General features: G+C 56.9%; 42 protein-coding genes, 4 tRNA genes and 2 pseudogenes (1 of these 48 running past the window's edge). 24 read left to right on the forward strand and 24 right to left on the reverse strand.

Annotated elements, in window-relative coordinates:
* The 6 genes from H6973_08695 to aceE all read right to left on the reverse strand — a co-directional run.
* Positions 1 to 269, reverse strand: the 5' portion of a protein-coding gene (locus tag H6973_08695; protein ID MCP5125700.1) for a Smr/MutS family protein. Its footprint begins 172 nt before the window's first position; only the first 269 of its 441 coding nucleotides appear in the window; the start codon lies at positions 267 to 269; the stop codon falls past the left edge of the window.
* Positions 270 to 386: 117 nt separating this feature from the next.
* Positions 387 to 701: a PAN domain-containing protein gene (locus H6973_08700; protein MCP5125701.1), complete on the reverse strand. Its 315-nt coding sequence runs from the start codon at positions 699 to 701 to the stop codon at positions 387 to 389.
* An 88-nt stretch (positions 702 to 789) separates the two neighbouring features.
* The gene (locus tag H6973_08705) at positions 790 to 2082 is read right to left on the reverse strand and encodes an AmpG family muropeptide MFS transporter (protein MCP5125702.1); all 1293 of its coding nucleotides are present in this window, start codon (positions 2080 to 2082) and stop codon (positions 790 to 792) included.
* Positions 2066 to 2839 carry an exodeoxyribonuclease III gene (gene xth / locus H6973_08710; GenBank protein MCP5125703.1) on the reverse strand — a complete coding sequence of 258 codons (774 nt, stop codon included), beginning with the start codon at positions 2837 to 2839 and terminating at the stop codon, positions 2066 to 2068. The genes H6973_08705 and xth overlap by 17 nt, the downstream gene beginning before the upstream one ends.
* 111 nt (positions 2840 to 2950) lie before the next feature.
* Complete coding sequence (aceF, locus tag H6973_08715) at positions 2951 to 4564, reverse strand: dihydrolipoyllysine-residue acetyltransferase (GenBank protein MCP5125704.1); 1614 nt, start codon at positions 4562 to 4564, stop codon at positions 2951 to 2953.
* A 13-nt stretch (positions 4565 to 4577) separates the two neighbouring features.
* A complete protein-coding gene (gene aceE / locus H6973_08720) occupies positions 4578 to 7232 on the reverse strand; it encodes a pyruvate dehydrogenase (acetyl-transferring), homodimeric type (protein ID MCP5125705.1) in 2655 nt (884 codons plus the stop codon).
* Between the two features lie 198 nt (positions 7233 to 7430).
* Between aceE and H6973_08725 the strand changes: the two genes are divergently transcribed.
* Positions 7431 to 8297 carry a transglutaminase family protein gene (locus tag H6973_08725; protein ID MCP5125706.1) on the forward strand — a complete coding sequence of 289 codons (867 nt, stop codon included), beginning with the start codon at positions 7431 to 7433 and terminating at the stop codon, positions 8295 to 8297.
* A gap of 1218 nt (positions 8298 to 9515) precedes the next feature.
* The gene (locus H6973_08730; protein ID MCP5125707.1) at positions 9516 to 10760 is read left to right on the forward strand and encodes a HAMP domain-containing protein; all 1245 of its coding nucleotides are present in this window, start codon (positions 9516 to 9518) and stop codon (positions 10758 to 10760) included.
* A gap of 69 nt (positions 10761 to 10829) precedes the next feature.
* Here the strand turns inward: H6973_08730 and H6973_08735 are convergent, their stop codons facing one another.
* From H6973_08735 to H6973_08745, 3 genes are all read right to left on the reverse strand, one after another.
* Positions 10830 to 12536: an alpha/beta fold hydrolase gene (locus H6973_08735; GenBank protein MCP5125708.1), complete on the reverse strand. Its 1707-nt coding sequence runs from the start codon at positions 12534 to 12536 to the stop codon at positions 10830 to 10832.
* A 94-nt stretch (positions 12537 to 12630) separates the two neighbouring features.
* Entirely contained in the window at positions 12631 to 14790 is a 2160-nt protein-coding gene (gene rlmKL / locus H6973_08740) for a bifunctional 23S rRNA (guanine(2069)-N(7))-methyltransferase RlmK/23S rRNA (guanine(2445)-N(2))-methyltransferase RlmL (GenBank protein ID MCP5125709.1), read from the reverse strand.
* Between the two features lie 3 nt (positions 14791 to 14793).
* Positions 14794 to 15288 carry an aminoacyl-tRNA deacylase gene (locus H6973_08745; protein MCP5125710.1) on the reverse strand — a complete coding sequence of 165 codons (495 nt, stop codon included), beginning with the start codon at positions 15286 to 15288 and terminating at the stop codon, positions 14794 to 14796.
* Between the two features lie 357 nt (positions 15289 to 15645).
* Between H6973_08745 and H6973_08750 the strand changes: the two genes are divergently transcribed.
* Positions 15646 to 16239, forward strand: coding sequence for a DUF882 domain-containing protein (locus H6973_08750; protein MCP5125711.1), 594 nt, complete (start codon positions 15646 to 15648; stop codon positions 16237 to 16239).
* A gap of 70 nt (positions 16240 to 16309) precedes the next feature.
* On the opposite strand, the gene H6973_08755 is transcribed toward H6973_08750, so the two are convergent.
* The 5 genes and pseudogenes from H6973_08755 to H6973_08775 form a co-directional block, all read right to left on the reverse strand.
* The gene (locus tag H6973_08755; GenBank protein ID MCP5125712.1) at positions 16310 to 17587 is read right to left on the reverse strand and encodes a TRAP transporter large permease subunit; all 1278 of its coding nucleotides are present in this window, start codon (positions 17585 to 17587) and stop codon (positions 16310 to 16312) included.
* Positions 17584 to 18174, reverse strand: a complete 591-nt coding sequence (locus H6973_08760) for a TRAP transporter small permease (GenBank protein MCP5125713.1) — start codon at positions 18172 to 18174, stop codon at positions 17584 to 17586. The genes H6973_08755 and H6973_08760 overlap by 4 nt, the downstream gene beginning before the upstream one ends.
* 73 nt (positions 18175 to 18247) lie before the next feature.
* A complete protein-coding gene (locus H6973_08765; protein ID MCP5125714.1) occupies positions 18248 to 19240 on the reverse strand; it encodes a TRAP transporter substrate-binding protein in 993 nt (330 codons plus the stop codon).
* A 103-nt stretch (positions 19241 to 19343) separates the two neighbouring features.
* A pseudogene (locus tag H6973_08770) lies at positions 19344 to 20518 on the reverse strand (IS630 family transposase).
* A 171-nt stretch (positions 20519 to 20689) separates the two neighbouring features.
* The gene (locus H6973_08775; protein MCP5125715.1) at positions 20690 to 21439 is read right to left on the reverse strand and encodes a hypothetical protein; all 750 of its coding nucleotides are present in this window, start codon (positions 21437 to 21439) and stop codon (positions 20690 to 20692) included.
* Between the two features lie 233 nt (positions 21440 to 21672).
* On the opposite strand from H6973_08775, the gene H6973_08780 reads away from it, so the two are divergent.
* The 19 genes from H6973_08780 (at position 21673) to H6973_08870 (ending at position 41702) form a co-directional block, all read left to right on the forward strand.
* The gene (locus tag H6973_08780; GenBank protein ID MCP5125716.1) at positions 21673 to 22368 is read left to right on the forward strand and encodes a VWA domain-containing protein; all 696 of its coding nucleotides are present in this window, start codon (positions 21673 to 21675) and stop codon (positions 22366 to 22368) included.
* Entirely contained in the window at positions 22365 to 23231 is an 867-nt protein-coding gene (locus H6973_08785) for a protein phosphatase 2C domain-containing protein (protein ID MCP5125717.1), read from the forward strand. Before H6973_08780 ends, H6973_08785 begins: the two co-directional genes overlap by 4 nt.
* The gene (locus tag H6973_08790) at positions 23212 to 25209 is read left to right on the forward strand and encodes a hypothetical protein (GenBank protein MCP5125718.1); all 1998 of its coding nucleotides are present in this window, start codon (positions 23212 to 23214) and stop codon (positions 25207 to 25209) included. Before H6973_08785 ends, H6973_08790 begins: the two co-directional genes overlap by 20 nt.
* Positions 25210 to 25239: 30 nt before the next feature.
* Positions 25240 to 25839, forward strand: coding sequence for a TetR/AcrR family transcriptional regulator (locus tag H6973_08795; GenBank protein ID MCP5125719.1), 600 nt, complete (start codon positions 25240 to 25242; stop codon positions 25837 to 25839).
* A 95-nt stretch (positions 25840 to 25934) separates the two neighbouring features.
* Positions 25935 to 26019: transfer RNA gene (locus H6973_08800), tRNA-Tyr, on the forward strand.
* A 78-nt stretch (positions 26020 to 26097) separates the two neighbouring features.
* A tRNA-Gly gene (locus tag H6973_08805) sits at positions 26098 to 26171 on the forward strand.
* Positions 26172 to 26197: 26 nt separating this feature from the next.
* Positions 26198 to 26273 (forward strand) — tRNA-Thr (locus tag H6973_08810).
* An 82-nt stretch (positions 26274 to 26355) separates the two neighbouring features.
* The gene (gene tuf / locus H6973_08815) at positions 26356 to 27546 is read left to right on the forward strand and encodes an elongation factor Tu (GenBank protein ID MCP5125720.1); all 1191 of its coding nucleotides are present in this window, start codon (positions 26356 to 26358) and stop codon (positions 27544 to 27546) included.
* A 64-nt stretch (positions 27547 to 27610) separates the two neighbouring features.
* Positions 27611 to 27686, forward strand: a tRNA-Trp gene (locus H6973_08820).
* An 85-nt stretch (positions 27687 to 27771) separates the two neighbouring features.
* Entirely contained in the window at positions 27772 to 28149 is a 378-nt protein-coding gene (gene secE / locus H6973_08825; GenBank protein ID MCP5125721.1) for a preprotein translocase subunit SecE, read from the forward strand.
* Positions 28150 to 28161: 12 nt separating this feature from the next.
* Entirely contained in the window at positions 28162 to 28701 is a 540-nt protein-coding gene (nusG, locus tag H6973_08830; protein ID MCP5125722.1) for a transcription termination/antitermination protein NusG, read from the forward strand.
* Between the two features lie 90 nt (positions 28702 to 28791).
* Positions 28792 to 29223 (forward strand): 50S ribosomal protein L11, encoded by a 432-nt coding sequence (rplK, locus tag H6973_08835; GenBank protein MCP5125723.1) that lies wholly within the window; start codon positions 28792 to 28794, stop codon positions 29221 to 29223.
* A gap of 3 nt (positions 29224 to 29226) precedes the next feature.
* Positions 29227 to 29925: a 50S ribosomal protein L1 gene (gene rplA / locus H6973_08840; GenBank protein ID MCP5125724.1), complete on the forward strand. Its 699-nt coding sequence runs from the start codon at positions 29227 to 29229 to the stop codon at positions 29923 to 29925.
* Between the two features lie 196 nt (positions 29926 to 30121).
* Entirely contained in the window at positions 30122 to 30655 is a 534-nt protein-coding gene (gene rplJ / locus H6973_08845; protein MCP5125725.1) for a 50S ribosomal protein L10, read from the forward strand.
* A gap of 54 nt (positions 30656 to 30709) precedes the next feature.
* Complete coding sequence (rplL, locus tag H6973_08850) at positions 30710 to 31084, forward strand: 50S ribosomal protein L7/L12 (GenBank protein ID MCP5125726.1); 375 nt, start codon at positions 30710 to 30712, stop codon at positions 31082 to 31084.
* Positions 31085 to 31287: 203 nt separating this feature from the next.
* A complete protein-coding gene (gene rpoB, locus H6973_08855; protein ID MCP5125727.1) occupies positions 31288 to 35448 on the forward strand; it encodes a DNA-directed RNA polymerase subunit beta in 4161 nt (1386 codons plus the stop codon).
* 17 nt (positions 35449 to 35465) lie between these two features.
* On the forward strand, positions 35466 to 39725 hold the full coding sequence (rpoC, locus tag H6973_08860) for a DNA-directed RNA polymerase subunit beta' (GenBank protein ID MCP5125728.1): 4260 nt from the start codon (positions 35466 to 35468) through the stop codon (positions 39723 to 39725).
* A gap of 82 nt (positions 39726 to 39807) precedes the next feature.
* Complete coding sequence (locus H6973_08865) at positions 39808 to 40692, forward strand: ABC transporter ATP-binding protein (protein MCP5125729.1); 885 nt, start codon at positions 39808 to 39810, stop codon at positions 40690 to 40692.
* The gene (locus H6973_08870; GenBank protein MCP5125730.1) at positions 40689 to 41702 is read left to right on the forward strand and encodes an ABC transporter permease; all 1014 of its coding nucleotides are present in this window, start codon (positions 40689 to 40691) and stop codon (positions 41700 to 41702) included. Before H6973_08865 ends, H6973_08870 begins: the two co-directional genes overlap by 4 nt.
* On the opposite strand, the gene H6973_08875 is transcribed toward H6973_08870, so the two are convergent.
* The 8 genes from H6973_08875 to H6973_08910 form a co-directional block, all read right to left on the reverse strand.
* The gene (locus H6973_08875) at positions 41690 to 43174 is read right to left on the reverse strand and encodes a Ni/Fe hydrogenase subunit alpha (GenBank protein ID MCP5125731.1); all 1485 of its coding nucleotides are present in this window, start codon (positions 43172 to 43174) and stop codon (positions 41690 to 41692) included. The two genes, H6973_08870 and H6973_08875, sit on opposite strands and share 13 nt — an antisense overlap.
* Positions 43175 to 43471: 297 nt before the next feature.
* Positions 43472 to 44185 (reverse strand): DUF928 domain-containing protein, encoded by a 714-nt coding sequence (locus H6973_08880; protein ID MCP5125732.1) that lies wholly within the window; start codon positions 44183 to 44185, stop codon positions 43472 to 43474.
* A 35-nt stretch (positions 44186 to 44220) separates the two neighbouring features.
* Positions 44221 to 46533, reverse strand: coding sequence for a CHAT domain-containing protein (locus tag H6973_08885; GenBank protein ID MCP5125733.1), 2313 nt, complete (start codon positions 46531 to 46533; stop codon positions 44221 to 44223).
* A gap of 50 nt (positions 46534 to 46583) precedes the next feature.
* Entirely contained in the window at positions 46584 to 48326 is a 1743-nt protein-coding gene (locus H6973_08890; protein MCP5125734.1) for a ShlB/FhaC/HecB family hemolysin secretion/activation protein, read from the reverse strand.
* Between the two features lie 36 nt (positions 48327 to 48362).
* Positions 48363 to 48884 (reverse strand): Uma2 family endonuclease, encoded by a 522-nt coding sequence (locus tag H6973_08895; GenBank protein MCP5125735.1) that lies wholly within the window; start codon positions 48882 to 48884, stop codon positions 48363 to 48365.
* A gap of 92 nt (positions 48885 to 48976) precedes the next feature.
* Positions 48977 to 49405, reverse strand: coding sequence for a DUF29 domain-containing protein (locus H6973_08900; GenBank protein MCP5125736.1), 429 nt, complete (start codon positions 49403 to 49405; stop codon positions 48977 to 48979).
* Between the two features lie 56 nt (positions 49406 to 49461).
* Entirely contained in the window at positions 49462 to 50754 is a 1293-nt protein-coding gene (locus H6973_08905) for a hypothetical protein (protein ID MCP5125737.1), read from the reverse strand.
* Positions 50738 to 52729: a filamentous hemagglutinin N-terminal domain-containing protein gene (locus H6973_08910; protein ID MCP5125738.1), complete on the reverse strand. Its 1992-nt coding sequence runs from the start codon at positions 52727 to 52729 to the stop codon at positions 50738 to 50740. Before H6973_08910 ends, H6973_08905 begins: the two co-directional genes overlap by 17 nt.
* A 491-nt stretch (positions 52730 to 53220) precedes the next feature.
* Here H6973_08910 and H6973_08915 point away from each other — a divergent pair.
* Positions 53221 to 53428, forward strand: a pseudogene (locus H6973_08915) (Uma2 family endonuclease).
* A gap of 68 nt (positions 53429 to 53496) precedes the next feature.
* The gene (locus H6973_08920) at positions 53497 to 55545 is read left to right on the forward strand and encodes an adenylate/guanylate cyclase domain-containing protein (GenBank protein ID MCP5125739.1); all 2049 of its coding nucleotides are present in this window, start codon (positions 53497 to 53499) and stop codon (positions 55543 to 55545) included.
* On the opposite strand, the gene H6973_08925 is transcribed toward H6973_08920, so the two are convergent.
* Both H6973_08925 and H6973_08930 read right to left on the reverse strand, forming a co-directional pair.
* Complete coding sequence (locus tag H6973_08925; protein MCP5125740.1) at positions 55484 to 56503, reverse strand: serine hydrolase; 1020 nt, start codon at positions 56501 to 56503, stop codon at positions 55484 to 55486. The two genes, H6973_08920 and H6973_08925, sit on opposite strands and share 62 nt — an antisense overlap.
* 62 nt (positions 56504 to 56565) lie before the next feature.
* Complete coding sequence (locus tag H6973_08930) at positions 56566 to 57522, reverse strand: endonuclease/exonuclease/phosphatase family protein (protein ID MCP5125741.1); 957 nt, start codon at positions 57520 to 57522, stop codon at positions 56566 to 56568.
* Positions 57523 to 57671: the final 149 nt, after the last annotated feature.

The raw sequence follows: 57671 nt of genomic DNA on the forward strand, positions 1-57671 counted from the left end.
GAAATGTCCTCGCGGCGGACGTCATGCAAGAAAATCGTGAGCGCCTGCTTGGCCGCCGCGACGCTCATGCCATGCAAGTCCAGCGCCGCTCCAACCTGAAAATGCCCGCGCCGCAACTTACGTAATACGGCTTGTTGCACCCCCTCGCGGCGGTAATACAATTCCTCGCCGGTCTCCAGATCCGCAGGTTCGAAATAATCGGAGATCATGTCAGCCAGGACCTGTTGTTCGTCCGCTTCGCTGAAGTGGGGAATCGGCGCGGGATGCATCGGAACAGGGTCAATCCGGTCGCAACGCACTGGCTTGACCGTCCCGACCGTCTGCCGGAACAGTTCCCGATCTCTGGGATCGACGGTCAATGGCGGGTCGGTTCGGGCCACAGTGGATCAGTAGCGGCGATAGCGCCATGACTTGACTCCGGACACGCAACACCGGTCGCGGCGCGCGCGCGGGACCGCGTTTTTCAAAAGGCAACGCGGTCGTGCGCCGTACAGCGTATAGGGTTTGACATACGTCCAGGACCGGCAGTGACGATCATTCAAACAAGCGCGCTGACATATATCGGGCGCGGCTACGCGCAAATTAAACGAGCGATAGGTAGCCCCGGGACGAATCGTGTTCCATTGCATGGCTTGCGCCTGCATTTGCACTCCGAACGCCATAACCAGTCCCGCAGTGGCTAGCATCAGGCTTTTCTTCATGGTGAGCACCTCGTCGTGGATTCATCGATTAAAAGATAGGATGAAAATTAACGCGGTCGCAGTGAATACGGCCTGAATCGCCCTGGTTTCAGTTTTTGACGATTTCAACCGCAGGTTCTCCAGCCTGCTTATCCTGGTCCGGCTCCATCCACGCGCGAAACCGGGTCAACAACCAGAGACCGGGAAGCGCAGTCAGGGTACAGAACCAGAAAAACCCTTCCCAGCCGAACAACTCGGCCAGATAACCAGTAGGCGCGGACAGAATCACCCGGGGAATGCCCATCAGGCTGGAGAGCAGGGCGTATTGAGTCGCGGTGAATTTTTTGTTGGTCAGACTGGCCATGAACGCAATGTAGGCGCTGGTGCCCATGCCGCCCGCCAGGTTTTCACCAGTGATGACCAGCGCCAGCGCCGGAACGCTGTGGCCCACCTGAGCCAGAACCACAAAGCCAAGAATGGTGATCATTTGCAACAGGCCAAAACGCCACAGCGACCGGTAGATCCCCCAGCGCAGGATGAGCATCCCACCGATCAAGCCGCCGATCACCGTCGCCCAGAAGCCGAACAATTTGACCACTGCACCGATTTCGGTCTTGCTGAACCCGAGATCCAGGTAAAACGGCGTAGTGATATAAGTCGCCATGGTATCGCCGATCTTGTAGAGCAGAATGAACAGCAGAATCCACACGGCGTTCCGGCGGGAGAAATATTCCAGGAACGGTTGCACGACGGCTTCGTACAAAGTTTTCGGCGTCCCAACCGCTACATCTGGCTCGCGGGCGAATAAGGTCGTGACGATACCCGCCAGCATGGCGACGGCCATCAGGAAATAAACCCAGACAAAGGGGATGAAATCGGCCAGAATCAGTCCGCCGCCGGAAGCCAGTAGCATTCCTACGCGGTAACCGTTGACATAGAACGAAGCGCCCAGGCCCTGTTCGTCGTCGGCCAGGGACTCGCGACGGTAAGCGTCAATAACGATGTCCTGCGAGGCCGAGAAAAAGGTGACGAGCAAGGCGGCGATTGCGACGCCGAATGGACTGACGCTGGGATTCGCCAGACCGAGACTGGCAATGGCCAGGGTTAGCAGGAGTTGAATGAGCAGCAACCAACCGCGCCGGCGACCCAGAAACGTGGATAGCGTATAGCGATCCAGGATAGGCGCCCAGACAAATTTGAGCGTATAGGGCAGGCCAACCAGGGCGAACAGGCCGATCATACCCAGATCGACGCCGGCTTCGGCCATCCAGGCTTGCAAGACTGAACCGGTCAACAGCAACGGCAGGCCCGAGGAAAAGCCCATCAACAGGGCGACCAGCATCCGGCCGCTGAAGAAGATGCGCAGGATGTCACGGCGGGAGCGGTCAGTAGCTATAGTCATAATCCATCATCAACGGCGCGTGATCGGAAAAGCGTTCTTCCCGGTAGATAGCCGCAGCGCGGACCCGATCTGCTAAATCAGGGGTGATTACCTGGTAGTCAATCCGCCAACCGATGTTCTTGGCCCAGGCTTGGCCGCGATTCGACCACCAGGTGTATTGATCAGGGTGTGGATTGACCACCCGGAAGGCGTCCACCCAGCCGAACGGTCCGAACAATTCATCCAACCAAGCTCGCTCTTCGGGCAAAAAACCGGAATGGTCGCGATTCGCTCGCCAGTTTTTCAGGTCGATCTCCTTATGGGCAATATTCCAGTCACCGCACAGGATAAACTCCCGGCCACTGGCGCGCATCGCCTGCAATGGTTCGACCAAGCGCTCCAGAAAGTCGAATTTCACCGTTTGTCGTTCCGAACCGGACGTACCCGATGGCAAATACAGTGATACTACACTGAGATTCCCAAATTGCGCCTCCAACCAGCGACCCTCCGTGTCACATTCCGGCCAGCCCAGGCCGGTGCGTACTTCATCCGGTTCGCGGCGCGTGTACAACGCCACTCCGCTGTAGCCTTTGCGCACGGCATCTTGATAATGGCAATGATAACCACGCGGACAAAAAGGATCGGACGGTAGCTGGTGAATCTGCGCTTTGGTTTCCTGAACACAGACGATGTCGGCGTTCTGTTCGGCTAACCAAGTGAAGAAACCTTTACGGGCGGCGGAGCGGATGCCATTGGCATTGAAGGTAATGACACGCATGACAGGAGTAGACGGCTGGCGATGAGATACAAGACTGATGTGGCTGTAATGTCACTGAAAATATAGAAAATCCCCCTCTCCTACGGGGAGAAGGGGCGCAGTCAGGGACGCCTACAACATCACCCGCCTGAAATCCGCCAGCAATTGCGCAAGATAAACGTTGAAGCGAGTGGCTAGCGCGCCATCGATCACCCGATGATCGGCGGTCAGCGACAAGGGCAGAGTCAAGCGCGGGACAAATTGCTTACCATCCCAGACCGGCTTCATCATCGACTTGCTCACGCCCAGAATCGCCACTTCCGGGGCATTGATAATCGGCGAGAACGACGTACCGCCGATGCCGCCCACCGAGGAGATGGTAAAGCAGGCGCCCTGCATGTCCGCTGGCCCGAGTTTGCCATCGCGGGCTTTTTTGGCCAGTTCGCCCGTTTCCCGGGCGATGTCGAAGACGCCTTTTTTATCCGCATCCTTGATCACCGGCACCACCAGTCCGTTGGGCGTGTCGGCGGCAAAAGCGATATGAAAATACTGCTTGTAAACCAGGTTGTCGCCATCCAGAGAAGTGTTAAATTCCGGGAACTGCTGCATAGCCCGGACGCAAGCCTTGATGATAAAAGCCAGCATGGTCAGCTTGCCGCCACCTTTCTCATTCTCCTTATTAATCTGTAAACGGAAAGCTTCCAGATCAGTAATGTCAGCGTCCTCGTGATAGGTCACCGCCGGGATCATCACCCAATTGCGCGCTAAATTGGCTCCAGAGATCTTTTTAATGCGCGGCAGCGGTTTACTTTCCACCGGGCCGAACTTGGCGAAATCCACGGTCGGCCAAGGCAGCAGCTCCAACCCGCCAACCGCGCCGCCCGTGGAGGCAGCGACGGGAGCCGCGCCGGTCATGACGCCCTTGACAAAGGCTTGCACGTCCTCCTTGAGAATGCGTCCCTTGGTACCGGAACCTTTGGGTAATCGGTTCAGATCGACGCCGAGTTCCCGGGCAAACCGTCGGATGGAGGGACTGGCGTGAACCTTGGCGAAGCTGGGCGCGGCAGCGGCTTCACCCACGGGTGGGGAAGGCTTGGCGACCGGCGGCGGCTTGGGCGCGCCTTCCGGTTTGGGCGCGCGCGGACCGAGGGTGATGGCGCTGAGCGTATCCGGCAATTGCGGCTTGGCGGCGGCATCCGTCGCGCTGGTGCTCATGATGAGAATTAAGTCGCCTTGGGAAACCTGATCGCCGATCTTGACCTCGATGCTTTGTACCATGCCGGCGTAGGGCGAAGGCACCTCCATGCTAGCCTTATCGCTTTCCAGGGTAATCAGCGGCGTATCGATTTCGACATGATCTCCGGGCGTGATCAGCACTTCGATGATCGGCACATTTTTAAAATCACCGATGTCCGGCACCCGTACTTCACGGGGTTCGCTGGAACCGGTTGCCGTCGGTTGCGTCTCGCCGCCAGTCGGGGGATGCTCCGCTGCAGACACGCTTTCCCCCACATCCAGATAGAGGATTAGATCGCCTTCCGAGACCTTGTCGCCCACCTTGATTCTGACTTCGCGCACCTTTCCCGCCAGCGGCGAGGGTACTTCCATGCTGGCTTTATCGCTTTCCAGCATGAGCAGCGGCGCTTCCACATCCACGCTGTCACCGGCGGCGACCAGCACGTCAATAACGTCTACGCCCTTGAAGTCGCCGATATCCGGCACATGAATTTCTTTGATGATGCTCACAGGCAACTCTCCCTTATACCGTGACCGGGTTCGGCTTTTCGGGGTTAATAGCGTACTTGGCGATAGCCTCGGCGACCTTGGCGGCTGGAACCTGGCCCTCGTCGGCCAGCGCCTTCAGTGCGGTCACCGTAACGTAGTACTGATCGACCTCGAAATGTTGGCGCAACTTGGCGCGAGTATCGCTGCGGCCATAACCGTCCGTGCCTAGCACCAGATAATGGCGGGGGATGAAAGGCCGCAATTGCTCGGCGTACAGCTTCATGTAGTCGGTCGCCGCGACCACGGGTCCCGGATGATCAGTCAAACAGGTTTCGACATAGCTCTGGCGCGGTGATTCGGTGGGATGCAGCAAGTTCCAGCGCGCCGCGTCCTGACCCTCGCGGGTCAGGCCATTGATGCCGGGCGTCGCCCAGATATCTGCGACTACCCCCCAATCCTCGCGCAAGCGGTCGGCGGCGGCGATCACTTCACGCAGGATGGACCCGCATCCCATCAATTGCACCCGAGGACCGTCGCCTTCGCCTTGGCGGAACAGGTACATGCCCTTGAGAATGCCGTCCGCCGCGCCTTCCGGCATGGCGGGATGGTGGTAATTCTCGTTCAGGGTCGTAATGTAGTAGAAGACGTTTTCCTGTTCCTGGAGCATTCGCCGTAGGCCGTCCTGGATGATCACCGCCAGTTCATAGTTGAACGTCGGATCGTAGGACACGCAGTTGGGGATGAACTGGGCGAAGATCTGACTATGCCCATCCTGATGTTGCAAACCCTCGCCGGCCAGGGTGGTGCGCCCAGAGGTGCCGCCAATCAGGAAGCCGCGCGCCTGCAAATCGCCCGCCGCCCACGCCAAGTCGCCGATGCGTTGGAAGCCGAACATGGAGTAGTAGATGTAGAACGGCATCATGTTAACGCCGTGATTGCTGTAGGCCGTGCCCGCAGCAATCCACGAGGACATGGCGCCGGCTTCGTTGATGCCTTCCTGCAGAATCTGTCCTTTCTTGTCTTCCTTGTAGAACATGAGCTGGTCGGCGTCCTGCGGCTCGTAAAGTTGCCCTCGGGGCGAATAGATGCCGATCTGGCGGAACATGCCTTCCATGCCGAAGGTGCGCGCTTCGTCAGCGACGATGGGTACGACACAGCGGCCAATCGTCTTGTCGCGCGCCAGTTGCGTCAGCATACGCACGAAAGCCATGGTCGTGGACATATCGCGCTCGCCCGTGTCCTGTAGCAGCGCATCGAAGCTGGCCAGCGGCGGGACCGTCAACGATTCCGCCGTGCGGCGACGTTGCGGCAGATAACCGCCCAAGGCGGCGCGGCGCTCCTGGAGGTATTTGATTTCCGGGCTGTCCGCTGCCGGTTTGTAAAACGGTGCAGCGTTGAGCTGCTCGTCGGAGATTGGGATGTGGAAGCGGTCGCGGAAGTCGCGCAACGCCTGCTCGCCCATCTTTTTCTGCGAATGGGTGATATTCTTGCCTTCGCCAGCCACGCCCATGCCGTAGCCCTTAACCGTTTTGGCCAGAATGACGGTTGGCTGGCCAGTGTGCTGGGTCGCGGCGGCGTAAGCGGCGTAAATCTTGTGCGGGTCATGGCCGCCCCGGTTCAGCCGCCAGATATCCTCGTCGGAGAGATGGCTGACCATCTGCTTGAGTTCTTCGTACTTGCCGAAGAAGCGCTCGCGGGTGTAAGCGCCGCCCTTGGCCTTGAAATTCTGATACTCGCCATCGACACACTCTTCCATTAATTTCAGCAGCATACCTTTCTTGTCGGCGGCGAACAGCGGATCCCAATAGGAACCCCATAGCACCTTGATGACGTTCCAGCCTGTACCCCGGAAATCGCCTTCCAGTTCCTGGATGATCTTGCCATTACCGCGCACGGGGCCGTCAAGCCGTTGCAGGTTGCAATTGATGACGAAGATCAGATTGTCCAGATTTTCGCGGGCAGCCAAGGCGATGGCGCCGAGTGATTCCGGTTCGTCCATCTCGCCGTCGCCGCAGAAGCACCAGACTTTGCGACCTTCGGTGTTGACGATGCCCCGATTGTGCAGGTACTTCATGAACCGCGCCTGGTAGATGGCCTGGATCGGGCCGAGACCCATCGACACAGTCGGGAACTGCCAGAAGTCCGGCATCAGCCAGGGGTGCGGGTAGGAACTCAGGCCATTGCCGTCGACTTCCTGCCGGAAGTTGTCCAACTGTTGTTCATTTAGCCGCCCTTCCAGATAAGCGCGGGCGTAGATGCCGGGCGCGGAATGGCCCTGAATGAACACCAGATCGCCGCCATGCGCATCGTTGGGCGCATGCCAGAAATGATTGAAGCCGACATCATACAGGGTGGCGCTGGAGGCGAAGCTAGCGATATGTCCACCCAGTTCGGAAGTAATGCGATTGGCCTTGATGACCATGGCCAGGGCATTCCAGCGGATCAGCGAGCGAATGCGCCATTCCATGCCAGGATCGCCGGGGGTGTATTGCTCCTGATCGACCGGGATGGTGTTGAAGTACGGGGTATTGGCGCTGTAGGGCATGTGGACGCCGGCGGCGCGGGCCTTACTTTGCAGTTCGCCTAGCAGTTGATGAGCGCGTTGCAGCCCTTCAGCGTCGAGGACGGCGTCGAGGGCGTCGAGCCATTCCTGGGTTTCCTGCGGATCGGGATCGCTGTAGTTTTTGATCGTCATGGACGGTCCTGCGCGTGTAATGGATTGATGGAGCGCCGCTCCGCTACCAGGCAAAGAGATAGGCCACTTGATCCGGCGGGTGCGGGTATTTCCTAAAGAATAGGTCGGGAATTGGAAAATGCAGCATCGCGCATCAGGTGCTGGAACATGTTAATCTGCTATTCGGCTACAGAATCCGTGAGGCGTCATCGTATGCAACGTCTAAAAATCCATCATCTGACGGTCTATGAATTCTCCAGTCCGGTTACGCTTCAACCGCATCGACTATTGATCCGCCCGCGCGAGGGGCATGATGTCCGCATTGAATCCTCGAAACTGGAAATTTCGCCGGCGCATCGAGTTAAATGGCACCGGGATGTTTTCGATAATTCCGTCGCAGTGGTCCGTTTCCTGGAGAACGCGCAACGGTTGGCCATTGATAGCGAAGTCGTGATCCAGCATTACGAGGAAGCGCCTCTGGACTTCATTGTCGAGGATTACGCCGTCGATTATCCCTTCGAGTACCGTAGGGAGGAACGGGTCGATCTAGCGCCTTTTCAACAAATGGTGTACGCCGATCAGCAGTCGGTGTTGCGTGATTGGTTCAGGCAACTCAATTTGCTGTCGGGAAAAGTCGAGACCTATGTGCTGCTGGATCAGTTGAATCGGATTATTACAAATGAATTCAACTATATGATTCGCGAAGAACCGGGGGTGCAATCGCCGGAGCAAACCTTGAGCAGCCGCAGCGGCTCCTGCCGCGACTACGCCACGTTATTTATTGAAGCCTGCCGTTTCCTTGGCCTGGCCAGTCGATTCGTGAGCGGCTATTCCCACGTTCCCGGACTGGGAGCGGGCGGCGCATCAACCCATGCTTGGGCGGAGGTGTATTTGCCCGGTCCTGGTTGGAAGGGATTTGATCCCACTGCCGGCGAATTGACCGGCAATCGGCATATTCCCGTCGCGGTAGCCCGCCATCCGGAAATGGCGCCGCCTGTCGCCGGCAGTTTCGTTGGGCCAAAAGGACCGCTGCCAACTCTGAGCGTTAAAGTGCAGGTTACACCGCTTATGTGTTCTTAATAAATATTATTACAACAAATTTTCGGCTCTTCAAGGATTCTTGTGGAGTCGACCAATTCGGGAGCAGTTCGCGGATCCAACCCTTTGATCTTGCAAGAGGCAGCCACGGCTTGGCGTACTGATCTTGGCCTAAAGATCCACATTCCACAGAAACTCTCGAAGAGCCATTTAGGTTCTTCAATGGTTCTTGTGAAATTGATGCTGCAATCGGTAGGTCGGGTACAGGACGTGCCCGACATGCGCGCTCCTGTCGGGCAACGCTACGCTTTTGCTCGACCTACAGTGTGAGTTCCACAAGAATCCTCGAAGAACCAATTTTCTTGCATAAGATAGAAATTTCGGTATTTTACCCTACCCAAGCGTAAATCCCTCGACAATGTTCAATTACCCCATTTTGAAGAGATAAAGCCGATGAAAAAATACCGATTGTCGATCATGCTGCTTATTCCACTTTTGTTCATGTTGTACTTCTCGACGACTGTCGTAATAAACAAACTTAATGCAGTTAATGAGATGTCTGCTGTAGAGGATTTGGCGAATTTAACTGTCAAGGCAAGCGCATTGATTCATGAGTTGCAAAAAGAGCGGGGTATGTCAGCCGGTTTGTTAGGAAGTCGAGGGACACAATTTCAAGATAAAATTTCAGGGCAGCGCACTGAGTCCGATCAGCGAATTACCGATTTAAAACATTTCCTTGAAAATTTCGACAGTCAGTCTTTTGGCGAAGCGTTCAATGCGGCGCTAAACAGTGCGATGCAGCAACTTCAACAGATTGAAAGTAAAAGGCAAGAGATCAGTGCTCTGAACATAGGCGTTAAGGACGCCATCGGTTATTACTCCCGAGTGAATGCCTTATTTTTAGATTTAATTGCTTACATTGTGAAGGAAACTGAGCATGGTGAAATTGCGATTCAGGCAACGGCTTATCTCGGATTTTTACAAAGCAAGGAAAAGTCTGGCATTGAGCGCGCTGTTTTGAGCAATACTTTTGCCAGTCATGCTTTCGCACCAGGTATGTTCAACTACTTCAGCGAAATCGTGGCGGCTCAAGATGCGTATATGAAGTTTTTCATGTCACTCGCCATGCATGATCAAAGGACTTTCTACCAGGATACAATGCAGGGACAATTTATTGATGAAACAGCAAGATTACGCAAGATCGCTTTTGAAAAGGCTAATGAAGAAATTAAGGATGTAGATGCCCGTTACTGGTTTGAAATGCAGACCGGAAAAATTAATTTGCTGAAAAAAGTAGAAGACCGGCTTTCTAGCGATCTGATTGAGCGGGCGCATCAACTGGGAACCCAAGCTCAATGGGGCCTTATGCTGGCCTTTCTGGTTACGCTAATTGCTCTGATAGTGACCGTCGCCTCCATTCGTGCGATCAAGCAACCGCTAAGAGAGGCAGTGAAGGTAGCTAATCAGATTGCTAATGGTGATTTGGCCTACAGGCTTGAGAATCCCTTCCACGATGAGATTGGTCAGTTGCTGCAAGCGATGCAGGCGATGCAGGACAGCTTGCGGAAAATCGTTGGCGAAGTGCGAATAGCGACGCATACGGTCAGCACCGCAGCGGCGGAGATTGCTCAAGGCAGCGGTGATTTGTCGCAACGCACCGAGGAACAAGCCTCCGCTCTGGAACAAACGGCGTCCAGCATAGAAGAGCTGACCTCGACCGTGAAGCAAAGCGCCGACAACGCCACGCAAGCCAACCAGTTGGCTGACGCAGCGCGGACCCAAGCTGAGCAGGGCGGACAGGTGGCCCATCAGGCCATGACAGCTATGGGCGCAATGGACGCCAGCAGCCGCAAGATGGCTGACATTATCAGCGTCATCGACGAAATTGCTTTCCAGACGAATCTCCTTGCCTTAAACGCGGCGGTGGAAGCCGCGCGGGCTGGAGAACAAGGTCGTGGCTTCGCCGTCGTGGCTGGCGAGGTGCGCAAGCTGGCGCAGCGTAGCGCCACAGCCGCCAAAGAGATCGGCGCATTGATTACCGATAGTGGGATCAAGGCCCAGGATAGCGCCAGACTCGCGCAACAATCTGGACAAAGCCTTCAAGAAATTGTCACGGCAGTCAAAGAAGTCAGCGACATCGTGGCTGAGATAGCAGCGGCGGCCCGCGAGCAAGCCACGGATATTGAGCAGGTCAATAAAGCCATCTTGCAAATAGACCAAGTGACTCAACAGAACGCGGCATTGGTGGAAGAGACCGCCGCCGCCAGCCAGGCGATGGGTGAGCAAGCCAAACAGCTTGACGCCCTGATGGGCTTCTTCCGTTTGGAAAGCGAGGCTGTTGCATCCTCCGAGGCAGCCCCTGTCCAGGCGCAGCGATCATCAACGTATTCAAGCCAACCCTCTTATCCACAGCCTCGCCCGCAGACCGGCGCGAAGCCCATTGCCGCCAGCAGCTGGCAACCTGTTGCGGTGAGCGGCGATAGTGAAGAATGGGAGACGTTTTAGAAGCAGCAAAAACCGTTCCTCTGTCCGCAGGGGAACGGTTGCAATTTCACTGATGACTTCTGTCTATCATTACTTTTCAATCACATAGCGGCCTGGCGCTGCTTCCAGTGCGGGATAATCCACATTGCCCAGCGAGGGTGGCGGCCCTACGGGACCACAACGCTCAGCCAGCCAGTGCGTCCAGTCTTCCCACCAGGAACCCGGACCCTTCTCAATAGTTTCTCGCCAAGCTTCGGAATCTTTGCAACTCGTCGCGTCGCCCACCCAGTAACGCCGCTTGGGCGGAGTCACCGGCGGATTGATGATGCCGAGAATATGGCCGGACGTAGCCAGTACGTAACGCGCTGATCCGCCCGTCAACCCGCACAGCCGGAAGGTCTGTTTCCAGGGCGCGATGTGATCCTGCTCTGCCCCGACCGCGTAAAGCGGCGCAGTAATAGCGCCCAGGTCGAGCCGGCGACCGCCAATCTCCAGATGGCCAGGCTCCTGTAATTTGTTATTTAAATACAGCTCGCGCAGGTAGAACTCATGCATCGCCGCCGGCATCCGGGTCGTGTCGCAATTCCAGAACAACACATCGCTGGGCGGCAGCTCCTCTCCATACAGATAACTGTGCATGACGTAATGCCAGATCAGGCTGTTGGGGCGCAGCATACGGAAGGCCCGAGCCATATCAGCGCCGTCTAGATAGCCGGTTTTCGCCATGCGCTGGCGCAGGAACTCGAAACTGGCCTCGTTCAGAAACACGCCGATTTCACCGGGATCGCTGAAATCCACCAGCGTGGTGAAGGTCGTCCAGTGTGCGACTGGATTCGCCGCGCGGTCGGCGGGATCGGCGTTGAGCCAGGCCAGCAGCATGGCGACCGCCGTGCCGCCCAGGCAATAACCTGTCGCATGAACCTGGGGAACGCCGCAAATGGCGCGGGCCGCATCCAGCGCCGGACGCACGCCCTTGAGCAGATAATCATCCAGCGTCGTTGCTCGCGCCTCGGGATCGGGATTCTTCCAACTGGTGATGAACACAGTGAAACCCTGCTCAACCAGATAGCGCGCCAGACTGTTGCGCGGGCTTAGATCCATGATGTAGAACTTGTTGATCCATGGCGCGACCAGCACGATGGGCGTGGCGTGAACCTGGAGGGTGGCCGGGGCATACTGGATCAGTTCCAGCAATTCGTTACGCAGCACCACCTGGCCGGGGGTCGTCGCCAGATCGCGCCCGACCTGAAAAGCGTCTGGCTCCACCATGCGCACGTCCTGAGCAGCGGCGTCCTCCAGCCAGTTCTGGAACCCCCAGAGTACGCTTAAACCCTGGGTCGCCAGGGCGCGGCGCAAGGCCTCGGGATTAGTCCAAAAGAAATTGGTCGGCGCAACGGCGTCCAGCCATTGCCGGCTCCAGAACGCGGCTCGCCGGCGCTGTTCAGACGTGACGCCCTCAGTTGTGTAGATGGCGTCCTCCAGCCAATGGACATAGAGCAGGTACATTTCCTTGAGATAGGCGAACCAGGGCTGATCAGTCCAGACCGCGTCCTGGAAGCGTTCGTCATAAACCACGGCGTTGACTGCGGGTTCACTGGCGATGCCGAAGCTGGCGCGACTGAAGCGATCGTGAATTTTGCCGGCGTCCAACATCAACTGCTGCAAAATGGTCGCCAACCGCTCGGGCTGACGCAACCAAGCTTGCTGGACGGCCAGGCTGGAGCCGACGATATCGAAAGGATCAAAAGTAGAGTTCAGTGCGTTTAATAGGGTAGGAATAGGCGACGGAGCGTTCATTATTGATTCTCCTTTGCCGCGCTGGCCGCAGGGTCGTAGGCGGCGGACGTGAGCTGCTAAACAACGCCATTATACCCCTTTTATCCTCCGGCCTTTAGCCTTTGGCCCTTAACGCATAACACTGATGAATTTTCGGATCACGGGCGAAATCCAACGGCAAGGTTTGCCGGCTCCAGTCCTCGATTCGCCAGTCTGTCAGCGCCTCCTGGTTCAACCGGAACCGACGCTGGTTGGTAGAAAAGATGAGTAGTCCGTCAGGGGTCAGCAACTTTAAAGCCTGATGCAACAACTCTGCGTGGTCTCGTTGCACGTCGAAATTCTTTTCCATCCGTTTGGAGTTCGAGAACGTGGGCGGATCGAGAAAAATCAGATCGTAGCGTTCCCTGGCGTGCGCCAGCCATTCCCGACAATCCGCCTGGATCAGTTCATGTCGGGGGCCGCGAATTCCGTTCAGCTCCAGGTTTCGCCGCGCCCAGTCCAGATAGGTCGCCGACAGGTCAACGGTCGTGGTGCGCAGCGCGCCGCCCAGCGCGGCGTAAACCGTAGCCGTTCCCGTATAGCCAAACAGATTCAGAAAACGCCGTCCGCTTGCCCGTTCGCCCAGTCGCTGCCGGGTGATGCGATGGTCGAGAAACAGGCCGGTGTCCAGATAATCGGTGAAATTGACCAAAAACCGTGCGGGTCCTTCATGAACCTCATGGAAGCGTCCCTGTTCGCTCTGCTTCTGGTACTGGCTCGCGCCGCGTTGCCGTTGCCGGACTTTGAGGAAAACCTGCTCCGGCGGCAACTCCAGTACCGCAGGCAGCGCCGCCATCGCGTGTTCCAGCCGTTCCCGCGCCTTGGCGGGATCAATAGAGGCCGGCGGCGCGTATTCCTGGACATGTAGCCATTGCTCGTAACGGTCCACTGCTACCGCATATTCCGGCAAATCGGCATCGTACAACCGATAGCAACTCACATCTTCCCGCGTTGCCCAGCGGCCCAGGTGACGCAGATTCTTGCGTAGTCGGTTGATAAAACCTTCCGCTCCGCTATCCACTGCCTGTTGCAAGGCGCGAGTGCGGGTTCGCTGATCCGCCGCTTCCCGATTGACGAAATAGTTTGGCTCTACCTGGAAGCGCAGTAATCGACATTCCAACGGCCCATTGTGGAACGTGTGAATCTTCTCGGCGCGCAGTCCCATGCGTTTGCCCAGTTCAGGATTGCCCGTCAATACTGCCGCCTGCCAACCAGTAAAGCGCGTTTTCAACCGGTCGCCCAACTGGGCGTACAGCATCGTCAATTCGTCATGTTCACCCAGGCGTTCACCGTAAGGCGCATTAGCGATCAACAAACCCAGTGGTCCCGATGGGGGTTCGATGTCAGTTAATTCCCGGCGCTCGACCCGCAGATACTCAGCCACGCCCGCCCGACCGGCGTTCATCAAGGTTGCGCGCACCGCTTTGGGATCATGATCACTGGCCAGAATCAGCGGAATGCGCGACCGACCGACCGTGCTTCGTTCCTGGGCTTCAGTCAACAACCGGTTCCACAGCGCCGGAATATGCCCCAGCCAGCCGCTGAAACCCCAATGTTCGCGCAACAGACCCGGCGCACGGTCGCCGGCGATCCAAGCCGCTTCAATCGCCAGCGTTCCAGAACCACACAGCGGATCAACCAGCGAACCGCCAGCCATTGCAATGTCGGGCCAGCCGGCTTTCAACAGGAGAGCCGCTGCCAGAGTTTCCTTAAGGGGCGCGGTAACCGTGGCTTCCCGATAACCACGCCGGTGCAAACTGTCGCCGGACAAATCGAGACTGACCATCGCCTGACCGTTGCGCAATTGGACGTGAATTCTTAGATCCGGCTGCCGCCGATCCACGCTGGGTCGTTGCCCGCACTGTTCCCGGAAGCGATCAACCACAGCATCCTTGATTCGCTGCGCGCCATAGTGGCTATGGTCAATGCCGGGACAGGTTCCGGTAAACTCCACGCTCAGCGTACCCTGCGGTTGGAGGTGATCCTCCCAGGGTAACGCATGGATGCCGGCGTAGAGCGCTTCGGCGTTGGCGACGGGAAGCTCGGTCAATACCAGCAACACCCGGCTGGCGGTGCGCGACCAGAGACAGGCGCGATAGGCGGCTTCCAATGGCCCCCGGAAGCGGACGCCACTGCGCACCGGTTTAAGACCCGTTGCGCCCCACTTGGCCAGTTCCGCTACCAACAACGGCTCAATGCCGGCGGGTGCTGTGGCAAGAAAGTCTGCCTCACTCATCATTCAGTCCTCAATCGCCACGTTGACCAGCGTCGGACGCAGCAGGCGCTGCGCCTCAGTAGGCGCCAAGCTGATCAGAAAACCCCGCTTGCCGCCGTTCAGATAGATCAGCGGCAGATCGAGAATGCTCGCCTCCATGCAGACCGGCATGGGCTTGCGAACGCCGAACGGCGATGTGCCGCCGACTTGATAACCGCTCTGTTTCTGGGCAATGGCGGGATCACAGGGTGTAATGGTCTTAACGCCCAGCAGGCGGGCCAACTCCCGGGTGGAGACTTGGCGGTCGCCATGCATCAGCACAATCAATGGTTGTCGTCGCTCATCTTGCATAATTAGGGTCTTGACGACGCAGTGTTCGTCAATCCCAAGACATTGTGCGCTATGGGCGGTTCCACCATGATCCTGGTAAGAATAAAGATGGCGGCCAAAGGTCGTTCCCTGGGCTTGCAGCCAGCGGGTCGCCAGGGTCACCGGAAATTTTTCATTTTTTGTAGACATTATTTTTCCAAATTCATCGTATTTTTGACAGTTTGTTGTTTTTTGTACTTTTAATACTTTTTATTAAAAATACAAAAATAGCTATCATAAATTATAAAAAAAATGAATAATTGTGTTATTTTTTTGTTTTTTTTACTAATCAATGACATATAATTATCTATTATTTGACATATTAGTGAACGAATTAGTAGGTTAATTGTTGTGTTCATGATAAAAATGGGTTATGCAAAAGTCAGGACAATTTTTTTGTTGTTTTATAGCAAGTAAATTTTGGCGTGTATGATTCTTGCCATATCAAACTTAATTTGGTTAGAGTGAAGTAAAGTCCAATGAATGATGACCAGAGGGAGGTACAGAATGCGTGCGAACGCAGCGCTTCAAGAACAAAACCATGCCCCGGAAAAGCAACCGGAACTCGAACGGCGCGGCTTTCTGAAACTGGCGGCTGGCGGCTTTGGCGCCCTGGCTCTGCTATCAGGACCGTTGGAAGCCGCGATTCGGCGAGAACGCTATCTTTCATTCTACAACTCCAATACCGGCGAAACGCTTCGTCAAGTGTACTGGACCCCGCGTGAAGGCTACATTCGCCAGTCCCACAAGGAGATCAGTTGGGCGCTGCGCGATCACCATAACGATCAGGTCAAACCGTTTGATTACAATGTACTGGATCAGCTTTACGCCTTGCAGTTGCAATTGAGATCGCGATCGCCGCTACACGTCATCAGCGCTTACCGATCACGGACCACTAACGACCAGTTGTCCAGGCGTAACCGAGGCGTTGCGCGCAATAGTTATCATATGCAGGCCATGGCGCTCGATGTCCGTTTGCCCGATGGAAGAGTGTCGGATCTCTATAAGGCTGCCCGCTCACTGGGCGCAGGCGGCGTCGGCTATTATCCCCGCTCCAACTTCGTGCATATCGACAGTGGCCCGGTGCGGTACTGGAGCTGATTGGATGGATGCCACTGGGATGCCCGCTCCCCTCGCCCGCAACAAGTAGGTGAGGGGAGTCGTAGTTACTCTAGAACAGCAACTGCGGCAGGAACAGGCTGATTTGCGGGATATAGGTAATAAGAATCAGGAAGGTCAACATGACCAGCAACCACGGTGAAGCGGCCTTGACCACCTCCCACAACGGCATACCGGTGACCCCGGACGTAACGAACAGGTTTAGTCCCACGGGTGGCGTGATCATGCCGATTTCCATGTTGACCACCATGATAATACCCAAATGAATCGGGTCGATCCCCAATTGGACGGCGATGGGAAACAGAATCGGCGCCATGATCAACAGGACTGACGACGGCTCCATGAAGTTGCCCGCGATCAGCAGCAGGATATTAACCACGATCAGGAACTGCCAGGCCGATAGTCCCCAGCCCACGATGGTTTCCGCCATGACCTGCGGAATGCGCTCGGTGGTCAGAACATGGGCGAACATCATGGCGTTGGCGATAATGAACAACAGCATCACCGTTACCTTGCCGGCGTCGGCGAATACTCTCGGCACTTCGCGAAAACGCATGTCGCGATGCACGAACAGGGCAATAACGAACGCATAAACCGCCGCCACCGCCGCCGCTTCGGTCGCGGTGAACAGGCCGCCATAGATGCCGCCGAGCACGACGATAATCAGTCCCAGCCCCCAGATGGCGTCTCGGGCAGCAGTGAGCAACTCCCGCAGCGAAGCCTTGGCCTGCAGGGGAATCTTCATCTTGTGGGCGCTGAAAAAGATAGCGATCGCCAGCATCAGCCCCAGCAGAATACCGGGAATCACCCCAGCCATGAACAACTGGCCGACCGACTGTTCCGTAGCGGCGGCGTACACCACCATGACAATCGAGGGCGGAATCAAAATTCCCAACGTACCTGCATTACAGATAATGCCAGCTGCATAGTTCTTGGGATAGCCGCCCTTGACCATGGCACCGATCACGATTGAACCGATCGCGGCCACAGTCGCGGGCGATGAACCCGAGACGGCGGCGAACAGCATGCAGGCCAGCACCGCAGCAATCGCCATGCCGCCGGTGAGATGCCCAACTGCGGCAATGGCAAAACGAATCAGCCGCTTAGCTACACCGCCCGTGGTCAGGAACGCCGAGGCCAATATGAAAAAGGGAATGGCCAATAGCGTGTAATGATGCATGGTGTCGAACAATTTCAACGCCATGGACGACAGGGAGTCGCTGGTAAAGAACAGGATGGTCAGAATGCTGGATAAACCCAGGGAGAAAGCGATGGGCACGCCTAACAACAGAAAAACGAATAACGCGACAAATAGGAACAGTGTAGTCATGGCGCTTTCTCCTCGCGGTCTTTGGATGGGGCGGGGTGGAGCACCTCGACCGCTTCGACGACTTCGACCCCCTCAACCGATTCAAGCGCCTCGCGGGCCTCGTCGGGCAGCTGCAAACCTTCCTGTTGACCGAGTAGGGTGCGCCAGCCGACCTGCAACAAACGCAACAGGGCTAATAACAGACCCAACGGCAGCATGATATTTGGAATCCAGAGTTTGATCGGCAAATCATCGGCATCGATATCGAGTTCATAGAGGGTATGGATATAATCCAGCGCGCCAACGAGCAGGATGATGCAGTAAGCGCAGCACGCTAGCACCCCAAACAGGCCGACGGCGCGACGCAGCTTATGCGGAAAATTGCGTACTAGAATGTCGATGCCAATGTGTGCGCCGGTGCGGATGCCATAGGAAATGCCAAACAGCACCAGCCAGGCGAACAGATAAGTGGTCAGTTCCAGCGCCCAGGTAAAGCCGGTGCTGAAGATATAGCGATTGATAACCTGGGTAAAAGCGATGACGGTCATCAGCCCCAGCAGCAGGGCGATAAACCCTTCCTCCAGATGATGAACGATGCGGGTGAACATTGAGGATTCTCCAAGCGAAAGCGTGGAAACCCGCGTGCGCCAACTTTAATAACCTGGCGCGCGCGGGTGCTATTTACTTGCCCGCCGCTGCCGCCATGGCGGCGTCGACAATCTCCTTGCCAATCTTGGGAGTGAATTCCTTATAGACGGGTTGCAAGGTCTTTTTCCAGGCCGCTAGTTCTTCATCTGTTAGCGCCAGGATTTCGGTCTTGCCGGAATCCTTGATTTTCTGCCGATCGCTCGTGCTCAGTTCCTCGGCCCACTGATTGACCTGTACAGTGACTTCATCCAGGATTTTTTCCAGCTCGGCGCGCACATCGTCCGGCAGACCCTCCCAGAATTTCGTATTGGTCACCAGCATATAGCCCAGGTAGCCGTGATTGGACTCGGAGATGTACTTCTGCACCTCGAAGAACTTCTGCGAATAGATATTTGACCAGGGATTTTCCGCGCCATCGACCACGCCGGTTTCCAGCGCCTGGTAGACTTCGGCAAACGCCAGTTTCTGCGGGAACGCGCCGAGAGCCTTGAACTGGGCTTCAAGCAGATCGGATTGCTGGATGCGGAATTTCAGACCTTTGGCATCCTCCGGCATCCGCAAGGGTTTATTGGCCGAAAGCTGTTTCATGCCGTTATCCCAGTAGCCCAGGCCGGTCAATCCCTTCTTGCTGATTGACTTCAGTAGAGCCTTGCCGGTGGGACTGTCCTGGAAGCGACGGACTGCGGCCAGATCCTTGAACAGGAATGGCAAGTCGAATACCTGAAGCTGCTTGGTGTAGCGGTCAAATTTAGACAGAGATGGCGCAATCAGCTGCACATCGCCCAGCAGCAGAGCCTGCATTTCCTTGCCGTCGCCAAACAGCGAACTGTTGGGATAAACCTCTACCGTCACTTTGCCTTTCAACCGTTCTTCAGCCAGCTTCTTGAACAACGCCGCGCCCTTGCCTTTGGGGGTGTTTTCGGCAACGACATGCGAGAATTTGATGACGATTTCCGCATGAGCGATGCTGGCGAGCAGGGCCAGCGCGGCGCTGACAAAGAGCGCCTGGAAGGTTAATTTACGCATAAGCATGTTTCTCCTTTAGTGTCTTCGTTATTGTGTCTGAACAGAACGTCAGCCTGATGAAAAAGGCCGACCGCGCGTCGACCTTTTTTAAGCGTAGAAGAAACTAGTGGGCTGACACAGAAGTTTTGACAGGTTCAGAGGTTTCTAGGTCCACCGGGGTTTCAGAAGATTTCAAGGGAGGATAGAGGCGCTTGAGTTTGACCCGGGCCAAGTCGGTGCCGAACTGCCAGTGGATTTTGGTCTGACGTAGGTTGCGTGGGCCTTGCCAAGCGGCGATTTCCTTCCGCAAAGTTTCGAGGTTCGCAATGCGGCGATTCAAACACTGGCCGGCGAGAACAGCGAACTCACATTCCGCCATATTGAGCCAACTGCCATGCTTGGGGGTGTAATGAAATTCGAGCTTGCGGGTGATCCGGCGGGCTTCCTCTGGAGAAAAGACACTATACAAGGCCGCAGGAGTGTGGGTATTGAGGTTATCCACGACCAACCGGATTCGCTCCGCCTTCGGAAAGTACACATCAACGAGTTGCTGCATTTGCTGGGCAAAATCGCGTTTGGTGCGCTGTTTCGTGACATTAACATGACGCCACCCGCGCAAGGGTTGTACGAATAGAAATAAATTGGCGGTGCCTTCGCGTTTGTATTCACAGTCATAGCGCGCCGGTTGACCCGGGCGGGCGGGTTGAGGACAGCGGGTTTCGCTGGTCAATTGCACCGGACTTTCATCGAAGCACACTTGGGGGTATTGAGGATCATCGGGTTCGGCGTACAGGTCCAACACATCCTCCATATGCCAAACATAATCGGGACTGACACTGGGAATACACCATTCTTGACGTTGCCAGGGTTTGAGGTCGTTTTTTTAAGGATGCGCCGCACACTCTCACGGGAAATGGCTTCGATGGGCCGGAGTTCCATGAAGCGGTCCGCTAACAATTGGAGAGTCCACTGACAACGGCCAGCGGGCGGGGTACTACAGGCCAAGGCGACCAGAAAGGCGGCCTGTTTGCCGGTCAAGGCCGGGGGCAAACCGACTCGTGGCCGCTCGCTTAACGCCGCCAGCAACCCTTCGTCGACAAACCGTTGACGGGTACGATGAACGGTCGAAATCCCCAAGTGAAGGCTTTGGGCAATGGCCTCATCCGTCGCCCCTTCCGCAGCCTGCAGCAACACATGGGCACGGGCAACCTTGCGCGCCGCTGCCTTGCCTTTATGAATGACCTTCAGCAGGTCTTCCCGCTCCTCTTCAGTTAGATCAACCAGATACTTGTGGGCCATGGTGATTCCTCCTGTTGATCTCAACCATAGGGCACCCACCGCTACCTGTCAAAACTTCTGTGTCAGCCCACTAGGATGAATGCACGATTAAACGTATCATAGTCATCTTGCTCGCTGTTACCCCCACATTTCAGGTTATGGCTATTCGATAACTGGGCAGAGTTTCTGAACTCAACGATACCCCACGATGCGCACCTCGCCGCGCCAGTCGCCGAAGAACGGCTCGCCTTCGGCACGCAGGATCAGCTGGCGATCGCGCGGCATCGGCAGCCAGACGTTGTCCGAATTGTAGGCCCAACTCTGCTGCGGCAAACCGATCGCGTAGAGATAGAACGCGGCTTCCCGGTCCCCCTGCACCCGCACCGAAATCCGGAAGCGATGGGGACCGCCTTTGACATAGCCGGTCGCCACTTGGGCATAGACCAGAATCTCTCGGGCCTTGTCCGGAATCTGCGTGGGAATCCGGCGTACCTCGGGATTCTGTCCGCCGTTGGGCAGCGCGCCCATCGGGACATCGACCGCCCAAAAATCGGTTGAAGGCTCCGCTGCGGTTTCCCGCAAACGGGTAACCAGAGTCGAATGTTGCTTGGCTAATAACTTGCGCAAACTAGCTACTGCTAGATGAGTATTCCGCGTCTCTTGCCGTAAACCTGCCAGGGACTGTTGAGAGCGTTCTTCCTGGATTTGTCGTTGCCGGCCCTGTTCCCGCACATCGGCAAGCATCTGTTCGATGCGATCCAGTCGGTTGTCCATCGCATCCAGTTTGGGTTCGAGGGCAGACGGGGGAACCGCAGGCGCGGTTTGTGGTTGATGCGCTGACGCTGGCCGGGTGAAGCGCGCTATCCAGGATTGGTAATACGCGCAACCTGGCGTCAGCACCATAATGAACATGATCGCCCCAGCCTTTCCAATCCACTTCATGCCTGTTTCTCCATTCATCAGTCCTTGCCCCTAAAACTTATTCGCTCAGCGGCGGGTGGAGCAAATGTTATTGAGTGGGCATTATAGCCGCCCAGGGCTGGCTTGGATGCAATCGATGCAGTCCGCGATATCCGTTTGAGTGAATGATTCTTTAATATGTGTGTGATGTGTGTGAAGACCATCATAGCTCGCTGTGTTTCGCAAATTGATAGGCAAATCCGGAGACTGATCGTATGAATGAACCTGAACTTTCCCGACAAACTCCTTTCGGCGTTGATTTTAGCGTCGCCGAATTTGCTGATAACCCGGAACCGCGTTGTCCCTGTGTGCTGCTGCTGGACAACTCCTGGTCGATGAATGGCGAATCGATTGCCGAGCTGAATCAGGGGCTTGCCATGTTCAAGGAGGAATTGCTGGCCGACAGCCTGGCCGCCAAGCGCGTCGAGATCGCTATCGTCAGTTTCGGCCCGGTCGAAGTGGTCAACGATTTCCAGACGGCTGAACAATTTATTCCCCCGGAACTCGCCGCACAAAAAGACACGCCGATGGGCGCGGCCATTTTACGCGGACTGGAGTTGCTGAATCAGCGCAAAACCTTGTACCGCGAAAACGGCATTCCTTTCTTCCGGCCCTGGGTGTTCTTGATCACCGACGGCAGCCCGACTGATGAATGGAAAGCCGCGGCCAGCGAGGTGCGCAAGGGTGAGGAAAGTCGCGCATTCGCCTTCTTCGCGGTGGGCGTTGAGGGCGCGAATCTGGACATCCTGCAACATATTTCCCTGCGCCAACCTTTGCGACTTAAAGGCTTGCGTTTTCGGGAACTGTTCCAATGGCTGTCCAATTCGATGCGTTCGGTATCGCGTTCGGCGCCTGGCGCTGAAGTACCGTTGAGTAACCCGACCACACCCGATGGTTGGGCCTCAGTGTGAGTGAGAATGGCCGTTGGCGCGTTGTTCAAGCGAGCGTTACCGGTGTTGCTCATCGGAGCAGCGGGACTGAATGCCAGGATGCCTGTGCTGTTCAACAGCTATTCATGCCGGATGGCGTCCCGGTATTAATACTGGTCGCCGCTGATGGCGCGGGCAGCGCAATCCGGTCACGCGAAGGCGCGGAACGAGCCTGTCAAATCTTGCTGGCTGAATGCGCAAACTGGTTGGCGCAGGTGAATAACGACGGCTGGCAACCTACCGTTGCTTTATCCTGGCTTCACCATATTCAGGCGAGCCTGGCTCAACACGCTGCGGATGCCGGGCTACCTGCCCGGGAATTCGCCTGCACCCTCCTGGGTGCGATCATAGCCCCCGGCCAGGCGCTGTTCCTGCAAATTGGCGATGGCGCGATCATTGTTGAGAGCGGTGATAGCTACCGACCGATATTTTGGCCACAGGGCGGTGAATACCCTAACGAAACCTGGTTCGTAACCGATGTGAATGCGGCAAACCGTCTCGAATGTACAACGCTCACCGAATCTGTTGGTGAAATTGCTTTGCTGACTGATGGCTTGCAACCACTGGCGCTGCACTATCAAAGTCATCAGGCCCATGAGCCATTTTTCCGCCCGATGTTTCAGAGTTTGCGCGACTATCCCGAGGACGGCTGCCTGGCGGCGCTGACCCAGGCGCTGGAGCAATTTCTGGACAGCCCAGCGGTCAATCAGCGCACTCACGATGACAAGACGCTGATTCTGGCCAGCCGGCTGGCGGCGCCGGAAACGGCTCCGGCGATACCGGCAGGAGGAGAATTGGCGCCTGCGACCGGGCTTCGAGAAGATAATGGTGACGAAGTTCTATAGCGGCGCCGGTCATTCGATCGAACTCGGGCGTCTGTTGGGACAGGGCGGGGAAGGCGCGGTCCATGAAATCGCTGGCCGACCCGGCTTTGTCGCCAAGGTCTATCACCAGCCGACACATCCTGACCAGGCGCTCAAACTGGAAAGCATGGCCCGTCAGGTCCATCCTGGATTGCTGGACATCGCCGCTTGGCCGGTGGACGTATTGCGCGCTAAACCCCAGGGTCCGGTACAGGGCTTCATTATGCCCCGGGTCAATGGCTACCAGGAAATTCACAGCCTCTATGGCCCGTCCCACCGCAAACGGGCCTTTCCTCACGCAGACTGGTCATTTCTGATCCATGCCGCCCGCAATCTGGCCAGCGCCTTTGAGGCCATTCATGCCCGGGGCCATGTCATCGGCGATGTGAATCCGGGTAATGTAGTTGTATCGGCCCAGGCACTGGTCAAGCTGATCGACTGCGACTCTTTCCAGATTAACGCCAACGACCGTTCGTTCCCCTGCAATGTGGGCGTTCCACAATTCACTGCGCCGGAACTGCAAGGCCAGCGGTTTCATGGTCTGCGCCGTAGCTCCGAGCATGACGCCTTTGGCCTGGCGCTGCTCTGCTTTCATCTTTTGTTCATGGGTCGCCACCCATTCGCCGGTCGCTACCAGGGTCGGGGCGATATGTCCATCGAACGCGCTATCAAGGAATACCGGTTTGCCTTTGGCGCGCATGCCGCCGCCTGGTTGATGGAGCCACCGCCTCATACCTTGCCATTCACCGCCCTGCCTCGATCCATCGCGGATCTGTTTGAGCGCGCTTTTGTGCCCTTGGCGGTTGGACAAAGCCGTCCCAAGCCCCGCGAATGGTTGCTGGCCCTGGAGCGGTTAAACCGGGAATTGCGGTCTTGTGGGCGAAATGCGTTGCACAAATACTCAGGCAATCTGTCCGCCTGTCCATGGTGCGAACTGGAGCAGGTCAGCGGCGCTCTATTCTTTCCGCCGCCGCGACCGTCACCAGCAAGTCCACCTCCTGTCCGTTATCCCAATTTTGACCTCGACCGCGTCTGGAACCGTATTTTAGCGGTCACGCCGCCCGCTATCGAGGCTATGCCCCATCCTGATTCAACAACGCCCGTTACGCCTACCCCATTGCCGGAAGTCCTGCAGCGCATCCAGCGCGGCAATCAGATAAGGACGGCGGTTATTGCCGGGGCGACGTTGGCGGCGATGATGATTCATTCCCGGCTGAGCTGGTTGTGGTTACCACTGGCCGCCATCCTGTGGTCGTTGCTGCGCGATAATACAATCCGCCGCGAATACCAGCGCCGCCGATTGGCATTGCTGGCTGCCCGCCAGGAACTGGCTGATCTCCAGGCCGCCTGGCAACAGCGCGCTAGTGATCAACCGTTCACGACTGCTCTGCGCAGCTTGTATACTCTGCACGACCGCTATCGGCAATTACCGGAAACATTGCAACAGAATTTGCAGCGTCTGGAAACCGACCAGCGCCAGATTCAACTGCAAGCGTTTCTGGAGAATCACTTTATCGACATTGCCCAGATTCCCGGTATTCGCGCTACCGACCGGATCGCACTGGAATCCTACGGCATCGAGACCGCCGCTGATATCAGCGCCGAAGCTATCCGCGCCGTCCCTGGCTTCGGTCAACGGTTGGGTCGCCAGCGGGCAAGTGCTCTGCTGGATTGGCGTCGAGCGCTGGAAGCGCAATTTCATTACGATCCCCGGCAAAGCATTAGTCCTGCGACGGTCGCTGATCTGCGCCGGCAATACCAACAGCAACGGTTGTCCATTGAGCGGGAATTACTGGCAAGTCCCGACGAACTGGCTAAAATAAAAGCGGATATTCTTAAACAGCGCGCCCAGCTGAATATCGCTCTGATCCGCCAGGCCGTGCGGGAAGCTCAGGCTCGGGCGGATCTGCGCATCTTTTATCCGGGTTTTGGCGGTTGGCGGCCGCGCCATCGGGTTTAAGAACAGGGCGCACCATAGAGAGCTTGCTGCATGGGTAGACGCAACACACATACGCGTGAGGAATTACGGGAAATTGCGTTGCAAGCGGCTGAAGAACTGGTTGAAGCACAAGGTCTGACCGGTTTAAGCGCGCGTAAGGTGGTCAGCCGCATTGGCTATACGGTGGGCAGCCTGTACATGGTTTTCAACAATATCGATGATCTGATCGTGCAGATGAACGAACGAACTCTTGATCGGCTGTATGGCATGTTGTCTGCTGCGGTTGCCAGCCAGCCGCCGCCCGCGACAGCGATCCGGGCGTTGGCGCAGGCTTACATCACCTTCGCGTTAACGGAAACTCATCGTTGGCTGGCCATTTATCAGCACCGGTTGCCAAAAGGAGAAACCGTGCCGGACTCCTTCACGGAAAAAGTGACGCGTATGTTTGAGTTGGCGCAACAACCATTGACTCTGCTTTGTCCGCGACGACATCCAGAGGAAGTCGCTTTAGCCGCGCGCGCGCTGTGGAGTGGAATTCATGGTATTTGTATACTGGGTTTCGACCAGAAACTGGAAGCGGTGGGAGGTCGATCCATTCAAGAGGTGACTGAATCCTTGCTTGACAATTATCTGGCCGGTTTCACTCAATAACCTTGTTATCCTGATCGAATAGTGACGCAACTAAAAATTTCTTTTCCATGGTTGACAAGTAACCCTGTGAACCGCAAAATACGCGACTCCGTTTTGGAGGGGTTCCCGAGCGGTCAAAGGGGGCAGACTGTAAATCTGTTGGCTCAGCCTTCGAAGGTTCGAATCCTTCCCCCTCCACCATCGCTGCCGATAAACACCAGCAGATTTCGGAGCGCTACCATCGGGTTCAACCGGAGTTCTGATGGAGATGCGATCAAAGCGGGTGTAGTTCAATGGTAGAACCTCAGCCTTCCAAGCTGATGGTGTGGGTTCGATTCCCATCACCCGCTCCATATATGATGGTTAGTAAAAGGTTTTCGCCCATATAGCTCAGCCGGTAGAGCGCATCCTTGGTAAGGATGAGGTCACCAGTTCGAATCTGGTTATGGGCTCCAGAATTATGTTATACAAAAAATCGCCCAATCGAGGCGGAGTGATTTGAATCTCTGGCCCTAAGAGTTGCAGGGGAGTGCCTGGATGTCCAAAGAAAAGTTTGAGCGCAGCAAGCCGCATGTAAATGTGGGGACGATTGGTCATGTGGATCACGGCAAGACCACGCTGACGGCGGCGATCACGCGGGTGATGGCTGTGCAATTTGGTGGGGAATTCAAAGCCTACGACCAGATTGACTCCGCGCCGGAAGAGAAGGCGCGCGGTATCACCATTGCCACGGCGCATGTAGAATACCAATCGCCCAAGCGGCACTACGCGCATGTAGACTGCCCGGGGCATGCGGACTACATCAAGAACATGATCACGGGCGCGGCGCAGATGGACGGCGCGGTGCTGGTGGTATCGGCGGCGGATGGGCCGATGCCGCAGACGCGCGAGCACATTCTGCTGGCGCGGCAAGTGGGCGTCCCCTACATTGTGGTCTATCTGAACAAAGCCGACATGGTAGACGACCCTGAATTGCTGGAGCTGGTGGAAATGGAAGTGCGGGAATTGCTGTCCAGCTACGACTTTCCGGGCGACGACCTGCCGATCATCACTGGATCGGCGCTCAAGGCGCTGGAAGGGGATACAGGCGAGTTGGGCGAACCCTCGATCCACAAGCTGGTGGCGGCGATGGACGAGTACATTCCGCAACCGCAGCGCGAAGTGGACAAACCGTTTCTGATGCCGATTGAAGATGTTTTTTCGATTTCCGGGCGGGGCACGGTCGTAACGGGTCGCGTCGAGCGTGGACGGATCAAGGTCGGTGAAGAAGTCGCGATTGTCGGGATTCGGCCCACGGTGAAGACCACCTGCACCGGGGTGGAAATGTTCCGCAAGCTGCTGGATCAGGGCGAAGCTGGAGACAATGTTGGCGTTCTGTTGCGCGGCACCAAGCGGGATGATGTTGAGCGGGGCCAAGTGTTGGCCAAGCCGGGGACGATCACGCCGCACACGAATTTTGAAGCGGAAGTATATGTTTTGAGCAAGGAAGAAGGCGGACGGCACACGCCCTTTTTCAAAGGCTACCGGCCCCAGTTCTATTTTCGCACGACGGACGTGACGGGATCGGTGGACCTGCCGGAAGGGGTGGAGATGGTGATGCCCGGGGATAATGTGCGGATTGTGGTGAGTTTGATCGCGCCGATTGCGATGGACGAAGGATTGCGTTTTGCCATTCGCGAAGGCGGACGCACCGTCGGTGCCGGCGTCGTCGCTAAAATCATCGAGTGATTTTTGATCCAGTGTTGCATGGGATGGAACGTCTGACCGGCGATTCACTCTATGTTATGAATACAGGCCAGTAGCTCAATTGGTAGAGCAGCGGTCTCCAAAACCGCAGGTTGGGGGTTCGAGACCCTCCTGGCCTGCCATATCTCTCATGGCAGGCTTCAGGCTCCGCTTATCCTCTTTTCTGGTAAGCGGGTATTTCCTGGAGAGCACAAAGCCAGAATCCGCATGAATTCAACCAACTCTGAAACGCAAACCCTGAGCCGTCCCGATGCGCTCAAACTGGCGGCGGCAAGCGCACTGATCCTGATCGCGCTCGTTGCTTTTTACCTGTTCGCCAACCAGTTGATTCTGGTTGTGCGGGTCATGGGGTTGCTGATCGCGGTCGGCGCCGCGGTTGCTATCGCGCTGAAGACCGAGCCGGGCGCGGAAACCCTGGAGTTTATCCGTGGCGCCCGTTCCGAGCTGCGCAAGGTCGTTTGGCCCACCCGCGCCGAGACCACGCAAACCACCTTGATCGTATTGGCTATGGTGATTCTGATGGGCATCTTGCTGTGGCTGTTCGACATGCTGCTGCTCTGGCTGGTTCGCCTGATCACCGGGTAACAGAGGCGCGCTATGACCATGCGTTGGTATGTCGTGCAGGCCTACTCCGGCTTCGAGCAGCAGGTCAAACGCTCCTTGCTGGAGCGCATCAATCGCGAAGGCGTCAAGGACCGGTTTGGGCAGATTCTAGTGCCGACTGAGGAAGTCGTAGAAATGCGCGATGGTCAGAAGCGCAAAAGTGACCGCAAATTTTTTCCCGGCTATGTGCTGGTGCAAATGGAGATGGACAACGATACCTGGCATCTGGTGCGCAACGCGCCCAAGGTATTGGGCTTCATTGGAGGAACCAGCGACCGGCCCGCGCCAATTTCCGAGAAGGAAGCCCAGGCGATCCTGCAACGGATTCAGGATGGCGTCGATAAACCCAAGCCCAAGGTGCTTTACGAACCAGGGGAAATGGTGCGGGTCACGGATGGTCCATTCAATGACTTTGAAGGTGTCGTTGAGGAAGTCAATTACGAAAAGAACCGGTTGCGCGTCGGGGTGATGATCTTCGGACGCACCACCCCGGTAGAGCTGGAATTCAGTCAGGTCGAAAAGGTATCCCGCTGACCGGCGTTCGCCGGTCGCTGTTTCCGTCGTCCGCTGGTCGGGCGATTCATTCGGGGAGCCGCAAGGCGCTCGCACCCGACAGGAGCCATCATGGCAAAAAAAGTCAACGCATACGTTAAATTGCAAGTTGCAGCCGCCAAGGCCAATCCCAGTCCCCCGGTCGGCCCCGCGTTGGGTCAGCATGGCGTGAATATCATGGAATTTTGCAAAGCGTTCAACGCCCAGACCCAGCATCTGGAACCCGGCCTGCCGATCCCGGTGGTGATCACGGTCTATAGCGACCGCAGCTTCACCTTCATCATGAAGACCCCGCCGGCCTCGGTGTTATTGAAAAAGGCGCTAGGTCTCGACAAGGGCAGTCCCAAACCGAACACCACCAAGGTTGGCACGGTAACCCGCGCTCAACTGGAAGAGGTCGCCAAGGCCAAGATGCCCGATTTGACTGCTGCCGATTTGGAGGCCGCCGTGCGCACGATTGCCGGCAGCGCCCGCTCCATGGGCCTGAATATCGAGGGAGTTTGAATCATGGCCAAGATTTCCAAGCGTCTGAAAGCGATTCGCGCCAAGCTCGGACCTGGCAATAAGATCTATCCCGCGCCAGAAGCTCTGGATTTGCTCAGGGAACTGGCGAGCGCCAAATTCCGAGAGTCGGTGGATGTTGCTGTTAATCTGGGCGTCGATCCGCGCAAATCCGACCAGGTGGTGCGTGGCGCGACTGTTCTGCCTCACGGTACGGGCAAAACCGTGCGTGTCGCGGTCTTCGCCCAAGGTGCCAACGCCGAAGCGGCTCAGGCGGCAGGCGCTGATGTGGTGGGTTTTGAAGATCTGGCGGAATCGGTCAAGGCCGGCAATCTGGATTTCGATGTTGTGATCGCCTCGCCGGACGCCATGCGGATCGTTGGCCAGCTGGGCAAGATTCTTGGACCGCGCGGGCTGATGCCTAATCCCAAGGTCGGCACGGTCACCCCCGACGTAGCGGGCGCGATTCGCAACGCCAAGGCCGGTCAGGTGCGCTATCGCACCGATAAGTCGGGCATCATCCACTGTACCTTGGGCAAAGTGAACTTTAGCACAGTCCAGTTGCAAGAAAATCTGCAAGCGCTGCTACACGATTTGCAAAAGGCCAAACCCTCGACCTCCAAGGGCATTTACATGCGCCGGGTGACCGTTTCCACCACGATGGGGCCAGGATTGGCCGTGGATCAGGCGACATTATCATTCTAAAGCCGCATCTACACACGAACTTTGGGCCGGTCGGCCTCGCCGGCCAGCGTCAAAGACCGCGGGCGCTCTTGAGCTTAATTGCTTCCGGTTTCGGCTGGATGCCCCCGCGCAGACGGCATAGCCCTTCCGGACATCCTGGTCAGGCTGCCGTTCCCCTTTTCTCCACGCCGTGGAGAAAAAACCACGAGGAAAACCGATGAGTCTCAATCTGGCAGAAAAACAGGCGGTGGTGGCCGAAGTCGCCAAGGTCGCTGCCAGTGCGCACTCCGTGATTGCCGCCGAATATCGGGGGTTGAGCGTGGCTCAGCTTACCAATCTGCGCGTCAAAGCGCGGGAAACCGGCGTCTATCTGCGTGTTGTCAAGAACACCCTGGCGCGGCGCGCCGTCCAGGGCACTGAGTTCGAATGCCTGCAACCCAGTTTGGTGGGACCGCTGATTCTGGCGTTCTCCCAAGAGGATCCAGGCGCGGCAGCGCGGATTTTCAAGGAGTTTCTTAAGGAAAAAGCCAACGACAAGCTGATCGTTAAAGCCTTGGCGGTGGGTGGGCAAGCTTATCCAGCATACGAACTGGATCGTTTGGCTAGCCTGCCGACCCGTGATGAGGCCATCAGCCTGTTTATGGCGACCCTGCGGGCGCCGCTCGACAAGTTGGCGCGTACCCTTAATGAAATTCCCGGCAAGTTGGTGCGCACCATTGACGCGATCCGGCAGCAGAAGGAAGCCGCCTGAACGCAACGCCGCCTGATTTTGCAATTTTCCAGGTTCCTACCAGGAGTAGATTTAATGGCTGTTTCGAAAGAAGAAATTCTGGATGCCATCGCGGGCATGACCGTGATGGAGATCGTGGAGCTGATTTCCGCAATGGAGGAAAAATTTGGCGTCAGCGCCGCCGCCGCGGTGGCCGCTGCGCCAGTAGCCGCGGCTGCGGCTGCGCCGGTTGAGGAAAAAACCGAGTTTGACGTGGTCATGACCAGCTTCGGCGAGAAGAAGGTCGAGGTCATCAAGGTCGTGCGTGCTCTGACCGGTCTGGGTCTGAAGGAAGCCAAGGATGCTGTGGAAGGCGTCCCCTCGACCATCAAGGAAGGCATTCCCAAGGCCGAGGCCGAGGATGTCAAGAAGAAGCTGGAGGAAGCCGGCGCGAAGGTCGAAATCAAGTAAAGTTCGCGATGCTCCTTCGGCACCGTTGCCGGATTCAGGATTGAACCCGGTAACAACGGCTGGCGACCTCGCGTCGCTAGCCGGTTTTCTTTTGATCCGATCAGGGATGGCCGGTATTTCGGTTCGTGGGATGTCGATCCGTAATGAATCATGGAATCGGGCGGCTTTCGCCCTGGGCTGGCACTCTCGTCAGAGGAACCCCGATGGCTTACACCTTCACTGAAAAACGACGCATTCGTAAGGACTTCGGCAAGCGCTCCAGCATCCTTGAAGCGCCTTACCTGCTGGCCCTCCAACTGGATTCCTATCGCGAGTTTCTGCAAGCCGAAAAGCCACCAGGCGAACGCCGCGAAATCGGCCTGCATGCCGCCTTGCGCTCAGTGTTCCCGATTGTCAGTTATTCGGGTAATGCACAGCTGGACTATGTCAGTTACCGACTGGGCGAACCGAACTTTGACGTGCGTGAATGTCAGCTGCGCGGGCAAACCTACGCGGCGCCATTGCGGGTGCGCTTGCGGCTGGTGCTGATGGACAAAGACGCCGAAGTCGGGGCCTCCAAGATCAAGGATATCCGCGAAAATGAAGTCTATATGGGCGAGTTGCCGCTAATGACCGATAACGGCACCTTCGTCATCAATGGAACTGAGCGGGTGGTCGTTTCTCAGTTGCACCGTTCGCCAGGCGTGTTCTTCGATCACGATAAAGGCAAGACCCACTCTTCGGGCAAGCTGTTGTTCTCGGCGCGGATCATTCCCTACCGAGGCTCCTGGCTGGATTTTGAATTCGATGTCAAGGATGTGCTGTTTGCCCGTATTGACCGCCGTCGCAAATTGCCGGTGACCATCCTGCTGCGAGCGCTGTTTGACGAACTGAATCCTAACGACGCGCAAGCGCGCAGCGTCAACGAGCAGATTCTCGACATTTTCTTTGACACTAATACAGTGCGGATCGCCGACGAGCAGTTCACTCTGGAATTACTGCCAGAGCGTCTGCAAGGCGAGACCGCCAGTTTCGATATCGCTATTGGCGATCGGGTCATCGTGAAAACCGGCGAGCGGATCAAGGCCAAGCATGTGCGCGATCTCACCAGGGCCGGTGTAAGTAGCCTGGTAGTGCCGGTCGACTACCTGGTTGGTAGAATTTTGGCGCGCGACCTGATGGATCCCGAGACCGGCGAGGCGCTGGCAATGGCGAACGATGAACTGACCCTGGAGAAGCTGGAAAAAATCCTGAGCAGCGGCATTAGCGAATTTCAAACTCTCTATATCAACGATGTTGATCGCGGCGCTTTTATCTCCAATACGCTGCGCGCTGACACTACCCGCACCCAATGGGACGCCCAGGTGGAAATCTATCGAATGATGCGCCCTGGCGAACCACCGACCAAGGATGCCGCGCAACGTCTGTTACATGACTTATTCTTTCTGCCGGAGCGCTATGACCTGTCCGATGTGGGACGGATGAAATTTAACAGTCGGGTAGGTTACAACCAGACGCCGATTCCAGGTGTGCCCGTCAAGGAGCACCCGCCAGGCGTGTTGTCCATGGAAGATATCCTGGCAGTGCTGAAAACGCTGATCGACATTCGCAACGGTAAGGGCCAGGTGGATGATATTGATCATCTCGGTAACCGCCGCATTCGCTGTGTTGGCGAAATGGCTGAAAACGTGTTCCGCATTGGTCTGGTGCGAGTGGAGCGCGCAGTTAAGGAGCGTTTGAGCCTGGCGGAGGCTGAAGGTCTGACTCCGCAGGATCTGATTAACGCCAAGCCGGTCGGTGCCGCAATCAAGGAATTTTTCGGCTCCTCGCAATTGTCGCAATTCATGGATCAGAACAACCCACTGTCTGAGGTGACCCACAAGCGGCGCATATCGGCGCTCGGGCCGGGTGGTCTGACCCGCGAGCGCGCGGGTTTTGAGGTGCGCGACGTTCACGCCACTCACTATGGCCGGGTCTGTCCGATTGAAACCCCGGAAGGACCGAATATCGGATTGATCAACTCGTTGGCGGTGTACGCCCGCACCAATGATTATGGATTTCTGGAAACGCCCTACCGGCGGGTCGAAAATGGCCGCGTCGTAGACCAGATCGATTATTTGTCGGCGATTGAGGAAGGTCAGTATGTTATTGCTCAAGCCAATGCAGCGCTGGACGCTGAAGGTCGGTTGCTTGACGATTTGGTGTCCTGCCGGCATTTGAACGAATTCGCGCTGTTCACTGTTGACCGGGTCCAGTATATGGACGTGTCGCCCAAACAGATCGTTTCAGTCGCAGCGGCGCTGATCCCGTTCCTGGAGCATGACGACGCCAACCGGGCGTTGATGGGATCCAACATGCAGCGCCAGGCGGTGCCTACCCTGCGCGCCGAAAAACCGCTAGTCGGCACCGGCATGGAGCGGATCGTAGCCCGCGATTCCGGCGTTTGCGTCATCGCCCGGCGCGGCGGCGTAGTGGATTCGGTAGACGCCGGGCGCATTGTCGTGCGGGTCAATGATAAGGAAACCGAGACCGGCGAACCGGGCGTGGACATCTATAACCTGACTAAATACACCCGCTCCAACCAGAATACCTGCATCAATCAGCGACCGCTGGTGCAGGTGGAAGACCGGGTGGCGCGCGGCGATGTGCTGGCTGACGGTCCGTCGACCGACATGGGCGAATTAGCGCTGGGCCAGAATCTGCTGGTCGCCTTCATGCCCTGGAACGGCTACAACTTCGAAGACTCGATTCTGATCTCTGAACGAGTGGTGCAGGAGGACCGCTTCACCACTATTCACATTGAAGAACTGTCCTGCGTCGCCCGCGACACCAAGCTGGGACCGGAAGAAATTACTGCGGACATTCCCAATGTCAGCGAAAACGCTTTGGCGCGTTTGGATGAAGCAGGCATTGTCTCCATCGGCGCAGAGGTTAAAACCGGCGATATCCTGGTCGGCAAGGTAACGCCCAAGGGCGAAACCCAATTGACCCCGGAGGAGAAGCTACTCCGGGCGATCTTTGGCGAAAAAGCCTCGGATGTGAAGGACACATCGCTGCGCGTGCCCTCGGGGATGGATGGTACAGTGATCGACGTGCGAGTCTTCACCCGCGATGGCGTGGAGAAGGATTCACGCGCTTTGCAGATCGAGGAAATGGAGTTAAAGCGTATCCGCAAGGATCTGAATGACCAGCTGCGCATCCTGGAAGACGACCTGTATCAACGCATGGAGCGGATGCTAATTAACCAACCGGCGGAAGGCGGTCCTGGAGGTCTGCGCGGCGGAGAATTGATTACAGTCGAGTATCTGAATGCTCTACGACGCGAGCAGTGGTTCCAAATCCGCATGCGGGCTGAGGAACTGAATGAACGCCTGGAAAGAATTAGCCAGCGATTGGATCAGCAACGCAAGGATTTTGATCAGAAGTTCGATGAAAAACGCCGTAAGCTGACCCAGGGCGACGATCTTCCACCCGGTGTTTTGAAGATGGTCAAAGTCTATCTGGCGGTTAAGCGCCGCGTTCAACCAGGCGACAAGATGGCCGGGCGGCATGGCAACAAAGGTGTGGTGTCGATGATTGTGCCACAGGAAGATATGCCTTATCTGGAAGATGGCACGCCGGTTGATATCGTCTTGAATCCATTGGGTGTGCCATCGCGGATGAACGTGGGTCAGGTGCTGGAGACTCACTTGGGGTGGGCAGCCAAGGGATTGGGCTTTAAAATTGGCCGGTTACTGGACGCCCAGGCGCAACTGGATAAGGTACGCGCATTTCTGGATCGCATTTACAACCAGGTTGGCGGACAGGGCGTCGACTTTCAGCAGTTCAACGAGCAAGAGTTATTGACGCTGTGCCACAATCTGCGTGGCGGCGTACCGATTGCGACGCCGGTGTTTGATGGCGCGACCGAGCAGGAAATGCGGGAGTTACTGCGCCTTGCGGAGTTGTCGGAAACCGGCCAGACCATACTGTGCGATGGACGCACCGGTGAACCGTTCGACCGGCCCGTCACAGTGGGTTACATGTACATGCTCAAGCTGAACCATCTGGTGGACGACAAAATGCACGCCCGTTCGACCGGTCCCTACAGTCTGGTCACCCAACAACCGCTGGGCGGCAAAGCGCAGTTCGGCGGCCAGCGTTTCGGCGAAATGGAGGTGTGGGCGCTGGAAGCATACGGCGCATCTTACACCTTGCAGGAAATGTTAACAGTCAAGTCTGACGATGTGAATGGCCGCACCAAGGTGTACAAGAACATTGTTGATGGCAACCATCGGATGGAAGCCGGGATGCCGGAGTCCTTCAACGTACTGGTTAAGGAAATCCGTTCCCTGAGCATCAATATTGACCTGGAAAACGATGTAACGTCGCCGCGCACCGAATGAGGTTGTGTTAAATGATGATGAAAGACCTGCTGAATCCGTTCAAGACGTTCGACGAGATCGAAGATTTCGACGCTATTCGCATCGGTCTGGCTTCGCCGGAGATGATCCGAGCCTGGAGTCGCGGCGAGGTCAAAAAACCCGAAACGATCAACTATCGGACTTTCAAGCCGGAACGCGACGGTTTGTTCTGCGCCAAGATTTTTGGCCCCACCAAGGACTATGAGTGTCTGTGCGGCAAGTACAAGCGGCTCAAGCACCGGGGCGTGGTCTGCGAGAAGTGCGGGGTGGAGGTGACGCTGGCCAAGGTGCGGCGCGAGCGCATGGGCCATATCGAACTGGCCAGTCCGGTTGCCCACATCTGGTTTTTGAAGTCGCTCCCCTCGCGAATTGGCCTGCTGCTGGACATGACGCTGCGCGACATCGAACGGGTATTGTACTTTGAATCTTATGTCGTTATCGATCCAGGCATGACTCCGCTGGAGCGGGGTGGCCTGTTGACTGACGAACAATACCTGGAGGTCGTTGAGCAACATGGCGATGAGTTTGATGCGCGAATGGGCGCCGAGGCTGTCCATCAACTGTTGCATGATCTGGATTTAAAGCAGCTCGTCACGCAATTGCGCCAGGAAATCCTGGAGTGCAGCTCCGAAACCAAACTCAAGCGACTATCCAAGCGGCTCAAACTGGTGGAATCGTTTCTGAATTCTGGAAACAAGCCAGAGTGGATGGTGTTAACGGTATTGCCCGTGTTGCCGCCCGATTTGCGGCCCCTAGTGCCGCTAGACGGTGGCCGGTTCGCGACCTCCGATCTTAACGATCTGTACCGGCGGGTGATCAACCGTAATAACCGGCTCAAACGTTTGCTGGAGTTAGCGGCCCCGGACATTATTGTCCGCAACGAGAAGCGCATGTTGCAGGAATCGGTGGATTCCCTGCTGGACAACGGGCGGCGCGGCCGGGCTATCACGGGTAGCAACAAGCGGCCCTTGAAGTCGCTGGCGGACATGATCAAGGGCAAGCAGGGCCGGTTCCGGCAGAATCTGCTCGGCAAGCGGGTGGACTACTCTGGACGGTCGGTGATCGTGGTTGGTCCCACCTTGCGCCTGCACCAGTGCGGGTTGCCGAAAAAGATGGCGCTGGAATTGTTCAAGCCCTTCATCTTCAGCAAACTGCAATTCAAAGGTCTATCCACGACCATTAAAGCCGCCAAGAAGATGGTCGAACGCGAGGAGCCGGCGGTTTGGGATATCCTTGAAGAGGTGATCCGTGAGCATCCGGTGTTGCTGAATCGCGCTCCGACCTTGCACCGGTTAGGCATTCAGGCGTTTGAGCCGACCTTGATCGAAGGCAAGGCGATCCAGTTACATCCTCTGGTCTGCACCGCATTCAACGCCGATTTTGACGGCGACCAGATGGCGGTGCATGTCCCGTTGTCCATCGAGGCGCAACTCGAAGGGCGAGCGCTGATGATGTCGACCAACAACATCCTTAGCCCGGCGAATGGCGATCCGATTATCGTACCTTCGCAGGATGTGGTGTTAGGTTTGTACTATCTGACCCGGGAGCGGATCAATGTTCAGGGTGAAGGCATGGTGTTCACTGATCTCCAGGAGGTGCATCGCGCCTATGAAAATCCTGATCCAAACCAGCGCATTAACCTCCATGCCCGCATCGAGGTGCGTTTACCACGGGAAGAAATCGATGAGAAGGGCCAACTCCGTACGGTTTGGCAACGGGTAAAGACCACTGTAGGCCGCGCTTTGCTATCGGATATCATGCCGCAAGGCCTGCCGTTTGATCTGGTCAATAAGACATTGAAGAAGAAGGAGGTTTCCCGGCTGATCAATGAATGCTATCGCCGTCTGGGCCTCAAGGATACGGTGATCTTCGCTGACCAGTTGATGTACACCGGTTTTTATTACGCGACCCGTTCAGGTTCCTCGATCGGCTTCGAAGATTTCAAGATTCCTAAGGAAAAAAACCGCTTGCTGGAAGAGGCCGAAAAAACTGTTAAGGAAGTCAATAACCAGTATAAAGATGGGTTGGTGACCAAGGGCGAGCTGCATAACAAAGTAGTGGATATCTGGTCGCGCACCAATGACCAGGTCGCCAATGAAATGATGAAGAACCTGCGGGTTGAGCAAGTCACTAACCGAGAAGGAAAAATTGAAGAGCAGGATTCGTTCAACGCGGTGTTTATGATGGCCGATTCCGGCGCCCGCGGCTCGGCGGCGCAGATTCGTCAATTGGCCGGGATGCGCGGACTGATGGCCAAGCCATCGGGCGAGATCATCGAAACGCCGATCAAGGCCAATTTCCGGGAAGGTCTCAGTGTGCTGGAGTACTTTATTTCCACGCACGGCGCGCGTAAAGGCTTGGCGGATACGGCGCTCAAAACCGCTAACTCCGGCTATCTGACCCGGCGTTTGGTAGATGTCGCGCAGGATTTGGTGGTTACCGAACCCGATTGTGGCGCGGATCAGGGGATCTGGATGGTGCCTGTCATCGAGGAAGGCGATGTCAAGGAACCCCTGCATGACCGGGTGTTGGGACGGACTGTGGCGCAGGATGTGTTTCTTCCAGGCAGCGAGGAAATCGCTATTCCCGCCGGTACGCTGCTGGACGAGAAATGGGTCGAGAAGCTGGATCAATGGGGTATTGACCGCATCATGGTGCGCTCGGCGATTACCTGCCAAACCCGTTATGGCGTGTGTTCCGCCTGTTATGGTCGGGATCTGGCGCGCGGCCACCGGGTCAACAGCGGTGAGGCGGTGGGCGTCATTGCTGCTCAATCCATCGGTGAACCTGGCACTCAGTTGACCATGCGCACCTTCCATATCGGCGGCGCGGCGTCCCGAACCACGGTCGTCAACAGCGTCCAGGCCAAGTTTGGCGGGGTTGTGCGGTTACATAACATGAAGGTGGTGCGTCGCCAGGATGGCCATTTAATCGCTGTTTCCCGTTCGGGCGAAATTACCCTGGCTGATGAACACGGTCGCGAGCGTGAGCGCTACAAAGTCCCGTATGGCGCGGAACTGTCTGCCGAGGACGCCAGCACGGTTGATGCGGGCCAGGTGATCGCCCGCTGGGATCCCTACACTCATCCGATCGTGACCGAGGTCGCCGGCTTCGTGCGTTTCGCCGAGTTCGAGGAAGGAATCACTGTCCAGCGGCATGCCGACGAAATGACCGGGCTTTCCAGCCTGGTGATCATGGATCCCAAGCAGCGCGGCGCTTTGGGCAAGGACAAACGACCAATGGTGCGATTGCTGGATGAATATGGCAACGATCTCTTCATCCCGGGCACCAGTACCCTGGCGCAGTATCCCTTGCCTGCTGGCGCTATTGTTAATTTGGCGGATGGTGACGAAGTGGCCATTGGTGATGTCGTTGCCCGTATTCCGCAAGAATCTTCCAAGACCCGCGACATTACCGGCGGTCTGCCCCGCGTCGCCGATCTGTTTGAGGCGCGCAAGCCCAAGGAACCAGCGATTCTGGCGGAGAAATCCGGCATTATCGAATTCGGCAAGGAAACCAAGGGTAAACAGCGTTTAATAATCCGCGGTAAAGGTGGCGAAGAACTTTTTAACGAATTATTTCCAAAGTGGCGGCAAGTCAATGTGTTTGATGGCGAATACGTCGAACAGGGTGAAATGATCGCTGACGGCGAACCGAATCCGCATGATATCCTGCGCTTGTTAGGTGTGCAGGAACTGGCTGCTTACCTGACCAAGGAAATTCAGGATGTGTACCGGGTGCAAGGCGTCAAGATCAACGACAAGCATATCGAAGTCATTGTTCGCCAAATGCTGCGCAAAGTGGAAATCATCGATTCAGGAGACACTTCCTTCATCAAGGGCGAGCAGGTCGAGCGCCCCCGGGTGCTGGAGGAAAACGACCGGGCGCAAGCCGAGGGTCGCCAGCCCGTGCGTTATCAGCCGATTCTACTCGGTATCACTAAAGCCTCACTGGCTACCGAATCGTTTATTTCCGCAGCCTCGTTCCAGGAAACCACCCGCGTCCTTACCGAAGCAGCGGTGCGTGGCTTGCGCGATGATCTGCGTGGATTGAAGGAAAATGTGATTGTCGGTCGACTGATCCCGGCAGGCACCGGGTTGGCGTATCACTTGCAACGGCGTGAGAATTGGGTGCCCAGTCGGCCAACGGTTCATGCGAGTCATGTATTTGACACCAGCAGCGAACCCGAAGTGAAAGTGGCCGTCGAGGATAAGGATGATGACGACAGTGGTTCAGAGACTGGGGAAAGTAGCGAGTAGCAAGTAGCGGGTAGCGGGTGTTAAGTGGTGATTAATCGGCTGCTTCCCGCTCCCCTCTCCCTGCTTTCAGACTTCTGCCTCCATGACCATTCTGCTGGAAACTCATCGCCTGGTCAAGCATTTTCGCGGCGTCCAAGCGGTGGATGGCATTGATTTGGCTATTCCATCCGGTTGCTGCTTTGGCCTACTAGGACCCAACGGAGCTGGCAAGACCACCACAGTTGAAATGCTGGAAGGCATCCAGACGCCGACTAGCGGCATGGTTCATTATCGAGGAGAACCCCTGGGGCCGCGCTTTCGCCAGGACATCGGCATCATGTTCCAGTCCACCGCCTTGCAGGATCATGTCACCGGACGGGAAAATCTGTGGATGTTCGGTCAGTTCTATCCCCGTTGCCTGCCCATCGCGGAATTGACCGAAACCTGCGCCCTGGGCGAATTTCTCGACCGTGACACGCGCAAACTGTCCGGTGGCCAGCGCCAGCGGCTGTTGTTGGCCATTGCCCTGGTCAATGATCCGGATCTGCTGTTTTTGGACGAGCCGACGACCGGTCTGGACCCGCAGGCCCGGCGCAATTTTTGGGAGCTGATTCATCGCATCAAGGCGCGTGGCAAGACCGTCCTGCTCACTACCCATTATATGGAAGAGGCTTATCATCTGTGTGATGAAATCGCTATCATGGATCATGGGCGCATCATCGCCCAGGGAACGCCCCAGGCATTATTAGCGGCGCATTTCGACGATGTCGTCTTGCAATTGCCGTTGGCCGATTTTGCCAACCCGGCGCCGTTATCCGCACATACCGTGATCCAGGGCCGGGACGCTGTGGAAATCCTCACCCGCGATGTTAACGCTGCGATTGAGGAACTCCTGGAGCGGAATATCTCCCTGGCGCGGCTGCAAATTCGTCCACGCACCTTGGAAGATCTGTTCCTGGAATTGACCGGCAGGGAACTGCGCTCATGAACTGGCGACGGTTCTGGGCAGTGCTGATCTGCCGTAACCGGGAATTCCTGCGCGACCGCTCAACGCTGACCTGGAATCTGCTGTTCCCTGTGTCTCTGATCGCCGGTTTTGCGTTCGCTTTTTCCGGGCCAGGTTTGGATCTTTATAAAGTGGGGGTGCTGGGCGACACCGGCGTCGGTCGGGATAGCGCCTTTTTCAGCACACGCTATATTGATTTCATTCCAATCCATGACCTGCCGGTCGCCTTGCGAAAAGTCGAGCGTCATCAACTCGACATGCTGATCGATCCTGCCGAGCGACGCTACTGGATTAATGACCAAGCGCCCAAGGGCTATGTATTGGAACGGGTACTGCGCGGAGCGGACGTTGCGGCAGCTCCCGTTTTCAGCAAGCAGACGGTCAGTGGTCGCGGCATCCGCTATGTGGACTGGGTGATGCCCGGTGTGCTGGCGATGAACATGATGTTCGGTTGCCTGTTTGGAGTGGGTTACGTGATCGTCCGTTACCGCAAAAACGGGATGCTTAAACGGTTGAAAGCGACACCGCTAACGCCACTGGAATTTTTGACAGCCCAAGTCGTATCAAGACTCGGGCTGACCCTAACGACAACGGCCATTGTGTTCGTTGGGACTGATTGGTTCATTGGCTTTCCTATGCATGGTTCGTATCTTGATCTGTTCATTGTGTTCGCAGTCGGGGCAATCAGTCTGATCAGTCTGGGACTGATCGTTGCGGCGCGCACCACGAGCGAGGAACTGGCCGCAGGGTTGTTGAACCTCCTCAGTTGGCCGATGACTTTTCTGTCCGGGGTGTGGTTTTCGCTGGAAGGGGTCCATCCCTTTCTGCAACAGTGCGCGCAATTGGCGCCGCTGACTCATATCATCGACGCCGCCCGGGCTATCATGCTGGATGGCGCCGGGATGGCCGATATTTCTGGTCACCTGCTGGCGCTGACTGTGATGAGTGTGGGGTTCATGGCGGTAGGCGCGCGGCTGTTTCACTGGGAATGAATTGCGCCATCAGCATCCCGCACTAATCGATCCACCACCTCGCCTGCATCGTCAACCAGTTCCACATGCAGGGGCATTTTCCCGAGAGCGTGGGTGGCGCAGGACAGGCAGGGATCGTAGGCCCGCACCGCAACCTCGATCTGGTTTAACAACGGTTCGGTCAGTTCCTTGCCGTCCAGATAGTTCTCGGCCACTTGGCGAATCGACTCATTCATCGCCTGATTATTATTCGTCGTGGACACGATCAGGTTGGCTTTTTCGATCAACCCATCCTCGTTGATCCGGTAATGATGGAACAGCGTGCCGCGCGGCGCTTCGATGACGCCGACGCCTTCCTGGGTCATTTCGCCACGAGCCACCAGGTCATCACCGAAAATATCCGGGTCGAGCAGCAATTCACGAATGGCCTCGGTCGCGTACAGCAACTCAATCATGCGCGCCCAGTGGTACGCCAGCGTCGCATGAATCGGTTGACCGTTGTTCAGCGCCATGAATTCGTGACGTTCTTCTTCGGCTACCGGCGTAGGAATGAAATCGCAATTGTTAATGCGCGCCAGCGGTCCGACCCGATACCAACCCTTGTCTGGCCCCAGGGAATTGATGAAGGGGAATTTCATGTAGCTCCAGGACTTGACCTGTTCGCGAATGACCTGGGAATAGCGCCGGTAATCCAGGTGATCGAACAACAGATTGCCTTGATCGCTTTTGGCGCGCAATCCGCCATGATACAGATCCAGCGCCCCATCGGGGCGAATCAGGCTGAGATAGTTCGACTGAATGGCGGCAAAGTGGGTGAAATAACCTGGATTTGTTGCATAGGCGTTTTTCATCAGTTTGAGGATATTGCGCCCCCACTGCGTCATCAGCTCCAGGTCCTTCAGCAGATAATTGCGCTCCTGCAAAGTCAGCGCCTTGTTGACCCCTCCAGGCACCGTGCCCGTGCCATGCACTCGCTTGCCGGCGGTGATGCGAATGACTTCCTGGCCGTACTTACGCAACTGCACCCCTTGGCGGGCGACATCAGGGTAGTCAGCCATCACCCCGCCGATGTTGCGCTGGGCGACGGGATTGTCGAAGTCGAACAGGAAATCCGGCGAGGCGAGATGGAAGAAATGCACAGCGTGGGATTGCAGGGTCTGGCCATAGTGCATTAACCGGCGGATTTTTTCAGCAGTCGGCGGAATCTGGTGCGCGCCAACCAATTGATCGACCGCCTTGGCCGCTGCCAGATTATGGCTGACTGGGCAAATTCCGCACAGGCGCTGTACGGCTACCGGCACTTCCCAGTAGGGTCGCCCCTGGATGAATTTCTCGAAACCACGGAACTCGACGATATGCAAGCGCGCCTGGCGGATGTGGTGATCGCGATCCGCCAGCAGCGTGACCTTGCCGTGTCCTTCAACCCGGCTCAGTGGATCGATAGCGACTCGGCAGAGTCGTTCGGGGTGGGCAGCCGTTTCTAATGCGCTCATGAGGAAATACCTCGCTTGAATTGTCTGCTTGTTGGCCTTACCCGCAGGCAAGGAACCGAGGTTAATAATTATGCTAAAAGCTTTTATTTTTCAATTAATTTTTCAATTAATGATAGTCTGCATCATCTTCTCTTACATTTTTAATAACAATTTCATTAAGGCTTTGTCCATGCTTATCAAGCAAGCGCCATAAATGAGCATAGAAAAAAAAGAGGGGTGAGGAGGGATTTTGGCCCTATCGCCTGTGCGAATTTCCCCCGGCCCCTCTTCCTCTTTACTCAAAGGGGGCAGGGATGTTCAAGGTTTCGCGCCCCGATCATACTCAGCAGCGCTCTTGAGGCCCACCTGTTCGAGCAGGGCCGCCCGCTGTTCTCGCACATTGTGATTCGATGGCTGGGCGTCAATTTGCTCGGACAATGTGGTCAGCGCGTCATACCAAAAGCCTTCCTGGGCGTAGAGAAACGGTTGCTGTTGTGGTGTGGCGCTCTTGATCTGAGCAGCGAGAGTTGCTGGAAGCTGGACGTATTTGATCGTGCCGCCAGCAATGGTGTCGCTGGCGCGCTGATTGGGATCAGCCACGGCGGCGATGGTCCATTGATACTCCACTTCGGGTTTCAATGCGTAATTCAATTTGAGAGCGTGGATGCCGGGTTGCGCGACGGGAACCTTCATATCCACCAAGGGCTTGATCGATTGTTCATCGTTAAGGGTAAATTCCATTGGCCTGGACAGCGCTTTGGAGATATACCAGTACAGAGTCGGTTGCGCCCGGCTGGTCAGGCCCGTACTTTCGGGCGCAATGACGCTAAGCACCAGTTCAGCGTCCGGCGCGCCCCGACTGGCCCCACCGACCCGGGTGGCGGGCGCGCCGCGCAAGGGCGGGCGATAAACGGGTGTGCTCGTAGTGGTGGTCGATGCCGAGGATTGCTCTTCAGCAATGCCTTGCAACGCGGTCATTGAGAGGGTCATGGCCAGCGCCATGCTCAGTTTCCTGGCGGAGATATTCATCACGGTGGTTTCCTCATGTTTCTCAAATGATTACTACTTCACAACCAGTTGCCAATCAACAGAAAGGGCGCCCAGTAGCCCGGATGGCGATAGCGGGGGTCGTTAATCAAAGCCAGCTGCGCTTGCTGTAACGCTTGCGCTTTCGAGAGATCAGGATTTTGCAGTTGCCGATAAAAATCCGCCACCAGCTGCGACGACGCCTGATCATTGATAAACCACAACGTCGCCAGCGCACTGCGCGCGCCGGCCTTGACCGCGATGCCGGCTAGCCCCAGGGCGGCGCGGTCATCACCGGCAGCAGTTTGACAGGCGCTTAGCGTGAGCAATTCGACCGGCTGTTCACGGTACTGGCTCAGGTTAATAAAGCGCTCCAGACGATCCATGGTCAGTTTGTCGTCAAAGGTCAGCAGGAAGGTATCGCGAACGTCACTGGCAAATTGCCCATGCGAAGCAATATGGACGATGGAATACGGGGTTTGACGCAATTCCTGCTGGACGCGCGCCAGGCGAAAATCCTCATTTTCCAGCACCAAACCGCCATAGGCATCGTGAATATTCGTCAGTTCCTTTTGAACATGCTCCAGCGCCGGAAAGCCTTGCACCGGCTCAGTCAACCCGTTGAGCAGCGGTTGAATCGCCTGACGGCGGAACGGTCGAAAATCGGTCAGGGTCAGACCGGGCGTGGTGGCAATTGCATAACGGCTAATCAGAAAGTTCTGACCATCATGCAGGGCCGCCAGTGGAATCGTTCGCAGCGGCCCATCGGGCACGATCACCAGAGTATCAATGTCCTGCGCTGTCAGTTCGGCTTGCAGGGGTTGCATCAGCCAGCCATACAGACGTTGCGCCAGTGGAAGATATTCACGCGTCGTGCGTTTTTCCAGATAGTGGCGAAATTCGCGCACGACGTCAGTGAATGTTTCGCGGTCGACGGGTACAACCATTTGTTCGATGCCCTGTTGGATTTGCAGCAGCAACGCTAAGCGATCAGACAGTAGGATAGGGTAGAGGATCGCGGTATGGGGCGGCGGACGATCGAGGGCGACGGTGCGCGATTGCAGGGCAGACACGCAATCATCCTCAAAATAGTCTTTGACTTCGGCGGTTTTCAGTTCCTCCATGGTATCGCGAGCGGCCAGCAAGTCCGCCTGAAGGGCCACCCGATCTGCTTGGTGAGCGGCGCGTTGCAAGAGCAGGTCGGCTAATTCGAGGTAGGCATCGCCCACTTGGACGCGGAAGGAACTGCTGGAGCCAGCGTGGCGCGCCGTGAAGTCCGGGCGGATGCGTTGCAAATTGGCGACGGCCTGTTGGTACGCCAGAATCGCGCCGTCTTCATTATCCTGGGCGTGGAGCAAGCGACCGATTTGCCATTGCCAGCGGTAGAGCAGCTCCGGCGCATCGATTTGCTGGGCGATGAACACGGCCTGCCGGTACAAGGACAGCGCCTCGCGCGCCTGACCGGCGTCCTGCCGCAACTGCGCCTGGTAACCAAGGGCGTAAGACAAGGTGCGCGAGTCGTTCAGGGAACGGGCGATCTTTGCAGCCGCTATGAAATCCTGGTCGGCTTGCTGACGCTGGGCAGCGCTAGCGTTCGGTTGGTCGTGGCGCAGTTGCCCCAGGGTCAGCAGTTGAAACGCCTTGTCATGACTGTCGGACACGGTTTGAAGCGCGCGGGCGGCTTCGGTGAATTGCGTTTCAGCGCGGCGGTGGTCGCTGGTGCGCTGGGCCAGACGGGCGTCATTGAGCAACACGGTGACCCGCAGCGCCTCATCCCCGGCTTGACGAGTCCGGTTGAGACTGTCCTGATAGGCAACATGCGCGTCGGCGAATTTATCCTGATCAGCCAGCAAGTTACCCAGATGATTCAGATTGGCGGCTTCGACGGACGAGGCATTGGCTTGCCGGGCCAGGGCGATGCCGCGATCCAGGGAGCGGCGCGCCTTGTCGGGCGAACCGCTCAGCCATTCCGCTTTGCCCTGTGCGCCCAGCACCGCCGCCTGGCGCGCCGGATCATCGAGTTGTTCCGCCAGCGCCTGCGCTTTACGCAGCGTGATCAATGCATCACGGACATGGCCGAGCGCCTGCTGGGCATCCGCCAGTTGCAGCAAAACGTCGAGTTGTCCAGCGATATCGTCGGCACGGGCATAGGCGGCGCTGGCGGTTTGCCAGTGTTGCGCGGCCTGATCGAATTGGCCACAGCGGGCGGCCTCCGTAGCGGAGGTCATCGCCGGTTCGGCAAGGTTCAACGTTTCGGAAAAAGCCGTGGGCACGGCGATCAGCAGGAACAGAAGCAGACCAGCGAGATGACCCGTGCGCAGCGCCTTCAAGGATAGGAATTTGGAGTAAGTCATCGGTAATCTCCAACTATAAAGATCCATGGGGAATCCGTATCCAGCTCATGTTAATAAGCCGCTTGCACAAAGAAATTAACCCGTGACCCGGTCCAGGCTTCTTCCCCCGTGTCCACCTCCTTGAAAGGATAGCCCCAGTACACAGCGGCCTTAACCTTGTCGCTGGCGTCCCAGCGCAATCCCAGACCAGCGCTGGAGATGGAGTTCGGCGAAAAGTCGAATGCTCCCTTGTTGCTGGCGTAGCCGTAATCCGTGAATACCGCTACTTGCACCTGACCCTCGTTGGGGCCGCGACTGACGCCCGGTAATGGCAGAAGGTACACCGGCGCCCGGAATTCCAGCGAGGCGACAAAACAGCGGTCGCGCACCAGGGTGTTTTCAGGATAGCCGCGCACGGTGTCCATGCCGCCTAGCGCGCATTTTTCCATCGGTAACAGGGCATTGTTGGTTACTTGGGCAATGCTCTTGAAAATCAATTGATAATCTTGTTCCCCGAAACGCCTTGCGTACTGGAATTGGCCGAGCCAGCTGATGAACTCGCCATCCGGTTCAAAACTGCTGACTGTAGCGCCGAAGGCGTCGAGACCGAAGCTGAGGGTGGACCGTGCGGCAACCACCTGATCAACGCCTCGATCCAGCCATTCCTGAACGAACCGCGCAACGCTGATCGTCGCCTTGCCGTCGATCTCGCCGGGCGCAAAGGAATAGGGTCCATTGAACCAGTAGGATTCGCTGTGCCGCCGCTCCAGATTCAGGCCCAGGGAGAAGGTTTGTTGCGGCGTCCGGTAGAGGGGATGCGTGAGGGCGATGCCGTAGCCCTCTAGTTCGCTTCTGATGTCCAGGGTATCGAAGCGATCTTCGATGACGGAGGTTTTATTGCGTTCGGCCCACACCTGGACGGTGGTGTCTTGCGCGTTTAATGGTCGGGCGTAGAACGCCCGCCAGTCGGAGGTGTCGCTGCTTTCCAGGCTGTGGCCGTAAGTCAGACCCAGGGTATCGCCGATCCCGCTGAGGTTGCGGTCCAGTCCGTAGAGGTAGGCGCGAGTCGCGCCGACGCTGGGCGGATTATTGTTAGCGACCGCCAGGCCAATTTCGTAGGGACGGGTCTCGCGGATGCCCAGTCGCAACTTTCCCTCGCCCGGCTGTACGCCCGGCGCCAGTTCCGCCTGGATTTGTTTGATCAGCGGATTCTGCTGCAAGATTTGCAACCGTTCCTGCAATTTCTGGATATTCAGGGGTTCTTCGGCGTCGGGGCGCACCCGGTCCTGAAGATAGCCGGTCTTTAAATGAGTGTTGCCGGTGATTTCGAGTTCGGCCAACCGGCCTTCAATGATCTCGATGCGCACCACGCCGTCCTCGACCCGCTGGTCGGGGATCACGGCGCCGGAGTTGAGATACCCGCGCTCAACGTAGTACACCGTCAACTGACGGCGCGCTTCCTGAAGCTCCTCGGCGGTGATAGTGCGATTTTCGTAGGGCGCGGTGACAACGGCAAGTTCTTCATCGGTAAACACGGTGTTGCCGGTGAGTTCGATGCGCTGCACAAAAACCTGCTCGCGGGCGGACAAGGGTTGATCGGCAGCCGGTAGAGTTGGCGAAGCGTCAGGCAGGACAGGTGCGGGTTGGGTGTAGTCCGGGGCGGGTAAGGGACGGTTGCTGGGACGTTGATCGGGTGAGTTCATGTCCTGGGCGTGGATCGTCAGCGACGCCAGGGTCATACCGGTGAAAATCGCGCCTTGGGCCAATCGGCGCAGGAGTGGGCGACGGTCGTCAAAAACAGGATGGCTCCGCATGGGATGAATCTCCAGTCCAGGGGAATGCAGCGAATATCAGGGCAAGATGTCGGTCAGGGCAATAGTGAGTTCAGGGAAGGCCAGTGGCGTTAGAGTATCGGCAGTTGTGACATTTTGATAGCCATCTCCAGCCGGTTGGCGATACACCTCGGCAATGCGGGCGTTCAGGTCGATCAGCCAGACTTCGGGAACGCCATTGCGAGCATACAGCGGTAGTTTGCGGGTGCGGTCGTAGTTCAGCGAGCTATCGGCGACTTCGATCAGCCAGAACACATCAGCGGGCTGCGGGAGACGTTGACGGTAATCGGTCAGTTGCACCACCATGATGTCGGGTTCCGGTTCGGAATCGGGCAGGGATAATGGACCTTGGCAGACGATAAAGGCGCGTTTTGCCAAGTGCAGCGTCAATAATCGGGTTAACTCGGCGACAGTCCAAAAATGGGCGGTGCCAATGGGAGCCATATCGAATAATTCTCCTTCGAGCAACTCCAGGCGAGCATCTGGGAAGATCGGCGCCATCTGGTGGTATTCTTCCAGGGTGATCTTGTGGGGGGGCATGGGGGTGACTCTCCAGTGGATTGGGGGATGGGTGGGAAAATGGTCAGTACACGATACTGATCATTCTCACGCTCCCGCGTGGGAATGATCAATTATTCTGGCCACCAATCGCCGGTGATCTGCTCTACCGTGAACGGGCATGCTTCCGGGAAGGTGGCCAAGGGTAAGCCGATTTCGTCAGCGGCGTTTTCACGGGCCATGCCGTATTCATCCGGCGCAATTTCCACGACACGCTGTTTCAGGCTGGGGTTTTCCTTCAACAGCTGTGCGATTCGATAGCGGCCATTGCGAATCGACTGTCGCCAGCTACCGCTACGCAATCGGGGCTGATACTGCCATTTCAGCAAGTGCATAATGACGACAGCTAAATAGCTTTCCAGCGCCCGCCGTTCACTCTTGCCCATACTCTCAATCTCTTCCGCCAGATGCTCTCTATCAATCGCCGATAACGCGCCTTGACGGAGCAGTTCCGCCTGCTGTTGGGTCCAGGCGTAGAAATCCGTGTCGTAAGTCGTGGTCATTTTTAAAGGTCCGATGAGGCGTAAGGCGGTGCCGGTATCCTTCAATGGTCATCGCTTCACCGATTATTGAAACCCAATACGGCGGCGGGTGGTTGAGCAACAGGGGCGGGGGATGGCCTCTCGGTCGGAACATCCGCTGCGGAGGACGCCAACGCCACGGGTTCCGCCGGAAGGCAACGACTGACGGGCGCAGGTATCGCCTCGTCTGGCCCGAGCGGCAATGTACCCCGGCCATGAATCAGAAAATGGCTGCGTTCGTCGCGGTCGCCCACGAAACAGCGTGGGTTGACGTGGTGGGCGACGTCCAGATAGGCGGGGTTGAGATTGGCCAGGCTACCGCTGATGTCGATGTTCGGGGCGTTGACTTCCACGGTGCCGTCGTTGCCGCTGTGGCCACCGGTGGCGCTTAGAACGCCGTCAACTGTAGGCGCATCGTATAGGAAGGTTTGGGCTTCGATGCGGATGCGGCCCCCCTGAAATTCTTCAGCGCGGGCAGTCACGGTGCTACCGTTGAGGGCGACGATGTTAATGCTGTGAATAGTGACATTGCCACCGTCGCTGCCAAACACATCGCCGAAGGCCGAGGAGCTGATGGCGCTGCCGTTGAGAAGTTTGAGGTAATCGGCGTCGATCGTGACGTTGCCGCCAGTGGTGTCCGATGCAGTAGCGACAATGCTGCCGCCATCGGTCAGAGTCAGATAAGGGGCATTGACTTTTAATTCACCTGCGTTGCCTTCGCCACTAAAGGATCGGACGCTGATTCGCCCGTCATTTTTCACCGTGAGGGTGTCGGCCACGCTCACGGTCACGTTTCCTCCATCACTGAGCGCGGTAGGGTTAGTTTGGCTGTCAATACCGGTGAAGCCTTCATGCCCCATGCCATCCACGAGCAGATTGCTGGCGCTCACCGTCACGTCTCCAGCGTTACCTTTACTAAAGGTACCAGCACTGATTTCCCCCCCATTCTGCACGGTGAGGGTGTCGGTAAGGGTGAGGTTCACGCTCCCCCCCGCTCCGGTGGAACCGTCTCCGGCACTGCTGGCCAAGCCGGTGAAGCCGTCATACCCCATCCCATCCACGAGCAGATTCCGGGCATTCACCGTCACGTCCCCGGCGGGGCCTTCGCCCCAGGTGCTGGCGCTAATTCGCCCCCCATTCTGCACGGTGAGGGTGTCGGTAAGGGTGAGGTTCACGCTCCCCCCGGCCCCGGTGGGGCCGGAATTAGCTTGGCTGGCTAGACCGGTGAAGGTCTCCGCTCCCATTCGATCTACCAACAGACTCCGGGCATTCACCGTCACGTCCCCGGCAGGGCCTGTGCCAAAGGTGCTGGCGCTAATTTCCCCCCCCATTCTGCACGGTGAGGGTGTCGGTAAGGGTGAGGTTCACGCTCCCCCCGGCCCCGGTGGAACCGGAATTAGCGTTGCTGACCAGGCCGGTAACGGTCTCCGCTCCCATCCGATCTACCAACAGATTCCGGGCATTCACCGTCACGTCCCCGGCAGGGCCTGTGCCAAAGGTGCTGGCGCGGATTTGCCCCCCATTCTGCACGGTGAGAGTGTCGGCAAGGGTGAGGTTCACACTTCCCCCAGCCCCGGTGGAATCAGGTGCGACGCTGCTGAGCAAGCCAGTGTCGATACCCATCCCATCCACGAGCAGATTCCGGGCATTCACGGTCATATCCCCGGCGTCGCCGGTGCCAAAGGTGATGGCGTGAATTTGCCCCCCATTCTGCACCGTGAGGGTATCGGCAAGGGTGAGGTTCACACTTCCCCCAGCCCCGGTGGAATCATAGGTGCTGCTGAGCAGACCGGTGAAATTCTCCGATCCCATCCCATCTACCAGCAGATTCCGGGCATTCACGGTCATATCCCCGGTGTCGCCGGTGCCAAAGGTGATGGCGTGAATTTGCCCCCCATTCTGCACGGTGAGGGTGTCGACAAGAGTGAGGTTGACACGCCCACCTTCTCCGTTGGAGACAGCGTAGCTGCCCACGCCGGTGAAGCCGTCATATCCCATCCCGTCCACGAGCAGATTCCGGGCATTCACGGTCACGTCCCCGGCAGGGCCTGTGCCAAAGGTGCTGGCGCTAATTTCCCCCCCATTCTGCACGGTGAGGGTGTCGGCAAGGGTGAGGCTCACACTTCCCCCGGCCCCGGTGGAATCATAGGTGCTGCTGGCCAGGCCAGTGAAGAACTCCGATCCCATCCCATCTACCAGCAGATTCCGGGCATTCACGGTCACGTCCCCGGCAGGGCCTGTGCCAAAGGTGCTGGCGCTAATTTCCCCCCCATTCTGCACCGTGAGGGTGTCGGCGATGGTCAGGTTCACATCGCCTGCATCGCCTTGGCTAAGAGTCGCTGCGGTCAACAAAGCACCGTTGGTCAAGCGCATCCCCCCCGCGATCTGTACATTCACATCCCGCCCTGCCTGCGCCCCGTAGGTATCGGCAAACACCATCCCGCCCCAGCTCACCCACTCCCCGCCGCGAATGAACAGCGCGCCGCCGCCTGCGCCGCTGGTGTCCAGATCACCCAAAGGCACATCAGCAAACCCATTTCCCATATCGACCATCTTGCGCGGCGCGTCAGGGTCACGCGCCATCGTTAACGTCCCCAACCGCCCAAACCCCTGCATGACCAAATCCGTGTCTGTGGGGATCACCTCCCCTGCCGAACCGACCGCCGCCACGTTCAAGCGTCCGGCGGGCGCGTACACCGTCGCATTGGTCAGGGTAATATCCCCGCCAATCAGCGACAGCGTTTGCCCTCCTGCCCCGTGCAAATAGCTCCCCCGGATGTCAATCCGTCCCGGCGCATCGCCCAAGAACCCAAACGCCTCCACCGGGGCCACCGTCAACACACTGGTTCCGGGCGTCAGCGCCTCAAACCGCCCGCCCTCGCCCAAGCGCAAGTAATCCGCCGTGCTGGCGTGGAACGACCCGGACACGTCCAGCGCGGCATTCGGCCCGAACAGAAGTCCCGCCGGATTGAGCAAATACAGATTCGCGCCGGGAATAGTCGAGCGCAGCAACCCGTCAATTGTGGACACCTGCCCACCCGTCACTCGGCCAATGATGTTGTTCACCGAATTCGGCCCGCTGAACGTGGCGGACTCGCCTTGCTGAATCGAGAACTGGCCGAAGCTGTGGAACAGATTGCCGCCGTGCTGCTGGCCCACTTCCGCCGGAATGGCGTAGTTTGGCCCGGATAACGGGCCAGCGGGTCCAAGCGTTCCGTCCAGGGTGACTTGGGCCTGCGCCACACTGGCTGAGAACGTCAGCCCGAGGATCATAAAGGTTCGGCAATGACCACGCGGTGTAAACATGAAATCGTCTCCCTGGGCGATGACGCGGTTTCAGCGGTATCCTGACTTACACAGTGTTCTCACAAAGATTCTTCGATGGCTCTTGTGGAGTCTGCATCAAGATTTCCAGCATCATACTTGCCTGATTAAGATACAAACTAGGCAACAAAATAAATACCAATTTTATGGTTTTTGAAAAAAATATTTTTGATATGTATTCAATAAGATAAAATAACAATATTTAGTGAAAAAATTCATAAGAACCCAACCCGATGTTTCAAATTGAAATAGGCGCATTTCAGCGTGTTTCAATTTGAAACATCAGGCATCGCTTGACCTTGGTCTGCCTGGCCCCACATCAGGCAAGTAGGCCGCCTAACAATAGCGAGCGGTCGCAAGTCTCGTAGTCTGTGCTACCCTAATTGCCCATCAACCGGCCACCTCCCGACCGGGGACGATGACCCCAGGAGATGAATATGGCGGCAACCCTCCCAACGACTCCGGCTTGCACATTGTCGGTTATCCCCACTGACCCCGATGAGATCATCTATCCGGAAAGCGATGGCAAACCGATGGCCGACAACACCCAGCAATTTCGCTACATCGTCACTATTCAAAGGCGGCGTTGCCGCGCTATTCGCCGATCGAAATGATGTCTTCGTCGCAGGCGATCTGCCCTGGTATCCCATGCAGGGAAACAACAAAATCCGGGCGGCGCCTCCTGAGGCTGACTTAGCGACGCAAGATTGGTCTGGCTGAAACCGGCAGACTAAATCGAGTGCTGAGAAATGACGTCGATCCGTCAAATTATCGCGCGTACTGGGGCCTGGATCCGCGATCAACGCGCGCCCCTGTTCTGCCTGCTGCTTGGGCAGCTGACCTATGTCGGCTTGCTGATCCTGTGGAACTTCAGCCTGCTGCAGGGCCTGGAAATCATGGCGTACGACCAGGCGTTGCGCGGGCAAACGCTGGCGCTGCCGGATAAGCGCATCGTCTTGATTGGCGAAACCGAAGCCGACATTCAACGCTGGGGTTATCCGCTTCCTGATAACGTCATGGCGGAGATGCTGGAGCGACTGGCCCAGGGACAACCGCGTGTGATCGGAGTAGACAAATACCGCGATATCCCTGTGTCACCTGGCACTGAACAACTCGATCACGTCCTGCGCAACCATCGAGAAATCGTCTGGATTATGAAATTTGGCAACGCCGCCACCCAAACCCCGCCGATTAACCCTCCTCCGGCTTTAATGAATACCGATCAGGTCGGTTTTAATGACGTTCCCATCGACAAGGACAGCCGGGTTCGCCGCGGATTGCTGTTTCTGGATGATGGTCAGCACGCCTCGACCGCCTTTGCCCTGGTCATTGCGCTGCGTTATCTCCAGCCCGAAGGAATTTTCCCCCAGCCCGATCCGCGACAACCGGAATACATGCGTCTGGGCGCGATCACGATTGCACCCCTCGCTGAAAGCATCGGCGGCTACGTCGGCATCGACGCCGCAGGCTATCAATATCTCATGGACTTCCGGGGTCGGCTGAGTGCCAGGCAAACCTACACAGTGACTGATGTCATGCAAGATCGCATACCTACTGCGCAACTGACCGATAAAATCATCCTCATCGGCGGCATGGCGGAGAGCCTGCGCGATGACTTCCACATTCCTGTGCAGCGCTTCATTGCAGACGCTACATCCTGGTGGACGCCGGCGGGCGATACCAACGGACGCATTGCCGGCGTCGCCCTCCACGCGTTGCAAGTCAACCAACTCTTGCGATTCGCGCTGGATGGCGACAAACCCATTCATGGCCTACCCGAACACGTGGAACAGGCGTGGTTGTGGCTATGGTGCATGACGGGTATCGGACTTGCCTTGTGCCGATTGCGTTTCCGTTGGCTCTTGCTGCTAATGTCCGGCGCCCTGGCGTTGCTGATCGGCTTCTGGCAAGTCGCTTTTCTTGAACAGATTTGGTTACCGCTGGTCGCGCCCGCATTGGGACTCGCCTCGACTGCGGCTTTATCCAACGTCTATCTTTCCGTTTACGAACGCGCTGAACGAAAATTGCTCATGCACCTGTTTTCACGTCATGTCGCACCCGAGGTTGCAGCTACTCTGTGGCGGGAACGCCAACAACTGCTCGAAGGCGGACGATTGCGTTCGCAGCGACTAATCGCCACCGTGCTATTTACCGATATTCAGGGCTTTACCACCATTTCCGAGACCATGGAGCCGGCGCGGCTCATGGACTGGTTGAATGTTTACATGGAAGCGATGACCGAAGTCGTGATGACCCACGGTGGAGTGGTCAATAAATACATCGGCGACGCCGTCATGGCGCTATTCGGTGTCCCAACCCCACGGCAGACCGAAACGGAAATTGCGGCTGACGCGACGCGGGCCGTTGAATGCGCGCTCGCTATGGGTCAGCGCTTGCAACAGCTCAACCCGGAATGGGCGCAGAAAGGTTTACCCAGTATTGCCATGCGCGCGGGCATTCATACCGGCCCACTGGTCGCAGGCAGTCTGGGCGGCAGCCGGCGACTGGAGTATACCGTGCTGGGCGACACCGTTAACATTGCCTCACGGCTGGAGAGCTTTGAAAAGGATAATCACCATACGGCGGGCAGCGCGTGTCGGGTGCTCATTGGCGAGTCCACCTTTCATTACCTGAACAGATGGTTTCAGACTGTGGAAGTCAGCAAAGTCAAGCTCAAGGGCAAGCAGCAAGAGATTACCGTGTATCGAGTCGACGGAATCGCGCCAACGGAGATGCCTACACCAAATTATGCATCCGCTGCAAATGCGCGTAGGCCAGACTCGACACCTCGCGGATGACATCACCGCGATCATCCTTCCACGCTTTGTAATTTCCCGCCGAACGCGACTTCTCAATGATGCCCACGAAGGTATAGGGATAGCGGCGACCGTTGCGGCCCTGCGCGATCAGAATGCCCATGTCGCCGCATAGCCGGGCTGTCGTGCCCGTCTTGTCGAGCACCCAGGTTTGTCGCGCCACGCCATGCGCGCCCGAGTAAACACGATCACGATTCGGCAGGTTCATCAGTCGTTTCAACTCCGCCGAATAGGGCAAACGGTTATACCAGAGCGCATACAGGAAACGATGGTAGTCCAGCGCAGAGGCTTTATTGCGATAAGTGCGTCCACCGCCCGGGATGCGCTCTACAATCCGGGTATGGCGAAAGATGTCCGGATAATAGCGCTTGAGCGTTTGCTCCGCCTCGGCGGGTCCTGAGCGGCGACTGGTCCGGTTTAACAAGTCAATAAAGTAGTTGGTCGCGCTATTGTCGCTGCGCTGGATCATCGCCTCCATGCGGGCGCGACGGAAAGCCGTGTATTGCAGTTTACCTTCGCGAACCTTGTGAAAGAACGCCAGTGCAATAAAGGGTTTCACCATGCTGGCGCTTTGATGGGAGCGGGTTGCGTTAATCGTGACCAAATAGCGTCGCGTCGTGAAATCATAAACCAGCCAGGCCGTGCTTTCATTGGGCTTGATCCGGCCCACACGACGCAGACCTTTGATATAACGCTCAATCTCAGCCTCGATAGCAAGCCTGCCAGTTCGGGTTGAACGAGCAGGCCTTCGGAAATCCCTCAACAGGGCATTATTGGGGGCATCACGGCGTGATCGAGCCGCTTCGCTCGGTTCAGAGGCGACGCCAAAGACAGTTGCCAGCAAACTTCCAAGTCCAGCCAGGAATAAGCGTCTTGCCGGATCGACTGTTGACTGGGCCTCATCGATCAGCGCGTCTGAGTGGGAGGGTGGAGTAATCATAGCAAAGACAACCTCCGGTCAGAGGGTAATGTTTTACGAGGATTATTGTGAGGCTATTAAAGCTATCGTCTTGTTACTTGAAATTCAACCACGATCGGAAAGTGGTCCGAACCCAGATCAGCGCCGACTGCGCGACGGCGAATCTGGATACCCTCTGAAAACAGCGCGTGATCAATGGGAATCCACAAAGGCGGCCAACTCACGGGCCAGGTTGGCTGAATGCCGCGCCCATTCGCGCTATCCTGCAAACCGGAATCGGTCAGCAGCTGGCCAAACCAGGGTGACCAGGGCGAAAGATTCAGATCGCCCAGCAGAAGCAACGGTTGGCGAGCTTGCCGGACGCGCTGAGTCAACAGGGCTAATTGTTCATTACGGCTCTGACTCAGTTCGGCGCTCACTGGCGGCGGTGGATGGGTTCCCAGCAAGGTGAAACGATGCTGGCCGACTGGGATTTCAGCCAGGATAGAGGGCAACTCAGCAGGCCCCCAGCGAAAAATTTCACTTTTCAGAAATGGCTGCCGACTGAATAAAGCGATACCAAAATTATCCTCCCGGGGTTCAGCGACGCGATACGGATAGCCGTCAGCCAGATTCGCCAATTGATCCAGCATCCACGGCGTGATTTCCAACAGCAAAATGAAATCAGGATGCTCATCGGTAATCGCGCGATGGATCGCGGCGGGATCGCGATGCGCCGAGTTGATATTGGCCAGCAATACCCGAAAGACCGGCTCATCATTGCGGGTTACCGCCTCGGCCCCGGGCAAGAGGCGCGGTGTGAGCAGGACTATGTTAAGCAGAGTGAAGCCGGCGAAAACCACCGTCCAACGCCGATGACGCTGGATTAGCGCCGAGATCGCGCCAAGCCCCAGCACGAGCGCATACTGAACCCGGAAATGCGCCGCCAGATCGAACATCCACCAGAACTGGCCGGCTAATCCCGCCAAGGTAGCAATACAGGCCAAAGCGCTAGCCGCGTCCAGTAGACCGGCTAGACGAATGCGAAAGATAGATGACATCGTCGATCTTCCAGGTGGTAAGGAAAAACCCTGATGCTATTCACGAATATCCTTATTTACTCTAAAATGTCAGGTTTTAACATAACCATGCTGACTAATAGGGAATCAACCTATATCTCGAAAAATAATTTGCTGACCCAATGAACGCT

Source organism: Gammaproteobacteria bacterium, assembly GCA_024235095.1.
Lineage (GTDB): Bacteria > Pseudomonadota > Gammaproteobacteria > Competibacterales > Competibacteraceae > UBA2383.

Excerpts from the sequence above, each read along its gene's own strand:
- rplJ (MCP5125725.1), top strand. The coding sequence starts at position 30,122 with ATGAGTCTCAATCTGGCAGAAAAACAGGCGGTGGTGGCCGAAGTCGCC.
- H6973_08895 (MCP5125735.1), bottom strand. The coding sequence starts at position 48,884 with ATGCCCCCCCACAAGATCACCCTGGAAGAATACCACCAGATGGCGCCG.
- H6973_08865 (MCP5125729.1), top strand. The coding sequence starts at position 39,808 with ATGACCATTCTGCTGGAAACTCATCGCCTGGTCAAGCATTTTCGCGGC.
- H6973_08875 (MCP5125731.1), bottom strand. The coding sequence starts at position 43,174 with ATGAGCGCATTAGAAACGGCTGCCCACCCCGAACGACTCTGCCGAGTC.
- H6973_08725 (MCP5125706.1), top strand. The coding sequence starts at position 7,431 with ATGCAACGTCTAAAAATCCATCATCTGACGGTCTATGAATTCTCCAGT.
- secE (MCP5125721.1), top strand. The coding sequence starts at position 27,772 with ATGAATTCAACCAACTCTGAAACGCAAACCCTGAGCCGTCCCGATGCG.
- tuf (MCP5125720.1), top strand. The coding sequence starts at position 26,356 with ATGTCCAAAGAAAAGTTTGAGCGCAGCAAGCCGCATGTAAATGTGGGG.
- H6973_08870 (MCP5125730.1), top strand. The coding sequence starts at position 40,689 with ATGAACTGGCGACGGTTCTGGGCAGTGCTGATCTGCCGTAACCGGGAA.
- H6973_08780 (MCP5125716.1), top strand. The coding sequence starts at position 21,673 with ATGAATGAACCTGAACTTTCCCGACAAACTCCTTTCGGCGTTGATTTT.
- H6973_08790 (MCP5125718.1), top strand. The coding sequence starts at position 23,212 with ATGGTGACGAAGTTCTATAGCGGCGCCGGTCATTCGATCGAACTCGGG.
- rpoB (MCP5125727.1), top strand. The coding sequence starts at position 31,288 with ATGGCTTACACCTTCACTGAAAAACGACGCATTCGTAAGGACTTCGGC.
- H6973_08910 (MCP5125738.1), bottom strand. The coding sequence starts at position 52,729 with ATGTTTACACCGCGTGGTCATTGCCGAACCTTTATGATCCTCGGGCTG.
- rlmKL (MCP5125709.1), bottom strand. The coding sequence starts at position 14,790 with ATGAGTGAGGCAGACTTTCTTGCCACAGCACCCGCCGGCATTGAGCCG.
- H6973_08905 (MCP5125737.1), bottom strand. The coding sequence starts at position 50,754 with ATGGGGGGGGAAATTAGCGCCAGCACCTTTGGCACAGGCCCTGCCGGG.
- H6973_08900 (MCP5125736.1), bottom strand. The coding sequence starts at position 49,405 with ATGACCACGACTTACGACACGGATTTCTACGCCTGGACCCAACAGCAG.
- nusG (MCP5125722.1), top strand. The coding sequence starts at position 28,162 with ATGACCATGCGTTGGTATGTCGTGCAGGCCTACTCCGGCTTCGAGCAG.
- rplK (MCP5125723.1), top strand. The coding sequence starts at position 28,792 with ATGGCAAAAAAAGTCAACGCATACGTTAAATTGCAAGTTGCAGCCGCC.
- H6973_08885 (MCP5125733.1), bottom strand. The coding sequence starts at position 46,533 with ATGACTTACTCCAAATTCCTATCCTTGAAGGCGCTGCGCACGGGTCAT.
- H6973_08765 (MCP5125714.1), bottom strand. The coding sequence starts at position 19,240 with ATGCGTAAATTAACCTTCCAGGCGCTCTTTGTCAGCGCCGCGCTGGCC.
- H6973_08890 (MCP5125734.1), bottom strand. The coding sequence starts at position 48,326 with ATGCGGAGCCATCCTGTTTTTGACGACCGTCGCCCACTCCTGCGCCGA.
- H6973_08925 (MCP5125740.1), bottom strand. The coding sequence starts at position 56,503 with ATGATTACTCCACCCTCCCACTCAGACGCGCTGATCGATGAGGCCCAG.
- H6973_08760 (MCP5125713.1), bottom strand. The coding sequence starts at position 18,174 with ATGTTCACCCGCATCGTTCATCATCTGGAGGAAGGGTTTATCGCCCTG.
- H6973_08745 (MCP5125710.1), bottom strand. The coding sequence starts at position 15,288 with ATGTCTACAAAAAATGAAAAATTTCCGGTGACCCTGGCGACCCGCTGG.
- H6973_08795 (MCP5125719.1), top strand. The coding sequence starts at position 25,240 with ATGGGTAGACGCAACACACATACGCGTGAGGAATTACGGGAAATTGCG.
- H6973_08735 (MCP5125708.1), bottom strand. The coding sequence starts at position 12,536 with ATGAACGCTCCGTCGCCTATTCCTACCCTATTAAACGCACTGAACTCT.
- H6973_08750 (MCP5125711.1), top strand. The coding sequence starts at position 15,646 with ATGCGTGCGAACGCAGCGCTTCAAGAACAAAACCATGCCCCGGAAAAG.
- H6973_08705 (MCP5125702.1), bottom strand. The coding sequence starts at position 2,082 with ATGACTATAGCTACTGACCGCTCCCGCCGTGACATCCTGCGCATCTTC.
- rplL (MCP5125726.1), top strand. The coding sequence starts at position 30,710 with ATGGCTGTTTCGAAAGAAGAAATTCTGGATGCCATCGCGGGCATGACC.
- H6973_08920 (MCP5125739.1), top strand. The coding sequence starts at position 53,497 with ATGACGTCGATCCGTCAAATTATCGCGCGTACTGGGGCCTGGATCCGC.
- xth (MCP5125703.1), bottom strand. The coding sequence starts at position 2,839 with ATGCGTGTCATTACCTTCAATGCCAATGGCATCCGCTCCGCCGCCCGT.
- rplA (MCP5125724.1), top strand. The coding sequence starts at position 29,227 with ATGGCCAAGATTTCCAAGCGTCTGAAAGCGATTCGCGCCAAGCTCGGA.
- H6973_08730 (MCP5125707.1), top strand. The coding sequence starts at position 9,516 with ATGCAGACCGGAAAAATTAATTTGCTGAAAAAAGTAGAAGACCGGCTT.
- rpoC (MCP5125728.1), top strand. The coding sequence starts at position 35,466 with ATGAAAGACCTGCTGAATCCGTTCAAGACGTTCGACGAGATCGAAGAT.
- H6973_08775 (MCP5125715.1), bottom strand. The coding sequence starts at position 21,439 with ATGAAGTGGATTGGAAAGGCTGGGGCGATCATGTTCATTATGGTGCTG.
- H6973_08930 (MCP5125741.1), bottom strand. The coding sequence starts at position 57,522 with ATGTCATCTATCTTTCGCATTCGTCTAGCCGGTCTACTGGACGCGGCT.
- H6973_08755 (MCP5125712.1), bottom strand. The coding sequence starts at position 17,587 with ATGACTACACTGTTCCTATTTGTCGCGTTATTCGTTTTTCTGTTGTTA.
- H6973_08700 (MCP5125701.1), bottom strand. The coding sequence starts at position 701 with ATGAAGAAAAGCCTGATGCTAGCCACTGCGGGACTGGTTATGGCGTTC.